The 57,671-nt window shown below is 65.9% G+C and carries 46 protein-coding genes (2 of these 46 only partly in view); 22 read left to right on the forward strand and 24 right to left on the reverse strand.

Going from position 1 to position 57,671, the window contains the following annotated elements; all coding sequences use genetic code 11:
• The 3 genes in view from mreD to mreB are tightly spaced (at most 31 nt apart) and all read right to left on the reverse strand, a layout consistent with a single transcriptional unit that may run on beyond the window.
• A protein-coding gene (gene mreD, locus M6E97_RS29485) for a rod shape-determining protein MreD (protein WP_003094389.1) crosses the window boundary here: on the reverse strand, positions 1-213 show its 5' end (the start). The gene continues 282 nt to the left of window position 1, outside the view; only the first 213 of its 495 coding nucleotides appear in the window; the start codon lies at positions 211-213; its stop codon lies off the left edge, out of view.
• The gene (gene mreC, locus M6E97_RS29490; RefSeq protein ID WP_071534437.1) at positions 213-1,253 is read right to left on the reverse strand and encodes a rod shape-determining protein MreC; all 1,041 of its coding nucleotides are present in this window, start codon (positions 1,251-1,253) and stop codon (positions 213-215) included. Before mreC ends, mreD begins: the two co-directional genes overlap by 1 nt.
• 31 nt (positions 1,254-1,284) lie before the next feature.
• Entirely contained in the window at positions 1,285-2,322 is a 1,038-nt protein-coding gene (gene mreB, locus M6E97_RS29495; protein ID WP_003094393.1) for a rod shape-determining protein MreB, read from the reverse strand.
• Between the two features lie 239 nt (positions 2,323-2,561).
• Here mreB and gatC point away from each other — a divergent pair, with 239 nt between their 5' ends.
• The 5 genes from gatC to M6E97_RS29520 all read left to right on the forward strand — a co-directional run bounded on the left by gatC (position 2,562) and on the right by M6E97_RS29520 (position 6,726).
• On the forward strand, positions 2,562-2,852 hold the full coding sequence (gene gatC / locus M6E97_RS29500; protein ID WP_003106543.1) for an Asp-tRNA(Asn)/Glu-tRNA(Gln) amidotransferase subunit GatC: 291 nt from the start codon (positions 2,562-2,564) through the stop codon (positions 2,850-2,852).
• Positions 2,853-2,864: 12 nt separating this feature from the next.
• Positions 2,865-4,319: an Asp-tRNA(Asn)/Glu-tRNA(Gln) amidotransferase subunit GatA gene (gatA, locus tag M6E97_RS29505; RefSeq protein ID WP_003094399.1), complete on the forward strand. Its 1,455-nt coding sequence runs from the start codon at positions 2,865-2,867 to the stop codon at positions 4,317-4,319.
• A gap of 91 nt (positions 4,320-4,410) precedes the next feature.
• Positions 4,411-5,871, forward strand: a complete 1,461-nt coding sequence (gatB, locus tag M6E97_RS29510; RefSeq protein WP_255254649.1) for an Asp-tRNA(Asn)/Glu-tRNA(Gln) amidotransferase subunit GatB — start codon at positions 4,411-4,413, stop codon at positions 5,869-5,871.
• Positions 5,872-5,930: 59 nt separating this feature from the next.
• On the forward strand, positions 5,931-6,308 hold the full coding sequence (locus M6E97_RS29515; RefSeq protein ID WP_003094403.1) for a septal ring lytic transglycosylase RlpA family protein: 378 nt from the start codon (positions 5,931-5,933) through the stop codon (positions 6,306-6,308).
• A gap of 31 nt (positions 6,309-6,339) precedes the next feature.
• Positions 6,340-6,726, forward strand: coding sequence for a carboxymuconolactone decarboxylase family protein (locus M6E97_RS29520; protein WP_174217690.1), 387 nt, complete (start codon positions 6,340-6,342; stop codon positions 6,724-6,726).
• Between the two features lie 114 nt (positions 6,727-6,840).
• Here the strand turns inward: M6E97_RS29520 and M6E97_RS29525 are convergent, their stop codons facing one another.
• From M6E97_RS29525 to M6E97_RS29560, 8 genes are all read right to left on the reverse strand, one after another.
• A complete protein-coding gene (locus M6E97_RS29525; RefSeq protein ID WP_023096992.1) occupies positions 6,841-7,632 on the reverse strand; it encodes a YfaP family protein in 792 nt (263 codons plus the stop codon).
• Between the two features lie 4 nt (positions 7,633-7,636).
• The gene (locus M6E97_RS29530; RefSeq protein ID WP_079381495.1) at positions 7,637-9,286 is read right to left on the reverse strand and encodes a YfaQ family protein; all 1,650 of its coding nucleotides are present in this window, start codon (positions 9,284-9,286) and stop codon (positions 7,637-7,639) included.
• Positions 9,283-13,833: an alpha-2-macroglobulin MagD gene (gene magD, locus M6E97_RS29535; protein ID WP_023980544.1), complete on the reverse strand. Its 4,551-nt coding sequence runs from the start codon at positions 13,831-13,833 to the stop codon at positions 9,283-9,285. The genes M6E97_RS29530 and magD overlap by 4 nt, the downstream gene beginning before the upstream one ends.
• Positions 13,834-13,859: 26 nt before the next feature.
• A complete protein-coding gene (locus M6E97_RS29540) occupies positions 13,860-14,498 on the reverse strand; it encodes a DUF1175 domain-containing protein (protein ID WP_003141328.1) in 639 nt (212 codons plus the stop codon).
• Entirely contained in the window at positions 14,495-16,264 is a 1,770-nt protein-coding gene (locus M6E97_RS29545) for a DUF2138 domain-containing protein (protein ID WP_033938751.1), read from the reverse strand. The genes M6E97_RS29540 and M6E97_RS29545 overlap by 4 nt, the downstream gene beginning before the upstream one ends.
• Before the next feature lie 38 nt (positions 16,265-16,302).
• Complete coding sequence (locus M6E97_RS29550; RefSeq protein WP_003094417.1) at positions 16,303-17,112, reverse strand: YfaP family protein; 810 nt, start codon at positions 17,110-17,112, stop codon at positions 16,303-16,305.
• A gap of 162 nt (positions 17,113-17,274) precedes the next feature.
• Positions 17,275-17,835 carry a response regulator transcription factor gene (locus tag M6E97_RS29555; protein ID WP_003094419.1) on the reverse strand — a complete coding sequence of 187 codons (561 nt, stop codon included), beginning with the start codon at positions 17,833-17,835 and terminating at the stop codon, positions 17,275-17,277.
• 25 nt (positions 17,836-17,860) lie between these two features.
• On the reverse strand, positions 17,861-19,129 hold the full coding sequence (locus M6E97_RS29560; protein ID WP_003094421.1) for an ATP-binding protein: 1,269 nt from the start codon (positions 19,127-19,129) through the stop codon (positions 17,861-17,863).
• A 276-nt stretch (positions 19,130-19,405) separates the two neighbouring features.
• On the opposite strand from M6E97_RS29560, the gene M6E97_RS29565 reads away from it, so the two are divergent.
• The 3 genes from M6E97_RS29565 to M6E97_RS29575 all read left to right on the forward strand — a co-directional run bounded on the left by M6E97_RS29565 (position 19,406) and on the right by M6E97_RS29575 (position 23,674).
• Positions 19,406-20,116 carry an SIMPL domain-containing protein gene (locus tag M6E97_RS29565; protein WP_003094423.1) on the forward strand — a complete coding sequence of 237 codons (711 nt, stop codon included), beginning with the start codon at positions 19,406-19,408 and terminating at the stop codon, positions 20,114-20,116.
• Positions 20,117-20,368: 252 nt separating this feature from the next.
• A complete protein-coding gene (locus M6E97_RS29570) occupies positions 20,369-21,982 on the forward strand; it encodes an ABC transporter substrate-binding protein (RefSeq protein WP_009315914.1) in 1,614 nt (537 codons plus the stop codon).
• A gap of 93 nt (positions 21,983-22,075) precedes the next feature.
• On the forward strand, positions 22,076-23,674 hold the full coding sequence (locus M6E97_RS29575; protein WP_033938753.1) for an ABC transporter substrate-binding protein: 1,599 nt from the start codon (positions 22,076-22,078) through the stop codon (positions 23,672-23,674).
• A 67-nt stretch (positions 23,675-23,741) separates the two neighbouring features.
• Here M6E97_RS29575 and mdpA read toward each other — a convergent pair whose 3' ends face one another.
• A complete protein-coding gene (gene mdpA / locus M6E97_RS29580; RefSeq protein WP_003094429.1) occupies positions 23,742-24,959 on the reverse strand; it encodes a metallopeptidase MdpA in 1,218 nt (405 codons plus the stop codon).
• 168 nt (positions 24,960-25,127) lie between these two features.
• Between mdpA and psdR the strand changes: the two genes are divergently transcribed.
• The 8 genes from psdR to M6E97_RS29620 all read left to right on the forward strand — a co-directional run bounded on the left by psdR (position 25,128) and on the right by M6E97_RS29620 (position 34,881).
• Positions 25,128-25,691, forward strand: coding sequence for a transcriptional regulator PsdR (gene psdR, locus M6E97_RS29585; protein WP_003094433.1), 564 nt, complete (start codon positions 25,128-25,130; stop codon positions 25,689-25,691).
• Between the two features lie 265 nt (positions 25,692-25,956).
• Positions 25,957-27,558 carry an ABC transporter substrate-binding protein gene (locus tag M6E97_RS29590; RefSeq protein ID WP_033938755.1) on the forward strand — a complete coding sequence of 534 codons (1,602 nt, stop codon included), beginning with the start codon at positions 25,957-25,959 and terminating at the stop codon, positions 27,556-27,558.
• A 224-nt stretch (positions 27,559-27,782) separates the two neighbouring features.
• The gene (locus M6E97_RS29595; RefSeq protein WP_079385779.1) at positions 27,783-29,237 is read left to right on the forward strand and encodes an OprD family outer membrane porin; all 1,455 of its coding nucleotides are present in this window, start codon (positions 27,783-27,785) and stop codon (positions 29,235-29,237) included.
• Between the two features lie 49 nt (positions 29,238-29,286).
• On the forward strand, positions 29,287-30,882 hold the full coding sequence (locus M6E97_RS29600; RefSeq protein ID WP_019486063.1) for an ABC transporter substrate-binding protein: 1,596 nt from the start codon (positions 29,287-29,289) through the stop codon (positions 30,880-30,882).
• A gap of 67 nt (positions 30,883-30,949) precedes the next feature.
• Positions 30,950-31,960: an ABC transporter permease subunit gene (locus M6E97_RS29605; RefSeq protein ID WP_003105448.1), complete on the forward strand. Its 1,011-nt coding sequence runs from the start codon at positions 30,950-30,952 to the stop codon at positions 31,958-31,960.
• Positions 31,961-31,971: 11 nt separating this feature from the next.
• Positions 31,972-32,883 (forward strand): ABC transporter permease subunit, encoded by a 912-nt coding sequence (locus tag M6E97_RS29610; protein WP_003105451.1) that lies wholly within the window; start codon positions 31,972-31,974, stop codon positions 32,881-32,883.
• 52 nt (positions 32,884-32,935) lie between these two features.
• Positions 32,936-33,910: an ABC transporter ATP-binding protein gene (locus M6E97_RS29615; RefSeq protein ID WP_003094451.1), complete on the forward strand. Its 975-nt coding sequence runs from the start codon at positions 32,936-32,938 to the stop codon at positions 33,908-33,910.
• Positions 33,910-34,881: a peptide ABC transporter ATP-binding protein gene (locus M6E97_RS29620; protein WP_003110330.1), complete on the forward strand. Its 972-nt coding sequence runs from the start codon at positions 33,910-33,912 to the stop codon at positions 34,879-34,881. Before M6E97_RS29615 ends, M6E97_RS29620 begins: the two co-directional genes overlap by 1 nt.
• A gap of 32 nt (positions 34,882-34,913) precedes the next feature.
• On the opposite strand, the gene M6E97_RS29625 is transcribed toward M6E97_RS29620, so the two are convergent.
• The gene (locus M6E97_RS29625) at positions 34,914-35,546 is read right to left on the reverse strand and encodes a LysE family translocator (protein ID WP_023101562.1); all 633 of its coding nucleotides are present in this window, start codon (positions 35,544-35,546) and stop codon (positions 34,914-34,916) included.
• A 141-nt stretch (positions 35,547-35,687) separates the two neighbouring features.
• Here M6E97_RS29625 and M6E97_RS29630 point away from each other — a divergent pair, with 141 nt between their 5' ends.
• Positions 35,688-36,161, forward strand: a complete 474-nt coding sequence (locus tag M6E97_RS29630) for an Lrp/AsnC family transcriptional regulator (protein ID WP_003094456.1) — start codon at positions 35,688-35,690, stop codon at positions 36,159-36,161.
• 4 nt (positions 36,162-36,165) lie between these two features.
• Here M6E97_RS29630 and M6E97_RS29635 read toward each other — a convergent pair whose 3' ends face one another.
• From M6E97_RS29635 to M6E97_RS29645, 3 genes are read right to left on the reverse strand one after another with little or no spacing between them, the layout of a single operon-like run.
• Positions 36,166-37,095 carry a biotin-dependent carboxyltransferase family protein gene (locus M6E97_RS29635; RefSeq protein WP_033938758.1) on the reverse strand — a complete coding sequence of 310 codons (930 nt, stop codon included), beginning with the start codon at positions 37,093-37,095 and terminating at the stop codon, positions 36,166-36,168.
• A complete protein-coding gene (gene pxpB, locus M6E97_RS29640) occupies positions 37,092-37,769 on the reverse strand; it encodes a 5-oxoprolinase subunit PxpB (protein ID WP_033938759.1) in 678 nt (225 codons plus the stop codon). Before pxpB ends, M6E97_RS29635 begins: the two co-directional genes overlap by 4 nt.
• On the reverse strand, positions 37,766-38,521 hold the full coding sequence (locus tag M6E97_RS29645) for a 5-oxoprolinase subunit PxpA (protein WP_034005151.1): 756 nt from the start codon (positions 38,519-38,521) through the stop codon (positions 37,766-37,768). The genes pxpB and M6E97_RS29645 overlap by 4 nt, the downstream gene beginning before the upstream one ends.
• A 129-nt stretch (positions 38,522-38,650) precedes the next feature.
• Here M6E97_RS29645 and lpxO point away from each other — a divergent pair, with 129 nt between their 5' ends.
• Positions 38,651-39,550, forward strand: coding sequence for a lipid A hydroxylase LpxO (gene lpxO / locus M6E97_RS29650; protein ID WP_003134871.1), 900 nt, complete (start codon positions 38,651-38,653; stop codon positions 39,548-39,550).
• 522 nt (positions 39,551-40,072) lie between these two features.
• Here the strand turns inward: lpxO and M6E97_RS29655 are convergent.
• Both M6E97_RS29655 and piuD read right to left on the reverse strand, forming a co-directional pair.
• Positions 40,073-42,625: a PepSY domain-containing protein gene (locus M6E97_RS29655; RefSeq protein ID WP_033984886.1), complete on the reverse strand. Its 2,553-nt coding sequence runs from the start codon at positions 42,623-42,625 to the stop codon at positions 40,073-40,075.
• Between the two features lie 215 nt (positions 42,626-42,840).
• A complete protein-coding gene (piuD, locus tag M6E97_RS29660) occupies positions 42,841-45,141 on the reverse strand; it encodes a TonB-dependent siderophore receptor PiuD (protein ID WP_003110337.1) in 2,301 nt (766 codons plus the stop codon).
• A 217-nt stretch (positions 45,142-45,358) separates the two neighbouring features.
• On the opposite strand from piuD, the gene M6E97_RS29665 reads away from it, so the two are divergent.
• From M6E97_RS29665 to M6E97_RS29675, 3 genes are all read left to right on the forward strand, one after another.
• Positions 45,359-46,039, forward strand: a complete 681-nt coding sequence (locus tag M6E97_RS29665) for a Fe2+-dependent dioxygenase (protein ID WP_003110338.1) — start codon at positions 45,359-45,361, stop codon at positions 46,037-46,039.
• A 2-nt stretch (positions 46,040-46,041) separates the two neighbouring features.
• Positions 46,042-46,857, forward strand: coding sequence for a tetratricopeptide repeat protein (locus tag M6E97_RS29670; protein WP_034005153.1), 816 nt, complete (start codon positions 46,042-46,044; stop codon positions 46,855-46,857).
• A 122-nt stretch (positions 46,858-46,979) separates the two neighbouring features.
• Positions 46,980-48,782 carry a phosphoethanolamine transferase CptA gene (locus M6E97_RS29675; RefSeq protein WP_003134880.1) on the forward strand — a complete coding sequence of 601 codons (1,803 nt, stop codon included), beginning with the start codon at positions 46,980-46,982 and terminating at the stop codon, positions 48,780-48,782.
• 55 nt (positions 48,783-48,837) lie between these two features.
• Here the strand turns inward: M6E97_RS29675 and M6E97_RS29680 are convergent, their stop codons facing one another.
• The 6 genes from M6E97_RS29680 to M6E97_RS29705 form a co-directional block, all read right to left on the reverse strand.
• Positions 48,838-49,263, reverse strand: a complete 426-nt coding sequence (locus M6E97_RS29680; protein ID WP_033938760.1) for a VOC family protein — start codon at positions 49,261-49,263, stop codon at positions 48,838-48,840.
• Positions 49,264-49,378: 115 nt separating this feature from the next.
• A complete protein-coding gene (locus M6E97_RS29685; RefSeq protein ID WP_003094617.1) occupies positions 49,379-50,542 on the reverse strand; it encodes a type III PLP-dependent enzyme in 1,164 nt (387 codons plus the stop codon).
• Positions 50,543-50,993: 451 nt separating this feature from the next.
• The gene (locus tag M6E97_RS29690) at positions 50,994-53,015 is read right to left on the reverse strand and encodes a methyl-accepting chemotaxis protein (protein ID WP_023100226.1); all 2,022 of its coding nucleotides are present in this window, start codon (positions 53,013-53,015) and stop codon (positions 50,994-50,996) included.
• 189 nt (positions 53,016-53,204) lie between these two features.
• Positions 53,205-54,041, reverse strand: coding sequence for a regulatory signaling modulator protein AmpE (gene ampE, locus M6E97_RS29695; RefSeq protein ID WP_022579591.1), 837 nt, complete (start codon positions 54,039-54,041; stop codon positions 53,205-53,207).
• A complete protein-coding gene (ampD, locus tag M6E97_RS29700; protein ID WP_003112844.1) occupies positions 54,038-54,604 on the reverse strand; it encodes a 1,6-anhydro-N-acetylmuramyl-L-alanine amidase AmpD in 567 nt (188 codons plus the stop codon). Before ampD ends, ampE begins: the two co-directional genes overlap by 4 nt.
• A 150-nt stretch (positions 54,605-54,754) precedes the next feature.
• Positions 54,755-57,010: a DUF1631 domain-containing protein gene (locus M6E97_RS29705; RefSeq protein ID WP_033938763.1), complete on the reverse strand. Its 2,256-nt coding sequence runs from the start codon at positions 57,008-57,010 to the stop codon at positions 54,755-54,757.
• Between the two features lie 285 nt (positions 57,011-57,295).
• Here M6E97_RS29705 and nadC point away from each other — a divergent pair, with 285 nt between their 5' ends.
• Positions 57,296-57,671: the 5' end (the start) of a carboxylating nicotinate-nucleotide diphosphorylase gene (gene nadC / locus M6E97_RS29710; protein WP_023100228.1), read on the forward strand. Its footprint extends 473 nt past the window's final position; only the first 376 of its 849 coding nucleotides appear in the window; its start codon is at positions 57,296-57,298; the stop codon falls past the right edge of the window.

Raw genomic sequence — 57,671 nt, forward strand, 5'->3', positions numbered from 1 at the left:
GAGCACGTCCTGGGCCAGGCCGAGCAGCCAGGCGGTGACCATCCCGACGCGCTCGGGCAGCAGCAACACCCAGTAGGTCAGCAGCATCGCCAGCCACAGCGGGCGGCCGATCTCGGTGAAGGTAGGCATCGGCGCTACGGCCAGCACCAGCCCGACCAGCAGGCTCAGCCAGATCACCCAGACATTGTTCGAACCTTGAGTCGCGCGAGCCATCAGCGGCGTCCCCCGTTCGCCGCCGGAGCGGCAGGCTGCGTGGGGGCTGGCGCGGGCGCGGCGGCGGGCTGCTGCGCAGCGCCCTGGGCTGCCGGGGTGGCCGGCGACGGCGCGGCGGCCGGTTGCGCGGCAGACTGGGGCGCCTGGGCGCCGGCGGCGGCTTTCTTGTCCGCCTCTTCCTGGGCCTCGGCGGCGTCGTTAGCGCGCTGTTCCGGGGTGCGGCTGTCGCTGAACACCAGCAGCACGTAGCGGCTACGGTTCATCTTCGCGGTCGGCACCGCGCGCACCACGGCGAACGGCTGGCCGGAATCGTGGATCACTTCCTTGACCGTGGCCACCGGATAGCCGGCGGGGAAGCGTTGCCCCAGGCCGGAGCTGACCAGTAGGTCGCCTTCCTTGATGTCGGCGGTGTCGGCGACGTAGCGCAATTCCAGGCGCTCGGGATTGCCGGTGCCGACGGCGATGGCGCGCAGGCCGTTGCGATTGACCTGCACCGGGATACTGTGGGTGGTGTCGGTGAGCAGCAGGACTCGCGCGGTATAGGGCATCACCTCGACCACCTGGCCCATCAGGCCGCTGGCATCGAGCACCGGCTGGCCGACGAAGACGCCGTCGTTCTCGCCCTTGTCGATCATGATGCGTTGGGTGAAGGGGTTCGGATCGACGCCGATCAGCTCGCTGACCAGTACCTTGTCGTCGACCAGCGCGGCGGAATTGAGCAGCTCGCGCAGGCGCACGTTCTGCTCGGTGAGCGCGGCGAGTTTCTGCACCCGGCGCTGCATCAGCAGGGACTCGGCCTTGAGGCGTTCGTTCTCGGCGATCAGCTCGCTACGGCTGCTGAACTGGTCGCGCACGCCTTCCCAGGCGCGCACCGGCATTTCCGCCAGGCCGTAGAAAGGCGTGAGCACCATCCCCAGCTTGCTGCGGACGGGCTCCAGATAGTCGAACCGGGCGTCCACCACCATCAGGCTGACCGACAGCACGGCCAGCACCAACAGGCGAACGCCCAGCGACGGGCCTTTGGAGAATAGCGGTTTGATGATCCGCTCCTAGGCGACGATGCTCGCCACCTTACTCGGTGGAGAGCAGGTCCATGGAGTGGCGGTCCATCATCTCCAGCGCACGGCCACCGCCGCGAGCCACGCAGGTCAGCGGCTCCTCGGCGACGATCACCGGCAGGCCGGTTTCCTGTGCCAGCAGCTTGTCCAGGTCGCGCAGCAGCGCGCCACCGCCAGTCAGCACCAGGCCGCGCTCGGCGATATCCGAGGCCAGCTCCGGCGGCGATTGCTCGAGGGCGCTCTTGACCGCCTGGACGATGGTCGCCAGGGACTCCTGCAGGGCCTCGAGGACCTCGTTGGAGTTCAGGGTGAAGCTGCGCGGTACGCCTTCGGCCAGGTTACGGCCGCGGACGTCGACTTCGCGAACGTCGCCGCCCGGGAAGGCGGTGCCGATCTCCTGCTTGATGCGCTCGGCGGTGGATTCGCCGATCAGGCTGCCGTAGTTGCGGCGCACGTAGGTGACGATGGCTTCGTCGAAGCGGTCGCCGCCGACGCGGACGGATTCGGCGTAGACCACGCCGTTGAGGGAAATCAGGGCGATCTCGGTAGTGCCGCCGCCGATGTCTACGACCATCGAGCCGCGGGCCTCCTCGACCGGCAGGCCGGCGCCGATGGCGGCAGCCATCGGCTCTTCGATCAGGAACACCTCGCGGGCGCCGGCGCCCAGGGCGGATTCGCGGATGGCCCGGCGCTCAACCTGGGTGGACTTGCACGGTACGCAGATCAGCACGCGCGGGCTGGGCTGCAGGAAGCTGTTCTCGTGAACCTTGTTGATGAAGTACTGCAGCATCTTCTCGCAGACGCTGAAATCCGCGATCACGCCGTCTTTCATCGGACGGATGGCGGCGATGTTGCCCGGGGTACGGCCGAGCATGCGCTTGGCCTCGGTGCCCACGGCGACGACGCTCTTCTGGCTGCCATGGCTGCGAATGGCGACCACGGACGGTTCGTTCAGGACGATGCCGCGCTCGCGCACATAAATAAGGGTATTGGCAGTACCCAGGTCGATCGACAGATCGCTGGAAAACATGCCACGCAATTTTTTGAACATGGGAAAGAAACCCTAGGCGAAGCGTGGGTGAAAAATACGCGGGTAAAAAAGTGCGGCAAACTCTAACAACGACGGGGATTTTGGGCAAGGCGGGCAATATGCTAAATTGCAGGCTTTTCCCGGCCCCACAAGGCCCGTCCAGGCGGAATTAGACCGCCGACCGCGGCATCCGTTCCCTGCCTTATATAACGCATGGCGCCCCGCCGCCCTTCCAAGGCCGCTTTTGCTGGAGACTCCCGATGGCGCTTGAACGCTCCGACGTGGAAAAAATCGCCCATCTCGCCCGCCTGGGCCTGAGCGAGGCCGATCTTCCGCGCACCACCGAGACCCTGAACAACATCCTCGGCCTGATCGACCAGATGCAGGCGGTCGACACCAGCGGCGTCGAACCGCTTGCCCACCCGCTGGAAGCCACCCAGCGCCTGCGTCCGGACGCGGTCACCGAGACCGATCACCGCGACGCCTACCAGACCATCGCCCCCGCCGTGGAAGAAGGTCTGTACCTGGTTCCGAAAGTCATCGAGTCATAAGGACGCGGACACATGCTGCATCAATTGACCCTCGCCGAGATCGCCCGCGCCCTCGCCGACAAGCAATTTTCCGCCGAAGAGCTGACCCGCACCCTGCTCGGTCGCATCCGGCAGCTGGATCCCCAGCTCAACAGCTTCATCAGCATCACCGACGACCTGGCCATCGCCCAGGCCAAGGCAGCCGACGAACGGCGCGCCAACGGCGAGAACGGCGCCCTGCTCGGCGCGCCGATCGCCCACAAGGACCTGTTCTGCACCCAGGGCGTACGCACCAGCTGCGGTTCGAAGATGCTCGACAACTTCGTCTCGCCCTACGACGCCACCGTGGTCGAGAAGCTCGCCGCCGCCGGCGCCGTTACCCTCGGCAAGCTGAACATGGACGAATTCGCCATGGGCTCGTCGAACCAGTCCAGCCACTACGGCGCGGTGAACAACCCCTGGAGCCTCGACCGTGTGCCTGGCGGCTCCTCCGGCGGCTCCGCCGCGGCAGTCGCCGCGCGCCTGCTGCCGGCCGCCACCGGCACCGATACCGGCGGCTCGATCCGCCAGCCGGCGGCGCTGACCAACCTCACCGGGATCAAGCCGACCTACGGCCGGGTTTCCCGCTGGGGCATGATCGCCTACGCCTCCAGCCTCGACCAGGGCGGCCCGCTGGCGCGCACCGCCGAGGACTGCGCGCTGATGCTGGGGGTGATGGCCGGATTCGATCCGAAGGACTCGACCAGCGTCGAACAGCCGGTGGACGACTACCTGGCCGCCCTGCAGAAGCCGCTGAGCGGCCTGCGCATCGGCCTGCCGCGGGAATACTTCGGCGCCGGCCTCGACAGCCGCATCGCCGACGCGGTGCTGGCCGTGGTCGAGGAGCTGAAGACGCTCGGCGCCACGGTGAAGGACATTTCCCTGCCGAACATGCAGCACGCCATCCCGGCCTACTACGTGATCGCGCCGGCCGAGGCGTCCTCCAACCTGTCGCGCTTCGACGGCGTGCGCTATGGCTATCGTTGCGACGCCCCGCAGAACCTGGAAGACCTGTACAAGCGCTCGCGCGCGGAAGGCTTCGGCAGCGAAGTGAAGAACCGCATCATGGTCGGCACCTACGCACTGTCGGCCGGCTACTACGATGCCTATTACCTGCAGGCTCAGAAGATTCGCCGGCTGATCAAGAACGACTTCGTCAGCGCCTTTGCCGAAGTGGACGTGATCCTCGGCCCGACCACGCCGAACCCGGCCTGGAAGATCGGCGAGAAGAACGACGACCCGGTTTCCCAGTACCTGGAAGACATCTACACCATCACCGCCAACCTCGCCGGCCTGCCGGGGCTGTCCATGCCCGCCGGCTTCGTCGACGGCCTGCCGGTGGGTGTCCAGTTGCTCGCGCCCTACTTCCAGGAAGGTCGCCTGCTCAACGTCGCGCACCAGTACCAGCAGGTCAGCGACTGGCACACCCGCACCCCGGCCGGCTTCTAAGCCATGGCAACGCCACGCAGTCCCCTCCCCTCTCCCGGCGCGGAGAGGGCGACCCGCAGGGTCGGCAGCGGGACTGCGCAGGCACAGAAGGATTGAGGAACACCACATGCAATGGGAAACCGTGATCGGGCTGGAAATCCACGCACAGCTCGCCACCCAATCGAAGATCTTCTCCGGCAGCTCGACCGCCTTCGGCGCCGCGCCGAATACCCAGGCCAGCCTGGTCGACCTGGCCATGCCGGGCACCCTGCCGGTGCTAAACGAGGAGGCCGTACGCATGGCCTGCCTGTTCGGCCTGGCGATCGACGCACGGATCGACCGGCAGAACGTGTTCGCCCGCAAGAACTACTTCTACCCTGACCTGCCGAAGGGCTACCAGACCAGCCAGATGGACCATCCCATCGTCGGCAAGGGCCACCTCGACATCACCCTGGAAGACGGCACCACCAAGCGCATCGGCATCACCCGCGCGCACCTGGAGGAGGACGCCGGCAAGAGCCTGCACGAAGACTTCCAGGGCATGAGCGGCATCGACCTGAACCGCGCCGGCACGCCGTTGCTGGAGATCGTTTCCGAGCCGGATATCCGCAGCGCCAAGGAAGCCGTGGCCTACGTCAAGGCGATCCACGCCCTGGTGCGCTACCTGGGCATCTGCGACGGCAACATGGCCGAGGGCTCACTGCGCTGCGACTGCAACGTCTCGGTGCGACCGAAGGGCCAGGCCGAATTCGGCACCCGCGCCGAGATCAAGAACGTCAACTCCTTCCGCTTCATCGAGAAGGCGATCAACCACGAGATCCAGCGCCAGATCGAGCTGATCGAGGACGGCGGCAAGGTGGTCCAGGAAACCCGCCTGTACGACCCGAACAAGGACGAGACCCGCTCCATGCGCGGCAAGGAAGAAGCCAACGACTACCGTTACTTCCCCTGTCCCGACCTGCTGCCGGTGGTCATCGAACTCGAGTACCTGGCGAAGCTGCGCGAGCAACTGCCGGAACTGCCGGTGCAGAAGCGCGAACGCTTCGAGAGCCAGTACGGCCTGTCCGCCTACGATGCCAGCGTGCTGTCCGCCAGCCGCGAGATGGCCGACTACTTCGAGAAGGTCCAGGGTATCTGCGGCGACGCCAAGCTGGCGGCCAACTGGGTGATGGTCGAGCTGGGCAGCCTGCTCAACAAGGACGGCCTGGAGATCGAGCAGTCTCCGGTGTCCGCCGAGCAACTGGGCGGCATGATCCTGCGCATCAAGGACAACACCATCTCCGGCAAGATCGCCAAGATGGTCTTCGAAGCCATGGCCAACGGCGAGGGTTCCGCCGACCAGATCATCGAGGCCAAAGGCCTGAAGCAGGTCACCGACAGTGGCGCCATCGAGAAGATGCTCGACGAGGTGCTGGCGGCCAACGCCGAGCAGGTCGAGCAGTACCGCGCCGCCGACGAGGCCAAGCGCGGCAAGATGTTCGGCTTCTTCGTCGGCCAGGCGATGAAGGCCTCGAAAGGCAAGGCCAACCCGCAGCAGGTGAACGAGTTGCTGAAGAAAAAGCTTGAAGCGTGAGTCAAAGCCAGACGCCGGGTTCGCCCGGCGTCTTCTTGTCCGCCAGGAGCCTGTTGTCCATGCCCAACCCATCCGCCGCCGCGCGCCTCGCCCTCGCCGTCCTGCCCCTGTTCCTCGCCGGCTGCTCCAGCCTCGCCGGCAGCGGTTCCGCGGATACCGGCGAAGCCTCCTACTATGGCAGCCGCCACGCAGGCCTGCGTACTGCCAGCGGCGAGCGCTACAACCCCAACGCAATGACCGCTGCCCACCGCACGTTGCCGTTCGGTACCCGCGTGCGGGTAACCAACCTCGACAACCGCCGCAGCGTGGTGGTGCGGATCAACGATCGCGGGCCGTTCCGCCGCGGGCGGATCATCGATGTATCGCGCAAGGCCGCCGAAGGCCTGGGTATGATCCGCAGCGGCGTGGCGCCGGTTCGGATAGAGTCGCTGGATTGAGCCACCTTCTACCCACGACAGGAACCTTCCGATGAGCGAACAAGGCAAGACCGGCCTGGAGATCCGACGTGAAGTCATGGGCGACGCCTTCGTCGAGCGCGCCATGGGCAACGCCACCGCCTTCACCCAGCCATTGCAGGACTTCGTCAACGAGCATGCCTGGGGCTCGGTCTGGGCCCACGAGGCGCTGCCGCGCAAGACCCGCAGCCTGATCACCCTGGCCGCCCTGACCGCCCTGAAATGCCCGCAGGAACTCAAGGGGCACGTGCGCGGCGCGCTGAACAACGGCTGCACGGTGGAGGAAATCCGCGAGGCACTGCTGCACTGCGCGGTCTATGCCGGGGTGCCGGCGGCGATCGATGCGTTCCGTGCGGCCCAGGAAGCGATCGATACCTGGCAGGGCGAACAGCCCGCCTGAGCCCAGGAGCCATTCGCAGCGGCATGAGCGCCGCCGCCAGGCCACGCGGTTGGTAACGCCGATGCCTGAGCGACGGCGAATAACGCCAGAGGCGTTATCCGCCAGCGCAGGCACCTACGGATAACTGAAGCGCTTAACCAGCGTCAGTTCGCCAGGCTTGCGCATCGGCACCAGGAAGGTTTCCTGTTTCTCGTTCGGCGTGCCCTCTTCGGTGACCAGGGTGATGCGCGCCGTGGTCAGGTCCTGGGCGGCCTGTTCGGCGCCATCCTCGCTGCTGCCGTAGCCACCGCCGAAGTAGTTGACGTAGACCAGGTAGGGCCCCTTCTGCGGCGTCGGCGTGGCGATGATTTCCGGGCCGTAGCCAGTGGTGACGTCGACATCCAGGGTCGCGCCGTTGGCCAGCGAACGATTGCCATACCAGACATGGTCGCCGTCCGGGGTCACCAGGTGCAGGTCGAGGTCGGTGTTGTCGCTGTCCCAGGACAGCAGCACGCGCAGCTTGGCCGGCACTTCCCCGCCGCCGCCACCGTGATAGAACTGGACCCGTCGCGACTGCCCGGCGGCGTTGCGCACCTCGACGCTGTTGCTGCCGGACGGGAAGGCGAACGGGCGGTCGAAGCTGCCATCGGCGTCCACCTTCAGTGGCATGCTCACACCGTTCACCACCAGCGTCGCCGGACGCTCCTTGGGCTGGCTCTCGATCGCGCCGCGAATGCGCGCGGTGGTCGCCTGGTCGGCGGCAACGTTGACCGAGGACGCCGGGTAGTTCACCACCTGCCGGTAATTGGCGGCGGAACCGTCGCCGGCACGCCAGCCGGAGACCGGCGTATCCAGTTTCACGGGGTTGTCCGCCCAGGCGACGAGGGGAAGGCAACTGAGCAGGGCGGCAAGGGACATTCGGTTCATGGAGTCATTCCAGTAGCAGGCGCCGGGCCAGGCTTTCGACATAGTTTTCGTCCTGGCCGCTGGGATGGGCGCGGAAGGCCAGGTGCAGGTATTCGTGGGTGAGGTCCAGGCGTTCCTGTAGGGAATACAGGCCGCGAACGAAGATGCGTTCGCGCTCGCGATCGACATAGGGCCGCCCGGAAGCCAGGCGGCACACGGAAAAACTCGGAATCTCCTCGTAGCCGGGCTCTCGGTCGAGGCGCTCGCGCCACTGCCGGCGCTGCTTGCGCAGCCAGTCTTCGGCGGCCGGCAACGGCTGGCAGGCGGCCACCGGGTTGTCCCAGCGGCTCAGGCTGCTGCGCGGGAAAGCCTGGGCGAGGATGCTGTCGTAGCCCAGTCCCTGCCCGGCTTGCTCCACCGCGTGCTTCCAGGACAGGCGCGCCGGACCAGGCTGGTCGGAGTGATAGTTGACGGTCGCCCCGGCCAGCACCAGGTCGGCGCTCCAGGCGGCGATCCGCCGCGTCGGCGCGCTGGCCGGGCGCGGCGCCACGCGCTGGCGCTGGCTGCTGTCATCGATGGCCAGGCATTCGCCGCGCGGCGCGGCGTTTTGCAATAGATAGGTGCGAATGGTCACCGCCAGCGCGCGAGCGGCTTCCTTCGGCTGCGCCGAGGCTTCGCGCTCCAGCACCCGCGCCACGTACTCTTCGCGCGAAACCCGCGCGACCAGGCGCGGCACGCCATCCACCCGTTGCAGGAAGAGGTCGCCGGCGCTGGCGATGTCCAGGCGATTGCCGTTGGCGAACAGCACTTGCTGCGGACCATGCAGCAGGCCTTCGGCGGCCGGGCGGCCGGCGGGATCACTGACCGAGCGCAGCGGATAGCGGCTGAACAGGTTCACTTCCACGCAACGGCCCGGATCGGCCGGCCACGGACTCGGCAGGAAGCGCCCGAGCACCTCGGCGTAGCGGTCCAGGATCACCTTGCTGGTTCCCGGGCCGCCGAGCCAGAGCGGCGTTCCATCGACCAGCCAGCCAGCGAAACCGCCCTGGCGCGCCTGCGGGTCATGGTCGTCGAGCCAGCTCCAGGTCTTCACCCGCAGGCGGCCGCCAAGGCTGGCCACGGCATGGCCGTCGCCGGCCTGCAACGCCACGTCGAGCAGTACCCGCCGCGCCTCGCCCTGGGCCGGCAGTTGCTGCAACTGTTCCAGAAGCTCCTTAACCGGCACCCGCGTCTGCGGTTGCAGCCGTTCCAGATCGAGCAACCAGGCCGGTGCCCGGCGCGCCTGCCAGTAGTCGCGCCAGGCCTCCGGCCGCAAGGCGAGGCGCTGCGGCTCGAAATACAGCCCGCAGGAGCGCACCAGGGCGCGGTCACGACCGATCGTCTGGCCATTCTCGCAGCAGTAGACCTCCTCGCGGCTGCGCCCCTGGCAGGCATAGGGCGACTCGGCCTGGCCGGTGTCGCTCAGCCAGGCGAAGACGAACAGTTTCCACAGGCTGCCCAGCGGAGCCTGCAAATCGGCCGGCAACGGCCGGCGCTCGAGCGCCCGCTGGCGATCCAGGCTCACCAGTTCGTAGCCCTGGGTCGTGCGCCAGGCCAGCTGGACCGGCGCCTCCGCTGCGCGAAGCAGCAACGGCACGGCGCACAGCAGGACCAGCCAGGCGCGCAACGCAATCACTCGACCTTGACCTTGGCCAGCGCCGGCTTGGCTTCCAGGGCCTGCTGTTCCGGCGCGTAGAGACGCAGGTAGCGGGCCGGTGGCAGGTTGAAGCTGCCTTTCTGGGAGAAACGCACCAGGTGACGGAAACGCTGCTCGCCACTCAGGCTGTCCACCGGCACTCCGTAGAACAGCTCGCCCGGTTCGTTGCGCGCGCGCTCCAGGGTGGTCGCCTCGTCGCCGGCCAGGCCGCTGATCTTGATGCCCCAGGTGGTGCGCTCGACATCCGCACCGGGCGGCAGCGGCAGTTCCAGCATGCCGTAGCGTAGAGCGGTGTCTTCCGGAACGGTCAGGGTCACTTCGTCGAGATACAGTTCGTCGCTGGAAAGCGGCTTGTCGCCGACCTCCTCGACCTTGAACTCGAACGCCCCCTCGCCGGGCACCAGGCGCAGCAGGCGACGGCTGATCTGCACCGGCAGTTGCCCGCTCGGCGCCTGGGCGCTGCGGTAGCTGAGCGCAACCGGCAACGGCCGGGCCGGCGCCTCGTCCAGGTCGACCCAGCTCGGAATGCCGCGGCCGCGCCATTGCCAGTAGGTTTCGCCGGTAGCACCGCGCTGCGCCTGCCAGTCCTTCGGCGGCTGCGGCAGCTTGCCCTGCGGCGCCTGGGCCAGGGCGCCCTGCAGCCAGGTCAGGGCCAGGGCGCGTTCCAGGGTCGATTGCGCCGGCGCCAGGCGTTGCAGCAGAGCGCTGGCCTGCTGGCCATCCACGGCCGAGCGAGAGGCCAGCAAGGCATCGGTGAACGGCAAGCCGGCCTCACGCAGGCGCTGCGTCGCCGTCTCGGCCTGGGCGGCCAGCGGCGCGGGCACCGCAACCCGCAGTTGCCGTGCCAGGTCCACCGCCAGCACTCGCGCCGCGGCCAGGCCGACGGCCGAGTCCGGGTCGCCCAGCACCAGGCCGTCGTCGGCCTCCAGCGGCTCCGCGCGCGCCTGCCCTTCGCCGGCGTTGGCCAGATCGTTGAGCAGGCCGCCGAGCAGGGTGTTCACCGGCAACTGCATATCGCGGGCGAAAGCCAGGATCAGCGCGCGCTGCAGCAGCGGGGTCTGCGTCGCCTGCTTGGCGTAGGGCTCGAGGATGCGCTGCCAGTGTTCGGCCGGCAGTTGGATCTCCAGTGCGCGGCTGGCGTACCAGTCGGCGTAGTAGGCGTAGGCGGTGAGGAAAGCGTCGCCATCGACGTCGCCGCCCCACCAGGCGAACCAGGCGTCCGGGCCAGCCATCTGCACCAGGCGCAGGCGACTGTTCTGCATGATCAGGCGCAGGCGGTCGCGAATCCGCGGCTCGCCGCCGGCCAGCGCCGGATAGGCGATGCTCAGCGGCAGCAGTTGGCTGGCGGTCTGCTCGACGCCGCCGTAGGGATATTCCAGCAGGTCATCGAGATTGCCCAGGTAGGCCGCGGCCGGGCCATCGGCCAGGCGCAGGCGTACGTCGCGGGCGTCCGCCGGCAGTTGCAGCGGGTTGCTCGCCGCCGCCAGGCTGAGGTTCTGCGCCTGCTCCACCTGCCAGCCGTCGGCCAGCAGGTTGAAGCGCACCGCCAGGCGGTCGCGGACCTGCCCGTCCTGGCGCAGCTCGGCGCTCCAGTCGCCATCGCTGAGCGGCTGTTGCGCCAGCGGTATGTAGTTGACTCCCTTGGCCAGCTCCAGGGGCTGGCTGCGCTGGCTGCCAGGCGGCCCGCTGAGCAGCTCGGCCTTGACCGGCTGTTCGCCCTGGTTGAAGACGAACAGGCCGAGGTCGGGCTGGTCACCCTGGCGGAAGCGGGTCGGCCCGCTCCATTTCAGGTACAGCGGCTTCTCCGAGCGAAGGAACTGCTTCTTCTGGCCGACCTGGCCGTTGTCGTCGATGGCCCGTGCGGTGATCCGCCAGCGGGTCAGCGAGTCGGGCATGCGGAAGCTGAAGCTGGCCTTGCCCTGGGCGTCGGTGACCAGCTCCGGCTGCCAGGCGGCGGTGTCGACGTCCTCGCGGCGCGGCCGCTCCAGTACCTTGACGCCGCGCTCGCTGCGGTTCGCCCGTCCGGGTGCGCTGGTGCTGCCGGGCAACGCCACGTCGTAGCTGATGAAGGCCAGGCTGGCGCTGGTGCGCACGTTGTTGCGCCGTGGATGGTAGAAGAACTGGTCGATACCGGGGGCGATCTCCGCCTGCAGGGCATAGACCATCTCATCCACCACGCTGACGGTCAGGTGACTGGAAGCCGGTTTGCCGGCGAAGCGCGTGGCCAGGGTCACGGTCACCGTCTCGCCGGGTTCGTAGCGCTCCTTGTCGGTGGCGATGTCGATCTCCACCTGGGGCATGCCGACCTTGATCCCGGCGTTCTGGAAGCTGTAGTCGCCGCCCTTGGTGTAGAGCACCGAGAAGGTCAGGTTCGGCGAGAACTCCTCGCGCACCGGGATCCGCACGCGGTACTGGGTCGGATTGAGCTTTTCCAGGCGCAGCCAGTCGGCGCCCTTGGACAGCAGGGCGGTGGCCTCGACCTTGTCGCGCTCCAGGGACAACAGTGCATCCTCCACCGGCTCGGGGAAGGTGATCAGTGCGGAGGCTTCCTCGCCGGTGCGGTACTCGGGCTTGTCGAACACCACCTCGACGGTGCCCGGCACCGACTTCACGCCCTCGCCGCTCACCGAGTGGCCGGTGGCGCCAAGGAGCTGGCCCTTGTCGTCGCGCAGCTCCACGGAATAGGTACCGGGACGCTCGAAGGCCAGCGCGAAGCGGCCGTCGGCGACCGGACCGCTGTCGGTGGCGCGGTCCTCCAGGCGGATCCACTGGTAGCTGCTCGGCTTGAGCGGGGTCGGCTGTTCGCTGGCATAGCTGAACTCGACCTTCTCGCCGGCGGCGCTGAAGCGCTGCGGCGCGCTCAGGCGGTAGCGCGCGGCACCGCGCTCGATGAGGATCTCCTTGCTGGTCTTGACCCGGTAGGCGGCGCCGTCGCTGGCGAAGATGGTCAGCATGTAGCGACTGGGTTTCTCGGCCGGCGGCAATTCGATGGCGGCGCGGCCCTTGCCGTCGGTGGTCAGTTCGGTGCTGCTCAGTTCCACCGGGAACTGGCCGAGATACTGCAGTTCGTTGTCCACCATCGACAACTGCTGGGCGCGCAGGCTCAGTTGCAGGCGCGCGTTGGCCACCGGCTTGCCGTCCGGATAGAGCAGGACGATCTCGCCCTTCACCGGCTCGGCGGTCTTGAAGTCCGGCTTGGCCAGGTCGAGGGAGACTTCGAAATGCGGCTTGATGTATTCGGCGACGCGGAAGGCGCTGCTGTAGGTCTGCCCGCGGTAGTCGAAGCGCAACTCGTAGCCGCCGGCGACGGCGTTCTCCGGCAGTTGGAAGCGGCCATTGGCGCCGCTCTTCGCGTCGAAGCGGAGGTCCAGGCTTTGCAATACCGTGCCGCTCGCGTCGATCACGCTCAGGCGCACCGGCGCGCTGGCGGCGGCCTGGGATTGACGGGCGTCCTTGAACTCGCGGCCGACCATCTTCAACGAGACCCAGTCGCCCGGCCGGTACAGCGGGCGGTCGGTGAAGGCGTAGATCTTGGTGTCGTAGATCTCGCTGTCGTAATAGAAGTTCTCGGAGACGAAGACCCCACCCTCGCGGTCCTCGCCGATCACGTAGGAACGCTCCGGACTGGCGTGCTTGAGCCGCAGCAGGCCGTCGGCGTCGGTATTGCCGCTGCTCATCACGCCCAGGCCGTCGGTCCACAGCACCTTGGTGTCGGGCACCGGGGTGCCTTCGTGCTTGCGTGCGGTCCAGACCAGCAGCTCGTCGCCGGCGACCTTGCTCACCGCCACGCTGTTGGAGACGAACACCACGGTGGTGGCGCGGTACTTGCCGACCAGCGCCTCGACCAGGTAGAGGCCCGGCTTCAGCTTGCCCAGCGGGATGTAGACATTGCCCGGCACGACGTTGATGAACTCGCTGGAGGAACCGGCCAGCTTGACGTCCTGCGGCGGCTCGATGGGCTTGGCGTCCCACAACGGATAGCGGAACTGGCTGACCAGCGGTAGGCCGGGAATCGGCGCGTATTGCGGCTGCGCGTCGTAGGGCGTCGGCGCGGTCATGGCGTTGCCCATCTTCAGCTCGGGCACCGCCTCGGTGACCTGTTGCCGCGACTCGTAGGAGAAGGCGCGCTGCATCACCCGGCGCGACTTGCGATACCAGTTGTCCCAGAGATAGGCCAGGGTGTTCGACAGGCCTTCGCCCTTGAACTGTCCCTCGGCCAGGACCCGGTGCAGGTTCTTCTGCCGCTTGAGGAACTCCAGCGGCTGTTCGATCCGGTACAGGCGCACGTCGACCCCGCCATAGGGCTCCATGCGGTAGCGCCGGTAGTCGCGGCCGGGCGCTTCGAGACGGACCCGCGCTTCCTCGTCGGTGGCGAAGCTGCTGTCGGCGAGCAGGAAGAAGGATTCGCCGGCCATCGGCGTGTAGCCGCTCGGCTCCACCGTGTCTTCCGCCTGGACGGCGGCGAACGGCAGCAGGACCAGGGCGGCGACCGCCAGGCTACGGCTGAAACGGCGCAGGTTGCTCATTGCTGTGGTCTTCACTGGGACGCGATTCATTGAGAGAGGAAAGCCAGCCGATAGATGCCGATAAAGTTGGGATTGGATTCGTCGGGGATCCATCGGGTGTCCTTCCATGTCATGAGTTGTTGCAGGCTGACCGAGCGCATGCCGTTATCGGTCGGGGTGCTGCTGCCGGTGTGATAGGCGATGGAGCGGCCCATCCAGATCATCAGGTGCTGGTCGTCGCCCTGGTCGTAGAACATCAGGTCGCCGGGGCGCGCCTGGTTGAGGTCGCGGCCGACCAGCCGACTGTTGAACTGCACCAGCTTGATCGCATTCACGTAGGGCCCGACCTGGCCGCCACCCTGCTGCCAGTTCTGCGCCAGGCGCCGTTGCTCGGGACTGAGCGCCAGCTCCGGGGGCAGGTAGCGGTTGGACAGGCCGTTGGCGCGCAGCCACTTGCCATCGTGGACTTTCAGCGCCTCGTTGGCGGCGAAGCGCACCAGGCCGGCGCAGTCCTGCTGGTGCCAGCGCGGACTCGGCCCTTGGCGCAACTGTTCCTGGGCGATGCGCACGAACCAGGCGCGGAATACCTGCGATTGCTGCGGGTCGAGCGCTACCGGGGGCTCGCCGCGGGCAACGCCGCTGGCCAGCAGGAGCAGCGCCAGGCCGAAGGCAGTCAGGCGTCTCACAGCGACCGCCATTCCAGCGGCAGCCATTGCCACGGTGCGTTGGCCTGGCTTCCGGCAGGCAGGCCAAGGGCGTAGCTGCCCTTGCCGGCGAGGGTTTTCAGGCGCGGCATCAGGTAGGTGTCGGCGGCATTGCGGAATACCGGCTCCATGTCCTGCGGCAGGCTGTCGAGGGTTTCCCGTTGCAGCAGTTCGGAGAGCGGCTGCGGCGCCAGGTAGGCCGGTACCAGCGCATCCTTCGGCAACACCTCGGCGAGCGGCGGATAGCGCTTGTCGAGGGTGTCCAGGGCCTTGCCGAGCAACTGGTCGTCGAGGGAGAACAGCAGGGTCTGGCCATGGCGCGCCATGCCGATGCGGAAGAACGCGCGGCCGCTGATGCTCTCCGGGTTGTCCGCCTGGCTGGCCGGATAGGCGCCGAAGTTCGAGCTGACCTGGCGGGTCCAGCGGCGGGTCTGGCCATCCATCCGGTCTTCCACCGGGAAGCTGCCACCCTCGACCTTGGCTTCCTTCGCGCCGATCACACGGCCGAACAGCTTGCCCAGCTCGTCGTCGAGTTCGGCACTGGCCGGCGCGCTCAACTGGCCCACCAGCAGCGGCGAATGCAGCCGCGAACTGGCGTACCAGCAGAGACCGGCAGCGCCGCTGAGATGCTCGGAGAAGGCCTGGGCCATCTTCTGCTCGGCCCCCAGACGCTCCAGCATCACCCCGTACAGGCCAGGGGTGACCGGCAGCGCCACGCAGGCGCTGGCGCCCATCGGCATGGCCTGCCAGACCGGGGCGAAGTCCAGCGGCGGCTGGCGTTCCACCTCGTTCAGCGCCAGGTAGCTGCTCCAGCCCTGCTCGCCCTTCTCGAAGCGCACCCCGGCGAAGCTCGGGATGAAGCGCTGGTAGCCCATGGCCAGGACGCTGGCATTGAGGGTGATGCGCTGGCGCAGCTCGCCGCGGCCCGGCAGGCCGAAGCGCTCGGGGAACAGTTCGTCGCCGTCGAGCAGTGCCTCCAGGTCTTCGCTGGCCGGAGCGTTCAGCGGGCTGTCGTCGCTTTCGCCACCATCGTCGAAGAGCATCCGTGGGTTCGACAGCAACAACAGCCGGTCGCCCTTGGACAGGAACAGCATCGCCTTGTCGTTGCCGTAGCGCAGGCGATAGACCGAGGTTCCCGCCAGCTCGCCGACCTTGCGCAACTGCTGGTCGTCGGTGGCGATATGGGCCAGCGGCTCGAGCACTCGCGCCAGGCCGCCGCGCTTGAGCACCACCACGAAGTCGCGCAGGCGGCCGTCGGCGCCGCGCCAGAGGGCGACCTGGGCCGGTTGGTCGAGCAGTTCCTCGACCAGGCTGTCCTTCAGGGTCAGGTCGTGCTCGTAGATGATCCGCCGCAACGTACCGGTCAGGCCAAGGCGGTCGCCATTGTTCTCGTAATAGAAAACGAAGTCCTCGGTCAGGGTATCGCGCAGCAACGGCACCTCGAGGATTTCCTTCGGCAGGCGGCTCAGCGACACGCTCTCGATCAGCGCGTCGGGCTTGCGCAGGTCACGGTAGGCACGCGGCGCGTCGGCGTCCGCGGGTGCCTGGGCGCCGATCGGCTGGCCGAGGTCCTCTTCGGCCGGGCGCCCTCCGCCGAGCCGCTCCAGCCAGCCCATCTGCCAGGCCAGCACACCGCCGGCGGCCAGCGCGGCGACGATCCCCAGCACCGGCCACAGGGCGCTTCGGGTGCGCGCAGCGGCGGGCGCAGGGGTTCCGTTGGCAGGGCTGGGGGTGTTGTTCTCGCTCATGGTTCGCTAATCCCGTGTCATCCGTACGAGGGGATGCTTCAGTAGGTAAAGGTCTTGACCAGCACCAGGTCGCCGATAGTGCGCAGGGGCACGACAAAGGTCTCGTGCTTCTCGTCGACGCTGTTTTCGTTGAACACCAGGTTGACCTGCGCGGTGATCACGTCCTGTACGTTGCTGCCGGCCTGGAAGTTGTAGCCCTGGTTGTTGAGGTTGCCCCAGTAGTTCACGTAGATCAGGTAGGTGCCGTGCAGCGGCGCGCCCATGGTGAACATCTCCGGGCCGGGCCCGTCGACGCCGTCCGGATCGAGGCCGCCGCTGTTGCTCAGGCGCGGATGCGCCCAGTAGGCGTGCTGGCCATCGGGGGTGACGATATGCAGGTCAAGCTCGGCCTTCGGATCGTCCCAACCCAGCACCACGCGCACGCGCGGCGGCAGTTGGGAGCGATTGGCCTCGTAGAACTGTACGCGCTTGAGGATCTTGCCGTCGGCGCTGCCGACCTGGACGCCGTTGGAGCCGTGGCCGAACGCATAGGGGCGGACGAAGCGCCCGGCGCCGTCGGTATAGAGAGGGAGAGGATTGCCGTTGACCACCAGGCGCTGGGCGCGCTCGGTGCCGACCAGTTCGCGCAGGTGTCCTTCGATCAGGCTGCGGCCGCGCTGGCCGCCGCGATCGATGGGCGGAGTCGGATAGGCGACACGCGGGGCATCGGGCTGTTCGAGCAGGCCGGAATAGCGCCAGCCTGCCGTCGGACCATCCAGGTCCACCGAAGGCTCGGCTAGTGCAGGCAGCCCGAAGGCCAGTCCGAACAGCACCGACAGGCAGCCGGCACTCGAACCGAAGATACGCATGATCAATCCCTGGTCGTGCGATTCATGAAAGCTGCATCTTAACGATTGCGCTGTCCGCTGGATATCCCCGGCGACCGGCGGAATCTGCGAAATCCACCGCGATTCGACGGAAAACGGAAAGCACAGGGGGCGCCATGCGGCGCCCCCGTTGTCATTTACGCTTCAGCGCCGTACCGGCCGCTTCTGCAGCTTGCGCTGCAAGGTCCGTCGATGCATGCCCAGGGCACGGGCGGTGGCGGAGATGTTGCCCTCGTGCTCGGCGAGCACGCGCTGGATGTGCTCCCATTGCAGGCGATCCACCGACATCGGGTTTTCCGGCACCAGGGTGTCCAGGTCGGCGTGCTCGGAGAGCAGCGCGGCCAGCACGTCATCGGCATCCGCCGGCTTGCACAGGTAGTTGCAGGCGCCGCGCTTGATCGCCTCCACCGCGGTGGCGATGCTGGAATAGCCGGTGAGGATCACCACCCGCATGTCCGCGTGCAGCTCCAGCAGCTTCGGCAGCAGCACCAGGCCGGAGTCGCCTTCCATCTTCAGGTCGAGCACGGCGTAGTCCGGCGTATCCTGCTGGGCCAGCGCCAGGCCTTCCTCGGCGGAGCCGGCGGTGCTGACCCGCAGGCCGCGACGGCTCATGGCCCGGGCCAGGACCCGGGTAAAGGTGGGATCGTCGTCCACCAGCAGGAGGTGGGGATGTTCTTCCCCTTCGAAGAGCAGCTCTTCAGACATAGGCAGGGCCTCTCAGACGGATCACTCAAGCCATTCCGTAGCTGCGCGGCAAGCGCAGTTCGGTCAGAGTGCCGCCATCTTCGTGGTTATACAACTTCACCGTTCCACCAGCGCGGGTCACGCTGGCCTGACTGAGAAACAGGCCGAGGCCGAAGCCCTTGCCCTTGGTGGTGAAGAACGGTTTGCCGATCTGTTCGGCGATCGCCAGGGGCACCCCGACGCCGTGGTCGCGGATACTCAGGCAGATACTGCTGCTGTCCCAGTCCAGGCGGATGTCGAGGTCGTCGGGACAGGCGTCCGCCGCATTGTTCAGCAGGTTCAGCAGAGCCTGGCTGAGGTCGGTCGGCGGGGTCAGGCGCGGCGCGGAGCCGAGGCCCAGGCACTGGTAGCGGTAGGAGGCCTCCGGACGCATCAGGTGCCAGCGGCGCAGCACCGATTCCAGCCATTCCGCGGCGCTTTGCTCTTCGATCGCCTGGCGACGGTCGGCCTCGGCCGCCCGTACCAGTTGCTGGAGGGTGTGCTTGCACTGCTTGACCTGTTCCTGGAGCAATGCCAGGTCTTCCTGCAGGGTCGGGTCCTGCGGGCGCTCCTGGCGCAACTCGTTGAGCAGCACGCTCATGGTCGCCAGCGGCGTACCCAGTTCGTGCGCAGCACCGGCCGCCTGGGTGGCCACCGCGAGCAACTGCTGGTCGCGCATGCTTTCCTCGCGCCGCTCGGCCTGCATGTGCGCCTGCCAGCGCAGGGCCTCGGACATCTTCACCACGAAGAAGGTGATGAAGGCCGCCGACAGGGCGAAGTTCAGCCACATGCCGAACAGGTGCAGGTTGATCAGCATCGCCTCGTGCTGAACCGCCTGCAGGTGCAGCGGGTGGTACCAGATCAGCAGCAGGGTGTAGCCGGTCAGGGCCAGGCCGGAGAGCACCATGGAGTAGATCCAGGGCAGGGTCGCAGCGGCGATGGTCAGCGGTACCAGGTAATAGGAAACGAAGGGGTTGGTCGAGCCGCCCGAGTAATACAGCAAGGTGCTGTGGATGATCAGGTCGCAGGCCAGTTGTACCGCGTACTCCTGGTCGGTCACCGGCCACGGCGCGCGCAGGCGCAGCGCGGTGAACAGAATCAGGCAGGCGGACAGGCCAAGGGTCAGGCCGAGCGCCAGCCACGGCAGCGGCAACAGGTCGGAGAGCCAGGCGAAACCCACCGAGCCGGCCTGCGCGGCCAGCACGAGAATACGGATGAGGAGCAGACGGCCAAGGTTCTGGCGACTGGCGGAGAGCAGGAAAACCGGTGCGCGCATGTTTTCTTCCGGAATAAGCGCGAGTATAGCCAAGACGCTGTCGGCAACTCTGCGGCAAAGTGACTCAGAAACCTCGCAGGTCGCCATCCTGCCCTGTTTCGCCGAGCGCTGTCAGGGCTCAGATCAGTAAATTTCACGTTTTTTCCGAAATCGCCTAACCCGTTCCGGGAAAAGCCTTCGTCTCATGGTCCAAGACTGGCGTATAGGCGTGTTTGCCGCGCCTGCCGGAACGATGCTCTACAGTGTGAATTCAGCCTTAGTACAAGGAGTTGCCCAATGTCTGCGATTTCCCGCCTGGCCGCCGCCGTCACCCTCTGCGCCGCCAGCCTCTCGGCCGTCGCCGAGGAAGCGCCGCGCTACAACCAGGTCTCGCTGCACGCCGAAGTCAGCCAGCAGGTGGCCCACGACCTGATGCAGGTCACCCTCTACAGCGAAAACCAGGGCAGCGATCCGGCCAAGCTCGCCGCCGAAACCACCAGCGTCCTCAACGCCGCCGTCGCCGACGCGCGCAAGGTCAAGGGCGTGACCATCAGCCTGGGCAGTCGCAACAGCTATCCGGTCTACGACGACAAGGGCCAGAAGATCACTGGCTGGCGCGAGCGCGCCGAGCTGCGCCTGGAAAGCTCCGACTTCGCCGCCCTCGGCCAGCTTTCCGCCGACCTGCTGGGCAAGCTGAAGATGGGCGGCATGGACTTCAGCATCGCCGATGCGACCCGCAAGAAGAACGAGGACCAATTGATGAAAGGCGCCGTGGACGCGTTCAAGGAGCGCGCCCAGTTGCTCACCGAGGCGCTCGGCGGCAAGGGCTACAAGCTGGTCAGCCTGAGCGTGAACAGCGCCGGCGCACCGCGCCCGTACCCGGTGATGCGGATGGCGGCGATGAAGGCCGACGCCAGCTTCGGTGGCGCCCAGGCGCCGGAGATCGAGGCCGGGACCAGCCAGGTCACGGTCAACGCCGACGGTGTGATCGAGGTGCAGATGCCCTGATCCGGTCGGCGCGCACCACAAGAGGCAGCCTCCGGGCTGCCTCTTGCGTTTCCACTGTCTCTCGCGCAGCAAACGCGGCCTGCGTCGCGTTTGCGCAAATTCGAAAATGCGACATTCCCTTTCAATCGGATAACAACATCTACACTGAAGCGACCTCGACGCTTGCGGCCGGCACACGCCCTGCATAGCTTCGCGCAAGACAGCTCACGAGGCTGTCCCTCGCAGACAATCAAAATAACCAGAGGTCACTCCATGCGTAGAAACGCCGTCATCCGCTCCGCGATCATGCCCTCGCTGCTCGGCGCAGCGCTGGTCGCCGCCGTTCCCCAGGCCTTCGCCAGCAACCTGATCTTCTGCTCGGAAGGCAGCCCGGCCGGCTTCGACCCCGCCCAGTACACCACCGGTACCGATTTCGACGCCGCGGCGGAAACCGTCTTCAACCGCCTGACCCAGTTCGAGCGCGGCGGCACCAAGGTCCTTCCCGGCCTTGCGGAAAGCTGGGACGTCAGCGACGACGGCAAGACCTATACCTTCCACCTGCGCAAGGGCGTGAAGTTCCACAGCACCGACTACTTCAAGCCGACCCGCGAATTCAATGCCGACGACGTGCTGTTCACCTTCGAACGCATGCTCGACAAGGATCATCCGTTCCGCAAGGCCTACCCCACCGAGTTTCCCTACTTCACCGACATGGGCCTGGACAAGAACATCGCCAGGATCGAGAAGCTCGACGAGCACACGGTGAAATTCACCCTCAACGAGGTCGACGCGGCCTTCATCCAGAACCTGGCGATGCCCTTCCCATCGATCCAGTCCGCCGAATACGCCGCGCAACTGCTCAAGCAGGGCAAGGCCAGCGACATCAACCAGAAGCCGATCGGCACCGGCCCGTTCGTATTCAGCCGCTACCAGAAGGATGCGCAGATCCGTTTCAAGGGCAACAAGGACTACTGGAAGCCGGACGAGGTGAAGGTCGACAACCTGATCTTCGCCATCAACACCGACGCCTCGGTGCGCGCGCAGAAGCTCAAGGCCGGCGAGTGCCAGATCACCCTCAACCCACGCCCCGCCGACCTCGACGCGCTGAAGAAGGACCCGAACCTGAACCTGCCGTCGCAGGCCGGCTTCAACCTCGGCTACATCGCCTACAACGTCACCCACAAGCCGTTCGACAAGCTGGAAGTACGCCAGGCGCTGGACATGGCGGTGAACAAGAAGGCCATCATCGACGCCGTCTACCAGGGCGCCGGCCAGTTGGCGAGCAACGGCATGCCGCCGACCCAGTGGTCCTACGACGAGACCATCAAGGACGCGCCCTACGATCCGGCCAAGGCCAGGGAGCTGCTGAAGAAGGCCGGGGTCGCCGAAGGCACCGAGATCACCCTGTGGGCCATGCCGGTACAACGCCCCTACAACCCCAACGCCAAGCTGATGGCGGAAATGCTGCAGAACGATTGGGCGAAGATCGGTATCAAGGCGAAGATCGTCACCTACGAATGGGGCGAATACATCAAGCGCGCCAAGGGCGGCGAGCATGACGCCATGCTGATCGGCTGGAGCGGCGACAACGGCGACCCGGACAACTGGCTCGGCACCCTCTACGGCTGCGACGCGGTGGACGGCAACAACTTCTCCAAATGGTGCGACGCCGGCTACGACAAGCTGGTCAAGGATGCCAAGCGCACCACCGACCAGGGCAAGCGCACCGAGCTGTACAAGCAGGCCCAGCACATCCTCAAGGAACAGGTGCCGATCACCCCGATCGCCCACTCCACCGTGTACCAGCCGATGCGCAAGACGGTACACGACTTCAGGATCAGCCCGTTCGGCCTGAACTCGTTCTACGAGGTCAGCGTCGGCAAGTAGCTTCGCCTGCCAGCCGCGCCGCCCCGCCACGAGCGAGGCGGCGCCTCTCCCCAGGGCGGCCGACCCGGCCGTCCCGCTCCAGAGGAGTCATCCATGCGACCACGCTCTGCCCTGCGCTACAGCCTGCTGCTACTCGCCTTCGCCGCCAGCGCCGCCATCCAGGCCCAGCCGAAGACCCTGGCGGTGTGCACCGAAGCGGCGCCGGAAGGGTTCGATCCGGCCCGCTATACCTCCGGCTACACCTTCGACGCCTCAGCCCATCCGCTGTACAACGCGCTGGCCGCGTTCGCTCCGGGCAGCGCCACGGTGATCCCGGCCCTGGCGGAAAGCTGGGACGTCTCCGCTGACGGCCTCGTCTACACCTTCCGCCTGCGCCAGGGCGTGAAATTCCACAGCACCGAGTACTTCAAGCCAAGCCGCGAATTCAACGCCGACGACGTGCTGTTCAGCTTCCAGCGCATGCTCGATCCGCAGCACCCCGCCCACGACCTTTCGCCCAGCGGCTACCCCTACGCCGACGCCATGCAACTGCGCGACATCATCGAGCGCATCGAGAAGATCGACGAGCACCAGGTGCGCTTCGTCCTCAAGCACCCGGAGGCGCCGTTCCTCGCCGACCTGGCCATGCCGTTCGGCTCGATCCTCTCCGCCGAATATGCCGGCCAACTGATCGCCAGGGGCAAGGGCGACGAACTCAACAGCAAGCCGATCGGCACCGGCCCGTTCGTCTTCACCCGCTACCGCAAGGATGCCCAGGTGCGCTACGCGGCCAACCCCGACTACTGGAAGGGCAAGCCGGCCATCGACCACCTGGTGCTGGCGATCACCCTCGATCCCAACGTGCGCGTGCAGCGCCTGCGCCGCAACGAATGCCAGATCGCCCTGACGCCCAAGCCGGAAGACGTCGCCGCGTTGCGCCAGGACCCGCAACTGACGGTGCTGGAAGAAGCGGCGATGATCACCTCACACGCCGCGATCAACACCCGGCACGAACCGTTCGACGACCCGCGCGTGCGCCGGGCGATCGCCATGGGCTTCAACAAGTCGTCCTACCTGAAGATCGTCTTCGGCGACCAGGCCCGCCCGGCCATCGGCCCCTACCCGCCGATGCTGCTCGGCTACGACGACAGCATCCGCGACTGGCCCTACGACCCCGAACGGGCCAAGGCTCTGCTGAAGGAAGCCGGCGTCGCCCCGGACACACCCCTGAACCTCTACATCAGCACCGGCAGCGGCCCCGGCGGCAACCCGGCGCGAGTGGCGCAACTGATCCAGTCCGACCTGGCCGCCATCGGCATCCGGGTGAACATCCGCCAGTTCGAGTGGGGCGAGATGGTCAAGCGCACCAAGGCCGGCGAACACGACATGATGCTCTACAGCTGGATCGGCGATAACGGCGACCCGGACAACTTCCTCACCCACAACCTCGGCTGCGCCTCGGTGGAGTCCGGGGAAAATCGCGCGCGCTGGTGCGACAAGGGCTTCGACGAAGCCATCCGCAAGGCGCGCATGAGCAACGACGAGAGCCAACGGGTAGCGTTGTACAAGGAAGCGCAGCGGATCTTCCACGAGCAGATGCCCTGGTTGCCGCTGGCGCATCCGTTGATGTTCGACGCGCAACGCAAGAACGTCAGCGGCTACCGCATGAGCCCGATGTCGGCGCGGGACTTTTCGCGGGTGAAGCTGGACTGATCGCTGCGCCGCACGCGGGAAGCCCTGGCCCTTGCCTTGCCGCGTGCGGCGTTATCGTTCGGCCGGCTCAGCCGCCGAGGCCGAAGGGATCGTCGATGGACGGGCTCGGTTGGGTGAACCAGCGCGGACCTTCCTCCGTCATGTAGAAGTGATCCTCCAGGCGAATGCCGAACTCGCCGGGCACGCAGATCATCGGTTCGTTGCTGAAGCACATGCCGACATCCAGCGGCGTGCGATCGCCACGCACCAGGTACGGGCCTTCGTGGACGTCCATGCCGATGCCATGCCCGGTGCGGTGCGGCAGGCCAGGCAGGCGGTAGTCCGGCCCCAGGCCGTTGGCCTCCAGCGAACGCCGCGCAGCGGCGTCCACCGCCTCGCAGGGCTGGCCCAGACGCGCGGCCTCGAAGGCCGCCAGTTGGGCGTCGCGCTCCATCCCCCAGAATTCGCGCTGGCGTGCGCTGGGCGTGCCGAACACATAGCTGCGGGTGATATCCGACTGGTAGCCGTGGACCTGGCAGCCGGTATCGATCAGCACCATGTCGCCATCCTTCAGCACCTGCGCATGCTTCACCCCATGCGGGAAGGCACTGGCGGCACCGAACAGGACGATGCAGAAGGTCGAACCGGGCGCGCCCACCTTGCGGTGCGCCTGGTGGATGAACTCGGCGACTTCGGTGGTGCTGATGCCTTCACGGAGAATGCTCGCCGCGGCCTTCTGCACTTCCAGGGTCATGTCCTTGGCCCGCTGCATCAGCGCCAGCTCCTCGGCCGACTTGCGCATCCGTCCCTGGTCGATCAGCGGCGCGGCGCTGACGAAGTTCCTGCCCGGCGCCAGTTGGCGCAAGCGCTCGAACATGCCGAACGGCAGGCTCGGACACAGTGCGACCGTGCTGCGCTCACCCACGCCGAGCGCCTCCAGGCGATCGAGCAGCAGGCGATAGGGATCCTGGTGTTCCTCCCAGGTGTGGATGGCGCCATCGACCACCTGGAAGTCGCGCACCGTACCTTCCTCGAAGGCCGGCGCAAGGTATTCGAGAGCGCCCTCGGCGGGCAGCAGCGCACCCACCAGGCGTTCACTGGGGTGCCATTGCACGCCGCTAAAGTAACGCAGGTTGCTGCCTGCATGCAGGTACGCCGCGGCGATGCCATGCTCGCCCATCCACGCCTGGGCCGCGGCGATTCGCGCACGGTAAGACGCCAGGCCGATCGGCTGCGCGCCGTCCATCATGTTCCGCAGACGCTCCAGCGCCTGCGCAGGGGTACTCCCGCCAACACCCACGGTCATTTGTTGTTCTCCTCGTCTGGACCGGGCTGAAATTTAAGTCGAGCTTAAATTCAGGTCAAAACAAATTTTCAGTCACACTTAAAAAATAGGGGTTCGGGTAGTTCATCTGTCAGACTTTATTGACGCCCCGCGCTGGGTATACTGCGCCTTTCAACAAGAGTCTCCCCAATGACCGTAGACCGCATCGGCGAACGCCTGCGCCGCTATCGCCGCGCCGCCAAGAAGACCCTGCACCAAGTCGCCAGCGAATCCGGTCTCACCGCGAGCTTCCTCTCCCAGGCGGAGCGCAACCTCACCGGTGTATCGATCTCTTCCCTGGCCAACATCGCCAAGTCGCTGAATATCCCGCTCAATGCCCTGTTCGACCAACCGGCACAACCCCAGCCCGACTCCCACGAAGGCGAGCGGGTACGCTACACCATCGAGGGCCAGCCGCTGGCCTACGAACGCCTGTCCAGCTCCTTCCCCGGCAACCTGATCAATGCGGTCAAGATGAACATGCCGGTGGGCTACCAGTCGGAGCTGATCTCCCATGAGGGCGCCGAGTTCTCCTACGTCCTGTCCGGGCAGATCGTCTACACCATCGAGGGGCGCCAGTACCCCCTCGGCGCCGGCGACTCGGTGCACTTCGACGCGACCAAGACCCATTGCCTGGCCAACGTCGGCAGCGATGTGGCGGAAGTCCTGACCATCACCACCATGGGCCTGTTCGACGACCATCCGACGCCCTGAGCCAGTCCGCAGTGCACCTTCCCATCCTGTCAGGCAAACGTTTTCGCAAGAGAAATGTTAGTCGTGCTTAATTTTCGTTGACCACAATTTCAGCATGACTTAATTTCGGCATCAGCGAATCGTCGACCAACAACAAACGGACGATCGCTGTCGCCGCACAGGGTCCATGGCTGTCACCCGCCATCCATGGAAAGGCGAGAGTTGCCATGGCCCATAAGGCCGATCCTCAGACGATGCCCTTAGAAAAAGAAAAAATGAGGTTTGCATGCGTAAGATCCTTCCCCTTCGGGCCTGGCTGGCAGCCGGTCTGATCCTCGGCTCCCCGTTCTCCCACGCCGCCAGCAACCTGGTGTTCTGCTCGGAGGGCAGCCCGGCCGGCTTCGATCCCGCCCAGTACACCACCGGCACCGACTACGACGCGACCTCGGTCACCCTGTTCAACCGCCTCGTCCAGTTCGAGCGCGGCGGCACCCGGGCGATCCCGGCCCTGGCGGAAAGCTGGGACATCGGCGACGACGGCAAGACCTACACCTTCCACCTGCGCAAGGGTGTGAAGTTCCACAGCACCGACTACTTCAAGCCGACCCGCGAATTCAATGCCGACGACGTGCTGTTCACCTTCGAACGCATGCTCGACAAGAATCATCCGTTCCGCAAGGCCTACCCCACCGAGTTTCCCTACTTCACCGACATGGGCCTGGACAAGAACATCGCCAGGGTCGAGAAGCTCGACGAGCACAGGGTGAAGTTCACCCTCAACGAGGTCGACGCCGCCTTCATCCAGAACCTGGCGATGGACGTCGCCTCGATCCAGTCCGCCGAGTACGCCGGGCAGTTGCTCAAGGCCGGCAAGCCACAGCAGATCAACCAGAAGCCGATCGGCACCGGGCCTTTCATCCTGAGCCGCTACCAGAAGGATGCGCAGATCCGCTTCAAGGGCAACAAGGACTACTGGAAACCCGAAGACGTGAAGATCGACAACCTGATCTTCTCGATCAACACCGACGCCGCGGTGCGCGCGCAGAAGCTCAAGGCCGGCGAGTGCCAGATCACCCTCAACCCACGCCCCGCCGATCTCAAGGCCCTGCAGGAAGCGGCGAACCTGAAGGTGCCCTCGCAGCCAGGCTTCAACCTCGGCTACATCGCCTACAACGTTACCCACAAGCCGTTCGACCAGCTCGAAGTACGCCAGGCGCTGGACATGGCGGTGAACAAGCAGGCCATCATCGACGCTGTCTACCAGGGTGCCGGGCAACTGGCGGTGAACGGCATGCCGCCGACCCAGTGGTCCTATGACGAAACCATCAAGGACGCCCCGTTCGATCCGGCCAAGGCCCGGGAGCTGCTGAGGAAGGCCGGCGTCGCCGAGGGCACCGAGATCACCCTGTGGGCGATGCCGGTGCAGCGTCCCTACAACCCCAACGCCAAGCTGATGGCGGAGATGATCCAGGCCGACTGGGCGAAGATCGGCATCAAGGCCAGGATCGTCAGCTACGAGTGGGGCGAGTACATCAAGCGCGCCCATGCCGGCGAACATGACGCCATGCTGTTCGGCTGGACCGGCGACAACGGCGATCCGGACAACTGGCTGGCGACCCTCTACGGCTGCGACTCGATCAACGGCAACAACGTATCGAAATGGTGCGACGCGGCCTACGACAAGCTGGTCAAGGCTGCCAAGCGGGTCTCCGACCAGGACAAGCGCAGCGAGCTGTACAAGCAGGCCCAACACATCCTCAAGGAGCAGGTGCCGATCACCCCGATCGCCCACTCCACCGTGTACCAGCCGATGAACAAGTCGGTGCATGACTTCAAGATCAGCCCCTTCTCGCGGAACGCCTTCTATGGCGTAACCAACCAGCCCTGATGCCGACGCCGCCCCGGTCGTGAAACGACCGGGGCGCAGAAGAACGGCACGACCCGTACTTCATTTCTTTGCTTTTCCTGCCCGTGTTCCAGAACGGCGCTGCGCGCGTTCCGCCAGGAGCGCTCGCCTCGCCGTATTCGACCGCCGCGCCCAGGCGCGGGCGAAACCGGCGCAAACCTGGTGGGTAAAACAGGTGCCATGACAACAATAAAGGGAGCAATCAGGTGATGAGATACCAACGAGTGACCGGCGCGACGCTGGGACTGGCCTTGATGGCATCGGCCGCGCCAGGCTGGGCGGCGGACGAGCAGGAAACCCCGCCGACCCCGGACAATCCCAGCTACGCCGCCCAGGTGCAGAGCATCCCCAGCGTGGAGAAACCGATCAAGGGCCAGGCCGGCGCCAGCGGACTGTTCGAGGGGCAGAGCCTGACCCTGACCACCCGCAACTTCTACTCGCGGGAAAACATGAAGGACAGCTTCACCTTCCGCATTCCCAAGGCCGGCGGCGGCTCCCAGCGCATCCACCAGCGCAACGCCTGGGTCCAGGGCACGGTGCTCAAGTACAGCTCGGGCTACACCCAGGGCAGCATCGGCTTCGGCTTCGACGTCGCAGCCTTCAACGAGATCGCCCTGGAGCGCGGCAAGGGCCGCATCGGCGGCGGCGGCAACCGGACCCTGGCGAACAGCGATGGCGAGGCGCTCGGCGAATGGTCCAAGCTGGGCGTCGCCAATATCCGCCTGCGCGCCTCGAACACCGAGTTCAAGGCCGGTCGCTTCCTGGTCAACACTCCGGTGTTCAGCTATATCGACAACCGTGCCCTGCCCTCCAGCTTCACCGGCTTCGCTGTGACCAGCGAGGAGCTGGACAACCTCAGCCTGCAGGCCGGCAGCTTCCGCAAGGTCAGCCCGCGAACCGGTTCCGGCGACGAGGACATGACCACCGAGTACGGCACCCGCCAGGTCAAGGGCGACCGCCTGAACTACCTGGGCGGCAACTACAAGCCGCTCGACGGGCTGGAGATCTCCCTCTATGGCTCGCATTTCCAGGACGTCTGGAACCAGTACTACCTGGGCGTGACCCACGACATCGGCGACCTCGAGAACGGCATCGCCCTGCGCACCGCCTTCAACGGCTACCACACCGGCGACACCGGCGCGCGCGAGGCCGGCTACATCGACAACGACACCTGGAGCCTGGCCTTCACCCTCGGCCATCGCGCCCACGCCCTGACCCTGGCCTACCAGCAGGTCGACGGCAACGAATACTTCGACTACGTGCACGAGACCTCGGCGATCTTCCTGGCCAACTCGATGCTGGCCGACTACAACAGCCCCAACGAGAAGTCCGCGCAGATCCGCTACGAGACCGACTGGAGCTACTACGGGGTCCCCGGCCTGAGCACCGGCGTGTGGTACGTGAAGGGCTGGGACATCGACGGCACCCACTACGACGGCGATCGCAACGGTGCCTACGGCAACTACGCCGAGGTGCGCGCCCAGGACGGCGAGAAGCACCACGAGCTGGGCCTGATGGCGGCCTACAAGGTGCAGAACGGGCCGATCAAGGACAGCACCTTCAAGCTCACCTACATGATGCACAAGGCCAGCCAGAACCAGGTCGACGGCAGCGTCAACGAACTGCGCCTGGTCAGCACCTTCCCCTTCAACCTGCTGTAAACCTGCGACAACCGGCGGCCCCGGCGACGGGGCCCACGAGGAGGACCCCATGCTCCATCCGTTGCTCCGACACCTGCCCCTGGCCCTGGCGCTATGCGCCGCCGGCGCGGCCGAGGCGAAGAACCTGGTGGTCTGCACCGAGGCCAGCCCGGAAGGCTTCGACATCGTCCAGTACACCGGCGCGGTGACCGCCGACGCCTCCGCGGAAACCGTGTTCAACCGCCTGCTCGCCTTCCGCCCCGGCACCACCGAGGTGATCCCGGGGCTGGCCGAGCGCTGGGACGTCAGCGCCGACGGACTGAGCTATACCTTCCACCTGCGCCCCGGCGTGAAATTCCATACCACCGACTACTTCAAGCCGACCCGGAGCCTGAATGCCGATGATGTGCTGTGGACCGTCCAGCGCGCCCTCGATCCGAAGCATCCCTGGCATGCCTCGGCGCTGCGCGGCTACGCCTACTTCGACGCGATGGGCATGGGCGAGCTGATCAAGTCGGTGGAAAAGGTCGACGAGCTCACCGTGCGCTTCGTCCTCAACCGTCCCGAAGCGCCGTTCCTGCGCGATATGGCGATGCCCTTCGCGTCCATCTATTCCGCCGAGTACGGCGACCAGTTGCTCGCCGCCGGCAAGCTGGGCCAGCTGAACAACCAGCCGATCGGCACCGGGCCGTTCGTCTTCAAGCGCTACGCCAAGGACGCCCAGGTCCGCTACACGGCGAACCCGGACTACTACGCCGGCAAGCCGCCGATCGACAACCTGGTGTTCGCCATTACCCTCGATCCCAACGTGCGCATGCAGAAGGTCCGTGCCGGCGAGTGCCAGGTCTCGCTGTACCCGAAACCGGAGGACGTGCCGCGCCTGAAGCAGGACCCGAACCTGGCGGTGGACGAGATCGATGCCCTGCTGACCACCTACATTGCCATCAACACCCAGCACAAGCCGCTCGACGACCCGCGCGTGCGCCAGGCGATCAACCTCGCTCTGGACAAGAAGGCCATGCTCGACGCGGTGTTCGGCCCCGGCGCGGCCAGTCCGGCGGTCGGTCCCTATCCCCCGACCCTGCTCGGCTACAACCATTCGATCCAGGACTGGCCGCACGATCCCGAACGCGCCAGGGCGCTGCTCAAGGAAGCCGGTGCGGAAAATCTCAGGATCACCCTGTTCATTCGCAACGGCACCTCGCCTACCATCCCCAACCCCGCCCTGGCGGCACAGATGCTGCAAGCAGACCTGGCCAAGGCCGGCATCCAACTGACCATCCGTTCCCTGGAATGGGGCGAGCTGCTCAAGCGTTCGAAGGCCGGCGAGCACGACCTGTCGCTGCTTGGCTGGGCCGGCGACAACGGCGACCCGGACAACTTCCTCAGCCCGAACCTGAGCTGCGCCGCCGCCGAGTCGGGTGAAAACCAGGCGCGCTGGTGCGACAAGGACTTCGAGGCGCTGATGCGCAAGGCCCGCGAGGTGAGCGATCCGGCCGAGCGGGCGAAACTGTACGAGCAGGCCCAGGTGGTATTCCACGAACAGGCCCCATGGATACCGCTGGCCTACCCGAAGCTGTTCAACGTCCGGCGGAACACGGTGCAGGGCTACGTGATCAATCCGTTGAGCAACAACAACTTCGCCACCACCTCGGTGAAGCCCTAGAAGAACAAGGACCACAGCCCTGCCGCCAGCGGGGCGCACGGTCCGCGATGAGGAGTTACCCGCCAACATGCTTAGTTTCATTGCACGACGATTGGGGTTGCTGATCCCCACCTTCTTCGGCGTGACGCTGCTCACCTTCGCGCTGATCCGCCTGATTCCCGGCGACCCGGTGGAAGTGATGATGGGCGAACGTCGCGTCGATCCGCAGATGCATGCCGAGGCCCTGCACCGCCTGGGCCTGGACAAGCCCTTGTACCAGCAGTACCTGGACTACGTGGGCAACCTGGCACAGGGCAATCTCGGCGAGTCGCTGACCACCCGCGAAGGCGTCTGGCACGAATTCCTCACCCTGTTCCCGGCGACCCTGGAACTGTCCCTGGCCGCCATGCTCTTCGCCGGTACCTTCGGCCTGCTGGCCGGGGTGATCGCCGCCCTGAAACGCGGTTCGCTGTTCGACCACGGGGTGATGACGGTGTCCCTCGCCGGCTATTCGATGCCGATCTTCTGGTGGGGCCTGATCCTGATCATGCTGTTCTCCGTGTCGCTGGGCTGGACGCCGGTGTCCGGCCGTCTCGACCTGCTCTACGACATCGAGCCGAAGACCGGCTTCATGCTGATCGACACCCTGCTTTCCGACGAACAGGGCTCGTTCCTCGATGCCGTGCGCCACCTGATCCTGCCGGCCATCGTGCTGGGCACCATCCCGCTGGCGGTGATCGCCCGCATGACCCGCTCGGCGATGCTCGAGGTGCTGCGCGAAGACTATGTGCGCACCGCCCGCGCCAAGGGCCTGTCGCCGGCCCGGGTGGTCTTCGTGCACGCCCTGCGCAACGCGCTGATTCCGGTGCTGACGGTATTCGGCCTGCAGGTCGGCACGCTGCTCGCCGGCGCGGTGCTGACCGAAACCATCTTCTCCTGGCCGGGCATCGGCAAGTGGCTGATCGACGCCATCAGCCGTCGCGACTACCCGGTGGTGCAGAACGGCATCCTGCTGGTCGCCACCCTGGTCATCCTGGTCAATTTCGTCGTGGACATCCTCTACGGCCTGGCCAACCCGCGCATTCGCCACCAACGCTGAGGAGCCAGCCGATGAACGCCATGCACAACGCTCCCGCCAGCGACCCGAGCCTGGTCTACCCGTCCCCGCTGAAGGAATTCTGGCAGGCCTTCGCGCACAACAAGGGCGCCCTCGGCGGCCTGCTGTTCATGCTGCTGATCGTGTTCTGCGCGCTGTTCGCCCCCTGGGTCGCCCCCTACGATCCGAGCGAGCAGTTCCGCGACTTCCTGCTGACCCCGCCATCCTGGCTGGAAGGCGGCCAGGCGCGCTTCCTGCTCGGCACCGACGAGCTGGGCCGCGACCTGCTCTCGCGGCTGATCCACGGCGCCCGCCTGTCGCTGCTGATCGGCCTGTCCTCGGTGGTGATCTCGCTGATCCCCGGCATCCTCCTCGGCCTGCTCGCCGGCTTCTCGCCGAACCGTGCCGGGCCGCTGATCATGCGCCTGATGGACATCATGCTGGCGCTGCCGTCGCTGCTGCTGGCGGTGGCCATCGTGGCGATCCTCGGCCCGGGCCTGATCAACACCGTGATCGCTATCGCCATCGTCTCGCTGCCGGCCTACGTACGCCTGACCCGCGCCGCGGTGATGACCGAGCTAAACCGCGACTACGTCACCGCCTCGCGCCTGGCCGGCGCCGGCACCCTGCGACTGATGTTCGTCTGCGTGCTGCCGAACTGCATGGCGCCGCTGATCGTCCAGGCCACCCTGAGCTTCTCTTCGGCGATCCTCGACGCCGCCGCCCTCGGCTTCCTCGGCCTCGGCGTGCAACCGCCGACCCCCGAGTGGGGCACCATGCTCGCCTCCGCCCGCGACTACATCGAGCGCGCCTGGTGGGTGGTCAGCCTGCCCGGCCTGACCATCTTGCTCAGCGTACTGGCGATCAACCTGATGGGCGACGGCCTGCGCGACGCCCTCGATCCGAAACTGAAGAACGCGGCATGAGGAGCACAACCATGAACAGCGCATCCGTATCCGCGCCACAGGAGACCGCCGCATGAGCCTCCTCGATATCAAGAACCTCAGCGTGCGCTTCGGCGACACCACCGCCGTGCCCGTGGTCGACGGCCTCGACCTGAGCGTCGACAAGGGCGAGGTGCTGGCCATCGTCGGCGAGTCCGGCTCCGGCAAGTCGGTGACCATGATGGCCCTGATGGGCCTGATCGACGCCCCCGGCTGGGTGTCCGCCGATCACCTGCGCTTCGACGGCCACGACATGCTCACCCTCAAGGGCCGCCAGCGCCGGCGCATCGTCGGCAAGGACATGGCGATGGTCTTCCAGGACCCGATGACCGCCCTCAACCCCAGCTACACCGTCGGCTACCAGATCGAGGAAGTCCTCCGCCTGCATCTCGGCCTGCGCGGCAAGGCCCTGCGCCAGCGCGCCCTGGAACTGCTCGAACGGGTCGAGATCCCGGCCGCCGCCAGCCGTCTCGACGCCTACCCGCACCAGCTCTCCGGCGGCATGAGCCAGCGCGTGGCGATCGCCATGGCCATCGCTGCCGAGCCCAAGCTGCTGATCGCCGACGAGCCGACCACCGCCCTCGACGTGACCATCCAGGCGCAGATCATGGAGCTGCTGCTGAACCTGCAGCGCGACCAGGACATGGCGCTGATCCTGATCACCCACGATCTCGCCGTGGTCGCCGAGACCGCCCAGCGCGTCTGCGTGATGTACGCCGGCGAAGCGGTGGAGATCGGCGGCGTGCCGGCGCTGTTCGACCGCCCGACCCATCCCTACACCGAGGCGCTGATCAAGGCGATCCCCGAGCACTGTGCCGGCGAAGCCCGCCTGGCCACCCTGCCCGGCATCGTTCCGGGGCGCTACGACCGCCCGCGCGGTTGCCTGCTGTCGCCACGCTGTCCCTATGCCCAGGAGCATTGCCGCCAGGAGCGGCCGGCCCTGGAAGCGCACGAGCGCGGCGCGGTGCGCTGCTTCTATCCGTTGAACCTGCTGAACGAGGTGGCCTGATGGAAACCGTTCTGACCGCCCGTGATCTGACCCGTCACTACGAAGTCTCCCGCGGCCTGTTCAAGGGCCATGCCCAGGTGCGCGCGCTGAACGGCGTATCGTTCGAACTGGAAGCCGGCAAGACCCTCGCCGTGGTCGGCGAGTCCGGCTGCGGCAAGTCGACCCTGGCGCGCGCCCTGACCCTGATCGAGGAACCCACCTCCGGCTCGCTGAAAATCGCCGGGCAGGAGGTCAAGGGCGCCAGCAAGGACCAGCGCCGGCAGTTGCGCCGCGACGTGCAGATGGTCTTCCAGAACCCCTACGCCTCGCTCAATCCGCGACAGAAGATCGGCGACCAGTTGGCCGAGCCGCTGCTGATCAACACCGCGCTCTCGCGCGAGGAACGCCGCGAAAAGGTCCAGCAGATGATGCGCCAGGTCGGCCTGCGGCCGGAGCACTACCAGCGCTACCCGCACATGTTCTCCGGCGGCCAGCGCCAGCGCATCGCCCTGGCCCGGGCGATGATGCTGCAACCCAAGGTGCTGGTGGCGGACGAGCCGACCTCGGCCCTCGACGTGTCGATCCAGGCCCAGGTACTGAACCTGTTCATGGACCTGCAGCAGCAGTTCCGCACCGCCTACGTGTTCATCTCGCACAACCTGGCGGTGGTCCGCCACGTCGCCGACGACGTCCTGGTGATGTACCTCGGCCGACCGGCGGAGATGGGGCCGGCGGACAAGCTCTACGAGAACCCGCTGCATCCCTACACCCGCGCGCTGCTCTCGGCGACCCCGGCGATCCACCCGGACCCGACGAAGCCGAAGATCCGCATCCAGGGCGAACTGCCGAACCCGCTGCACCCGCCGGAGGGTTGCGCCTTCCACAAGCGCTGCCCCTACGCCACCGAGCGCTGCCGCAGCGAGGTGCCCGAGCTGCGCCTGCTCGACCAGCGCCAGGTGGCCTGCCACCACGCCGAGCAATTCCTCGGCTGAGCGCCACGGGGCGCTCGCCGCCCCGCAGCCCTTCAGAGCTGGCGCAGCAGCGCCAGCCTTACCCCGAACCCTATCAACAACCCACCGAAGCCCCACTGCTGCAGGCGCTGTGCCCGCGGCCGGGACGCCAGCCAGCGGCCCAGGCGGCCACCGACCAGGGCGTAGGCGCAGTCGAAGGCCAGGCCAACCAGAACCAGGACCGCACCGAGCGCGGCGAACTGGACGGCCAGCGAACCGGCCCCGGGGCTGACGAACTGCGGCAGCAGCACCGAACAGAACAGCAGGGCCTTGGGGTTCAGCAGGTTGGTCAGGAGTCCGCGCAGCAAGGCCCGGCGGTCGGCGTGAGGGACCACCGGCGCGGAGCCCGCGTCACTGGTCGGCAAGGCCAGTCCGCCACCGCGCAGCATCTGCAGGCCAAGCCAGGCGAGGTAGGCGGCGCCGAGCAAGCGCACCAGGTCGAAGGTCCAGGGAGCGGTACGGAACAGCAGCGCCAGTCCAGTCGCGGCCATCAGCACATGGCAGGCCCGAGCCAGCGCAAGGCCGAGGGCGGTGACCAGCGCCGCGCGACGGCCCTGGCGGGCGCCGGTCTGGAACAGCAGGAGCATGTCCGGTCCGGGCACCAGGTAAACCACCGCCAGGGCAATCAGGAAAGCGCTCGTGTCCATCGTATCGGCTCCAGGAAGGTGACCCGGATAACGATTCTATGCCCGCAAGGCAGGGCAGGTGCTTGCGTTTTCCACCAGCCTATCCATTCTATTTGGCAGTAAATTCTACTCTCTGGAGACTATCCATCCGGATATGCCAAGATGAAACTCGACGCCTATGACCACCGCATCCTCGCCGCCCTCCAGCGCGACGGCCGCCTGAGCAACGTCCAACTGGCCGAGGAGATCGGCCTCTCCCCGTCCCCCTGCCTGCGCCGCGTGCGCCTGCTGGAAGAGGCCGGGGTGATTCGCGGCTACCAGGCCAGCATCGACCGCGACGAGGTCGGCCTCGGCCTCACGGTGTTCGTCGGGATCAAGGTGGAACGCCACCGCCAGGAGCAGGCCGAGGCCTTCCACCGTGCGGTGGTCGACCTCCCGGAGGTGATCTCGGTGCACCTCGTCTCCGGCGAGTCGGACTTCCTCCTGCAAGTGGTGGTCCCCGACCTGCGCGCCTACGAACGCCTGCTCAGCGAAACCCTGCTGCGCCTGCCCGGGGTCAGCGACATTCGCAGCAACTTTGCGATCAAGACGGTCAAGGCGCCCTCGCCGCTGCCGCTCGGCCACCTGGCCGGCTGAGCGCTCAGCCGCGGAAGAAGCGGTAGAAGCGCAGCAGATCGGCCTGCTGCGTCGCCAGGTCGCTCTCGACGAAGGTTACCTCGCTATGCGCGGGGCTTTGCGCCAGGCGCGAGAGGTCCAGTGGATGGACGAAGCCCAGCAGCGGATAGCCGCCCATGCTCTGGCGGTCGGCCATCAGCACGATGGGTTGGCCATCGGGCGGAACCTGGATAGCGCCCTCCACCACGCCCTGCGACCAGGCGCGCGGCGCCCCGCGCAGCGGCTCGCCGGCCAGGCGGACGCCCATGCGATCGGACCGCGGGCTGATTCGCCAGGCGCTGGCGAAGAAGGCTTGCCGGCTGGCTGCGTCGAAGGCCGCCGCATCGCCGCCGAGCAGCACGCGCAAGGGCCGCTGCTGCCGGTAGTCCGGCTGGAAACGCCAGGGCACGCTGGCATCCCACGGACACGCCGCTCCCGCTTCGGCACACGGCAGGCAATCGCCCTCCGCCAGGATCCGGCCATCGCCCTGTAAACCGCCGAGCCCGTCGCGAACCTGGCAGGCGACGCTGCCCAGTACCGGCCTTGCCCGGAAACCGCCGGCGCAGGCCAGGTAGGCACGCTGCCCGGCCTCGGCGAAGCCCAGTTCGATGCGTTGCCCGCGGCGGACCCGGAAGCGACTCCAGGGCAGGCATTCGCGACCGTCCACCGTCAGCGCCAGGCGCGCTCCGGTCAGCGCCAGCCAGGTCGCCTCCACCCTGCACTCCAGCGCCAAGCCGCCGAAAGCGATTTCCAGCAATGGCGTCCCCCAGGGATTACCGAGCAGACGATTGGCCCAGGCTGCCGCCTGGCGGTCCAGAGGGCCGCCCGCGGATACGCCGAGGTGCTGCCAACCGCGCCGGCCGTCGTCCTGCAGCAGGCTCTGCGGACCCGCCTTGACGACCCACAAACCATTCATTCGCGCCCGCCCAGGTCGAGGAAGTCCTCGCGCCCGATGGCGACGAAGCGCACCCGGTCGCCCAGCGCCAGTGGGCACGGAGGAGTGGCGGCCGGATCGAACGGACGCCACGGACTGCGTCCCAGCAGGTGCCAGCCGCCGGGCGAGGCCTGCGGATAGATCGCCGTCTGCGCCTCGGCAATGGCCAGGCTGCCGGCCGGTACACACGCCCGCGGGGTGGCCCGCCGCGGCAGGACCAGGCGCGGATCGAGGCCGCCGAGGTAGGCGAATCCCGGAGCGAAACCGATCGCGCCGACCCGGTATTCGGCCGCGCTGTGCAGTTCGATCACTCCTTCGCCAGTCAATCCGCAGGCAACCGCTACCGTCGCGAGGTCCTCGCCGGCGTACCAGACGGGAATCTCGTGCAGGCGCCCGGCATCCTCGGCGGGGCGCCAGGCGTGCCACTCCGCCAGCAGCGGACCCAGGCGTTCTTCCAGTACCTGCGGGGCGATGCGGTAGGGGTCGTAATGCAGCATCAGGGTGGTCCAGCCCGGCACCAGATCCCTGACGCCTTCGCCGAGCCCCTCGCGCAGACGTCTGGCCAGCTCGGCCAGGCGCACAGACAGGTCCACTTCGGGCTCTTCGGCGAGCGTCAGCAGCAGGGCTTCGGCACCAGCGGGTTCGATGCGGATCACAGGCTGTCCAGGGCCGCGCGCAGGCGCCGGAGGACCGCCAGCGACTCCGGGTTGTCGCCATGCACGCAAAGACTGTCGGCGGTCAGGCGCAGCGGGTTGCCGTCGTAGTCGGGGAAGGCTTCGCCGCGGGCGATGGCCAGGGCCTGTTCGATGATCCGCTGCGGATCGTGATGCACCGCGCCGCCAAGCCGCCGCGGCGCCAGCCGGCCGTCCGGCAGGTAGGCGCGATCGGCGAAGGCCTCGAACAGCAGCGGCACGTCGGCCTCGTCGGCCAGTTCCAGCTCGCGGCCGTTGTCGGCCAGGGCCAGCACCATCAGCGGCAGGCCCTTGCGATAGGCGGCGCAGGCGTCGAGCACGGCGCGCAGCAGCTCATCGTCGCCGACCAGGTCGTTGTACAGCGCGCCATGCGGCTTGACATAGGCCACCTGGGCACCGAGGGAACGGCAGAAAGCGTCCAGCGCACCGATCTGGTACAGCACCATGGCATGCACCTCTTCGGCAGAGCAGGCCAGCGAGCGCCGGCCGAAGCCGCTCAGGTCGGGATAGGCCGGGTGCGCGCCGATGCTCACGCCATGGCGTACCGCCAGCTCCACCGCGCGCCGCATGGTGAGCGGGTCGCCAGCGTGGAAGCCGCAAGCCAGGTTGGCCTGGTCAACCAGCGGCATGCTGTGGACATCGTCGCCCATGCGCCAGGCGCCAAAGGTTTCGCCCATGTCGCAGTTGAGCAGGATACGCCGGCCGGTGTCGTTCATTGTGCGCTCCTTTCGAGGCCAGGATTACGGAAAAATGAGCGCAGTGCTGGCGAATTAGCGTCAGGTAGCATACTCAGGCACTGAGAACAGGAGTAAATTCTCCTCTTTTGCACCGACGACCTTGCATTCATGAAAGTTCTCATCCTGGCGGCCTATGCGCTGAGCATCCTCTATGTCCATTTTCGCGGCCGGGTACGCCACAAGCTGTCGCGCCAATTGAGCGACCACTCCAGCTTCCTCGCTCCGATCAACTGCCTGATGTACCTGTTCTCGAAGGTACCGAACCGCCCCTACCTGGCACCGCAGACCTTCCCCGAACTGCAGGTTCTGGTCGACAACTGGCAAGCCATCCGCAGCGAGGCGCTGCACCTGCACGGCGCCGGCAACATCAAGCGTTCCGAACAGTACGACGATATCGGTTTCAACTCGTTCTTCAAGAGCGGCTGGAAGCGCTTCTACCTGAAATGGTACGACGAGGCCCATCCCTCCGCCGGACAACTCTGCCCGCAGACCACCGCCCTGTTGCGGCAGATTCCCTCGGTCAAGGCGGCGATGTTCGCCGAACTGCCGCCGGGCTCGAAGCTGGTGCGACACCGCGATCCCTACGCCGGCTCGCTGCGCTTCCACCTGGGACTGTTCACCCCCAACGATCCGGCCTGCTTCATCGAGGTGGACGGCGAGCGCTACCACTGGCGCGACGGCGAGGCGGTGGTGTTCGATGAAACCTTCATCCACTACGCGGAAAACGCCACCGAACACAACCGCATCATTCTCTTCTGCGACATCGAGCGGCCGCTGACCCAGGGCTGGGCCACCGCCTTCAACCGCTGGTTCAGCCGCAACGTGATGGCTGCCGCGGCCGCCCCGAACAACGCAGGCGACCGGACCGGCGGACTCAATCGGATCTTCGACAGCCTCTACAAGATCCGCCTGCAGGGCAAACGTTTGAAGAAGCGCAACCGCAAGCTCTACTACCTGCAGAAATGGGGCTTCTTCGCCCTGGTACTGGCTTTCATCCTGTGGATCTGAGGCCCGGCGACGCAAGGCCCCGCTAGCTCCGTGGGGCGCATGACGCCAACGGCGTCATCCGCCGATACCTCGCCGAAATGGCGGATAGCCGCTCTGCGGCTATCCGCCCTACGCCACGGACAGCGCGAAGTCCGATAGCTCCGTAGGGCGCATGACGCCAACGGCGTCATCCGCCGATATCTCGCCGAAATGGCGGATAACCGCTCTGCGGTTGTTCGACGTACGCCACGGACAGCGCGAAGTCCGATAGCTCCGTAGGGCGCATGACGCCAACGGCGTCATCCGCCGATACCTCGCCGAAATGGCGGATAACCGCTCTGCGGTTATTCGCCCTACGCCACGGACAGCGCGAAGTCCCGATAGCTCCGTAGGGCGCATGACGCCAACGGCGTCATCCGCCGATATCTCGCCGAAATGGCGGATAACCGCTCTGCGGTTATTCGCCCTACACCCCGCAAAGCCCGGCAGTCCCAGCAGTTGGCAACGAAAAGGCTCCCTTGGGAGCCTTTTTCATTCATCCGTTCAGTACACGTCGCGTCGGTAACGTCCTTCGTCGGCCAGGCGTTGCAAGGCCTCCTCACCGAGCACTTCGCGCAGCACCCGGTCGACACCGCCGGCCATGCCCTGCAGGCTGCCGCAGACGTACAAGGCCGCGCCCTCGTCGATCCAGCGCCGCAGTTCATCCGCCGCTTCATGCAGGCGGTCCTGGACATAGATCTTCTCCGCCTGGTCGCGGGAGAAGGCCAGGTCCAGGCGTTGCAGCTCGCCCCTGGCCAGGGCTTGCTCCAGCTCCGCACGACAGTAGTAGTCGTGGGCGAAATTGCGTTCGCCGAACAGCAGCCAGTTGCGCTTGCGCCCGGCGGCAATGCTGGCGCGCAACAGGCTGCGCAGGCCGGCGAGCCCGGTACCGTTGCCGATGAGAATCAGCGGCACGTCATCCTCCGGCAGGTGGAAACCCGCGTTGCGGCGCAGGCGCAGGGTCAGCGCGGCGCCGAGCGGCAGGTACTCGGTGAGCCAGCCGGAGCAGATGCCCAGGCTGCCGTCGGCATGCTGCTCCTGGCGTACGATCAGTTGCAGGTCGCCATCGCTCTGCAGCGACGCGATGGAGTACTGGCGCACGGAAAGCGGAATCAGCGCATCCAGCAGCGCCTGCGGGTGCAAGCCGACCAGGTGTTCGAAAGAATCCGGCAGCAGGCGCCCGGCCAGGGCCTGCTCCAGGCTCTGCTCGACGCCCTCGACCGCCACCCGCACCTGGCCGTCCAGGTGATGCCGCTGCAGCCATTCGCGGATGCGCGCGGGCGCCTGGTGCGGAACGATCTCCAGCAGATCGCCGGCGCGCCATTGGATGGCGCTGTCGGTCGGCGCACGCAGGTCCAGCAGCCAGGTCGACTCGCCCTGGCTGCCAGGGTTCAGGCACTCCCGCCGCGCCAGCGACCAGACCTCGAAGGCCGGCGCTTCCCAGGCCGCCGGGGCGGCACCGCCGGTCACCTCGGCCAGGCTTTCCTGCCATTGGCGCAGTGCCGCGGCGTCGCCATCATCGACCTCCACCGGGGCGAACAGGCTCCGCGCGCCCTGCCCCTGCAACCAGCCCTGCATGCGCCGGGCAAAGCCGCAGAACTGCTCGTACTGGCGATCTCCCAAGGCCAGCAGGGCGTAGCTCAGGCCATCGAGGCTGGCGGCATGGCCAAGCACCTTGCGTTCGAAGCCGCGGGCGCAGTCCGGCGCCTCACCGTCGCCGAAGGTGCTGACCACGAACAGCGCCTTGCGCGCCTCGGCGAGTTGCCCGGCATCCAGGCGCGCCAGCGATTCGACCCGCACCGGCAACCCGGCCGCCTGCAACTGGCCGGCGCTCTGCCAGGCCAGTTGCTCGGCAAAACCGCTCTGGCTGGCGTAGCCGATCAGCCAGGGCTCGCCGCTGGCGCCGGCGCTGCCGCCCAGGTCGGCGCGGCTCGCCCGTACCGCGCGTTTCTTGCGCCGGCGGTCGAGGTAGAGCAGCCAGCCGGTGATGAAGAACAGCGGCATCGCCAGGCTGGCGAGCATCATCAGGATGCGTCCGGCCATGCCGAAATAGCTGCCTACGTGCAATGCATAGACGCTGGCCAGCAACTGGCTGCCGAAAGAACGGTCGCTATAGCGCTGGTCGCTTTTCACCTGGCCGTTGGCCGGGTCCAGGGTCAGGGTGTTGAAGGCACGCTCGTGCGGCGCGTCGGTCAGGCGATAGAACACTGTCGCCGGCTGGCCGCCCGCCGGCGGCAGGCGCAGGTTGTAGGCCTGCAAGCGGTCGCCGCCGGCCTGGCGGATGCTGTTCCATACCGCCGCGTAGTCGACCACCAGCGGAGCCGCATCGGCCGGGCGCTCGCCACGTCCGCCCGGCTTGCCGCGCTGCGCCTGCTGGCCGGCGGGCGCGTCATCGAGCAGTTTGAACAGGCCGTTGCGGTACCACTCGTAGGACCAGTACAGGCCGGTCAGCGCAGCCAGCAGGTAGAGCGCCAGGCACCAGGTGCCGGCCACGGCATGCAGGTCCCAGTTGAAACTGCGCCCCTTGCGCGACCAGTCGAGGGTCAGCCAGGCGCGCCAGTCGAAAACCTTGCGCGGCCAGCGCAGGTAGAGACCGGACAGGCAGAAGAAGATCAGGATCAGGGTGCAGGCGGCGGTGACCTGCTTGCCGTACTCGCCCATGGCGAGGAAACGGTGCAGTTGCATCATCAGGTTGAAGAAACCCTCCCCGCGCGGCTCGCCGACGAAAGCCCCGGTGTAGGGATCGATCCAGCGCGACTCGCCGCGGCGCTGTCCCGGCGGCGGGGTGTAGAAGATCCGCCCAGCCTTGTCGCTGTCCATCTCGACCCAGACGAAGGCCACTTTCCGCCCCGGCTCGGCGCCTTCGATACGGCGCACCAGTTCGTCCAGCGGCAGCACGCCCGCGGGGCGCTTCTGCACCACCAGCACGTCAGGGTTGAGCGCGCGCATCAGTTCGTCCTGGAACGACAGGGTCGCTCCGGTGACGCCCATCAGCGCCAGCACCAGGCCGGCGCTGATGCCGAAGAACCAATGCAACTGGAACCAGACTTTCTTCACAGGATCACCTTCACGGCCGCCGCGCGGCAACAACGGGACTACGCCGACGCCAAGCGCCGGCCAGACGACACGAGGACGTCGGCGGGCAATTCTATTTGATAATCAGTTGCGATAAAGCCGAATTAACGTTCTTTACGCTCTATTTACCCACCTGGATGCGGGAAAGCCCCATCCCGCAGGGGGAATGGGGCTTTCGTGGGGAGCGAGAGCGGCTGTCAGAAGTGGAAGTTGGTGCTGAACAGTATCGTCCTTCCTGCGGCCTGGGACGCATAGTGCGCCGCATAGGCTTTGTCGAAGTACTTCTTGTCGAACACATTCTGCACGTTCAACTGGAAATCGACGTTCTTGCTCAGTTGGTAGCTAGCCATTGCGTCATAGCGCCAGTAATCGGGGACATAGACGGTATTGCCAACGTCGCCATAGACCTTGTCGACATAGAAAGCCCCGCCGCCGATGGTGGTCTTCGGGAAGATGTCATAGGTGGTCCAGAGACTGAAGCTGTTCTTCGGCGTATTTGGCATCTCGTTGCCGTTGTTGGAAGCCGCCGATGCGTTCACATTGCCGTTACGCCCAGCCTTACCGGCATCGACCAACTCGCTGTCCAAGTAGCTGTAGCCCGCGAACACCTTCCACTTCTCGGTCAGCTTGCCGCTGGCGCTCAATTCCACGCCGTCGACGCGGGATTGTCCGGCGTTATCGTAGGTCTGGTTGGCGACCAGGATGCGGGTATTGTCCTTGTCGGTGCGGAAGATCGCGGCACTCAGCTCCAGCCGCTCGTTGAAGAAAGCCCACTTGGTACCAAGCTCGTAGTTCGTGGTTTCTTCCGGTTCAAGGTTGTTGCTGATGGCGAACCCGTCGACAGCATTCGAGGTATCCCCATTATCGAGCATGCTACCCGGCGGCGTAGCCGAAGTGGCGTAGGACGCATAGATGCTGCCGTTGGGTACAGGTTTCCACACCAAGCCTGCCTGCCAGTTCCAGAAGCTCGACTTGTCGCTGAGTTTGGTAGCGGGTCTTACACCGTGGTTCTTCGCCGTAGTTTCGAAACTATCGAAGCGCGCGCCAATATTGACCTGCCACTGCTCGTTCAGGTCGATGGTGTCGAACGCATATATTGCCTTGGTGGTGCCGACCGTATTCAGCGGCGCATATTTCCGGGTAATACTGCCATTCCATGGATCGTGCGGATTGGGATTTTCCAGACTAGTGCAGTTATAGCCGCTAGGCGCCCCGATCAGCGATGGATTGCACTTGTTGCTGCCCAGGCCGGTATTGGTATCGACGGTATACCCATCGCGCTTGCTGTCTTCTCGGCTGAACTCCAGGCCGGTGCTGAAGCTGTTCTTGAAGCCACCCAGGTAGAACTCTCCAAACAGGTCAGTTTGGTTGACTGCTGTGGTGGTGGTACTTACCCGATTGTTCTGGCGGCGCCAGACCGAGCCGTTGTTTATGTTGCCCTGGCTGTCATCCGGTTGTGTCCACAGATAGTCCTGATGACTGTTGCCGTAACGCGAGGTATTGCGAATAGTGAGGCTGTCAGTCAGATCATGCTCAACGGTGATGGTACTGGTATCGATGCGGCTCTTCTGGAAATCGCGCCCCGTCAGCCCATAGAAATTGCCTCGATCCACATTCACCGGTTTGTCCGGATTGTGCTTGCTGCGATCGCTACTCTTGGCATAGGGAATGCCCGAATCCGGGGTATCGTCACTTTCCAGGTGATAATGGCTGACGGTCACTCGGGTCGGCGAGCCAAGACCGAAGGTGAGCGACGGCGCTACGCCCCAGCGACTGACATCGACCTCATCGCGGCCCGCGACATTGGCATCGTGCTTGAGAAGATTCAGCCGGAATGCCGCATTGCCATCGAGGAATTCCTGGTTGAGGTCCAGGGTGTAGCGGCGAGTCTGGTCAGAACCATAGGTGAAGCCGCCATCGATGAAGTTCCCAGCCTTGGCCTGCTTGCTGACGAGATTGAGGCTGCCGCCGGCCGAGCCCCGTCCTCCGAATGCCGAGTTAGGGCCCTTGCTGACCTCGATCTGCTCAAGGTTGAAGATCTCGCGGGTCTGTGCACCAGTATCGCGTACACCATCGACGTAAGTATCGCTTTGCGCATCGAAGCCGCGAATGAATGGCCGGTCACCGGTGGGATTGCCGCCCTCGCCCGCGCCAAAGGTAATGCCTGGAACGGTACGCAGTGCATCCTGGAGAGACACGGCGGCGGTATCCTTGATCACCTGCTTTGGTACTACCGTGACGGAGCGCGGCGTATCCAAGAGCGGCGCGGTGTACTTCTTCGACGCCGAGCGGTCGACGTTGTAGGTGGTTTCGTCCTGCTGCTCGCCGACGATGGTGGCCGCATCCAGCGACAGTACGCGGTCCTTGTCGGTCTTTTTCTGCCCGGCCTCGTCGGCGTGGGCTGCCTGCGGTGCGGCGATGGCGGTGATGGCGACACCGATGGCAGAAGCCAGCAGACGTTGCGAAGAAACGGCGGTATCCGTGGACTGACGCGACATTCGAAACCCCTCCCCGGGAGCTGTGAAGGTCGCGGAATTTATTGCAGATCAGAATTGTTATCAATTATTACGGATTCGCATTCGACAGGAATTTACATTCTTTACAATTTTCTCATTACATTTTTTCCCATCTCGCTCGTCTACAACCTCTGGCGGTTTTACACGCCCAATGCAAATCAATATCATTGGCAATCATTTCGCCTTCATGGACAGCGCCATGTTGCTGCATATTCCCGCCATCTTCACCGCCGAGGAAGTCTCCCGGATCCGCGCAGCCCTGGAGCAGGCGGAATGGGCCGACGGCAAGGCGACCGCCGGCTACCAATCGGCCAAGGCCAAGCACAACCTGCAACTGCCGCAGGACCACCCGCTGGCCCGGGAGATCGGCGAAGCCATGCTGCAGCGCCTGTGGAACCATCCCCTGTTCATGTCCGCCGCCCTGCCGCTCAAGGTCTTCCCGCCGCTGTTCAACTGCTATACCGGCGGGGGCTCGTTCGACTTCCACATCGACAACGCCGTGCGCGACGTCCATGGCGGCCGCGAGCGGGTCCGTACCGACCTGTCCTCGACCCTCTTCTTCAGCGACCCGGAGGACTATGACGGCGGCGAACTGGTGATCCAGGACACCTACGGCCTGCAACAGGTGAAGCTGCCCGCCGGCGATCTGGTGCTCTACCCCGGCACCAGCCTGCACAAGGTCAATCCGGTCACCCGCGGCGCGCGCTACGCCTCGTTCTTCTGGACCCAGAGCCTGGTCCGCGAAGACAGCCAGCGCACCCTGCTATTCGAAATGGACCAGTCGATCCAGCGACTCACCCACGACGTGCCCGACCATCCCTCGCTGATCCGCCTAACCGGCACCTACCACAATCTCCTGCGGCGCTGGTCGGAACTCTGAACATGCGCCACCTGCTGCTCCGTCACGACGCACTGGACGCCGAAGGTTTCGCCGCACAACTGGCCGGTACCCCGGGCGAGGTTGCCCAGGCCATCCTCGGCGCTGCGCGCGAGGGCCTGACGGAAGCCCAGGCCCTGCTCGGACAGATCCTTCTGGACGGCCAAGGCATCCAGCGCGACCCGCCCCTGGCGCGGACCTGGTTCGCGATCGCCGCCGGGCACGGCCACGCAATGGCGCGCAATATGCTCGCTCGCTGCCTGGAACATGGCTGGGGCGGCCCGGCGGATCCAGCCGCGGCAGCGGTCCACTATCGGATCGCCGCCCAGGCCGGCCTCGACTGGGCCCGCTACAACCTGGCCAATCTTCACGCTACCGGCCGCGGGGTGCCCCAGGACCAGCCGCGCGCCTATGCGCTGTATCGGCAAGCGGCCGAGCAGGGCCACGCGAAATCGATGAACCTGGTGGGGCGCTACCACGAAGAAGGCCTGGTGGTCGCTCGCGACCTGGCGCAAGCTGCGCACTGGTATCGACGCTCCGCCGAGGGTGGCGATTTTCGCGGCCAGTTCAGCCACGCCGCGATGCTCAGCGCCTCGGGCCGCCATGCCGAAGCCGAAACCTGGCTCCGGCGTGCCCTCGAAGGCGGCAACCTGAACTTCCTGCGCAGCGCCCGCCATGGCCTGGAGCAGTCGGCCCACCCACCGTTCCGCAGCCTGGCGCTGGCCTACTACCGACGCGCGGCGCAGTTGGGCGACGACACCGATCGAGAGGCCCTGGAACAGGCGCTCGAACGTCACGGGCACGCACGACTGCCCGCCTGACGAACAACGCACGACCCTTTGTTCACGCCCACATAACACTTTTTTGACAAGCCTTTCCCTACCCTCGCCGTTTCATCGAGGCGAACGACGATCGCGCCTCCGGTCCATCGTACGAGGCTATCGTGTCCCCCACTCCACCAAGCGTTACGCGCAATCGCATCGACTGGGCCGGCCTGGGCTGGCTGTTCCTGTTCTTCTGGTTCTTCTCCGGTATCACCCAACTGCTCCTGCTGACCTCCGGCAACAGCGGTTTCTCCGGTTTCCGCAACGCCATGGTGCTGAGCACCATCTGGCTTGCGCCGGTGTTGCTGTTCCCGCGCTGGACCAAGCCGCTGGCCGCCGTCATCGGGCTGGTGCTGTGGGCCGCCTCGCTGGTCGGCCTGAGCTATTTCGGCATCTATCACCAGGAATTCTCGCAAAGCGTGATCTTCGTGATGTTCGAGTCGAACACCGCCGAGGCCAGCGAATATTTCAGCCAGTACTTCAACCCCTGGATGACCCTCGGCCTGGTGCTCTACAGCCTGGTCGCCATCCTCCTCTGGCGCCGCCTGCGCCCGGTCTACCTGCCGCGCTTCAGCGCCCTGCCGGTGGCGGTGCTGCTGATCGTCGCGACCATCGGTTATCCGTTCTACAAGCAACTGGTCAGCCAGGGCCGGCCCTTCGACGAAGCCCTGGACAAGGTCCAGGCGCGCATGGAACCGGCGGTGCCCTGGCAATTGCTGATCGGCTACCAGCAATACCGCCAGCAACTGGGCAGCATGCAGGCGCTGTTGCAAAAGAACGCGGCCCTACCGCCGCTGAAGAACCTCGTCGATGCCAATGGCGATACGCCGCGCACGCTGGTCCTGGTGATCGGCGAATCCACGTCGCGCAAGCACATGAGCCTCTACGGCTATCCACGCGAAACGACCCCGCAGCTGGACGCACTGAAGGCCGCGAACCGGAACCTCACGGTATTCAACAACGTGGTGGCGTCGCGGCCATACACCATCGAGGTGCTGCAGCAGGTGCTAACGTTCGCTGACCAGGAGCATCCCGACCGCTTCCTCACCGATCCGTCGCTGATGAACCTGATGAAGCAGGCCGGCTACAAAACCTTCTGGATCACCAACCAGCAGACCATGACCAAGCGCAACACCATGCTGACGACCTTCGCCCAGCAGACCGATGCGCAGTTCTACCTGAACAACCAGCGCAGCCAGAACGCCAGCCAGCTGGACGGCGCGGTGCTGGCGCCCTTCGCCAAGGTGCTGGACGACCCGGCGCCGAAGAAGTTCATCGTGGTCCATCTGCTCGGCACCCACATGAACTACAAGTACCGCTATCCCGCCGACTACGCTCGCTTCGTCGACCGCCAGGGCGCCCCGGCGGCTCTCAGCGATGACCAGGTGGAGGTCTACAACAGCTACGACAACGCCGTGCTGTACAACGACTACGTGGTCTCCAGCCTGATCAAGGGCTTCGCCAACAGCGATCCGAACGGCTTCCTGGTCTACCTCTCGGATCATGGCGAGGAAGTCTTCGACGAAGCCCCGCACGACCGTCTCGGCCGCAACGAAGGCGACCCGACCCGCGGCATGTACACCGTGCCCTTCCTGGTCTGGACTTCGCCCAGCTGGCAGCAGACCCATCCGCGCGACCTACAGGCCCTGGTCGACCGACGCTACAGCAGCGAAGACCTGATCCATACCTGGTCCGACCTCGCCGGCCTCAACTATGACCTCTTCGATCCGACCAAGAGCCTGGTGAGCAACGACTTCGAGCATGAAGTCCGCTGGATCGGCAACCCCTATGCCCACAATGGCTTGCGCGACTTCGACAAGCTGCCGCTGGACAAGGCCGACGCCGGGCAGCAGGTAGCCCAGGCCGGACGACCCGCGCCAACGACGCCGCGCGCACCGTCCCGTCAGCCGGACGAAGGCTGACCGCCGCCAAGGAATGCGCCCCGCCGAGCGGGGCGTTTTTCCATCCGTAGCGCCCTCAGGGCAAGACCAGGTTGCCCTGCTCGTCGAACGGCCAGAACGGGTTGTAGGAAATTTCCCAAAGGTGTCCATCCGGGTCGGCGACATATCCGGAGTAGCCCCCCCAGAACACTTCCTGCGGCATCTTGGTCGCCTGCCCGCCGGCCGCCATAGCTGCGGAGAACAGACGGTCCACCTCGTCCCGCGAGGCGCAGTTGCAGGCCAGGGTGATAGCCGCGAAGCCGGTCGGACGATCTTCCACCTGCGCATCCTCGGCGAGGGCGCTGCGTCCGTAGAGGCCGAGGACCAGGTTGCGGCCCTTGAGAAATACCACCTGCTCGTTGCCGTCCGAAGAGGGCTGCCAGCCCAGCGCCTGGTAGTAGAGAGAGGAGCGGGTCAGATCGGCGACCCCGAGGGTCACCAGGGAAACACCATTGCCTGTCATGTCGGCGTCCTTGTCATGGGTTGTCGAACAAGGCTGACACGAGCGCCGCGAGGCTTCCAGAGCGACATGAAAAAGCCCCGCCGAGGCGGGGCTCTTCGTAACAAAGGCGACTGCGCTAGAGGTAGAACGCCTTCAGCGGCGGGAAGCCGTTGAACTCCACCGCACTGTAGCTGGTGGTGTAGGCGCCGGTAGACAGCCAGTAAAGGCGGTCGCCGCTCGCCAGGTTCAGCGGCAGGCCATACTTGTAGTGCTCGTACATGATGTCGGCGCTGTCGCAGGTCGGGCCGGCGATCACCACCTCTTCCATCTCGCCCTGCTTCTCGGTCCAGATCGGGAACTTGATCGACTCGTCCATGGTTTCGATCAGTCCGGAGAACTTGCCGACGTCGGCATAGACCCAGCGCTCCACGGCGGTCCGCGACTTGCGGGCGACCAGCACCACTTCGCTGACCAGGATGCCGGCATTGGCGATCAGCGAACGGCCCGGCTCGAGGATGATTTCCGGCAGGTCGTCGCCGAAGTCCTCCTTGAGGAAGCGGATGATCTCCTCCGCATAGGTTTCCAGGTCGTTGGTCTTGGTGATGTAGTTGGCCGGGAAGCCGCCGCCCATGTTGATCATCTTCAGGACGATGCCGTCTTCTTCCTTCAGGCGCTCGAAGATCACCTTGACCTTGGCGATCGCCGCGTCCCACACCGAGATGTCGCGCTGCTGCGAACCGACGTGGAAGGAAATGCCGTAGGGCTCCAGGCCCAGCTGGCGGGCCAGGATCAGCAGGTCCATGGCCATGTCGGTCTGGCAGCCGAACTTGCGCGACAACGGCCAGTCTGCGGTAGTCGAGCCCTCGGTGAGGATACGCACGTAGACCTTGGCGCCGGGAGCGGCCTTGGCGATGTTGCGCAGGTCGGCTTCGGAGTCGGTGGCGAACAGGCGCACGCCCTTCTCGTAGAAGTAGCGGATGTCCTTGGATTTCTTGATGGTGTTGCCGTAGCTGATGCGCTCCGGACCGACGCCGGTCTTCATCACCTTGTCCAGTTCGTAGATCGAGGCGATATCGAAGTTCGAACCCTTGTCGCGCAGCAGCTCGGTGATTTCGGTAGCGGGATTGGCCTTCACCGCGTAGTAGATCCTGGCGAAGGGGAAGCAGTCGGTCAGTTGGTCGTAGGCATCGGCGATGGTTTGCTTGTCGATGACCACGAAGGGGGTTTCCTGCTTGTCGGCGAAGGCCTTCATGCGCTGGAAGGTTTCAGGGGCGAAATAATCCTCGACCTTGATGGACATGGTTGGGACTCCCAATGGCAAAACACATGGATTCGTAGGGGTGAAGCTGAACGTCTAATCCGTTTCCCCACTTTGGTTCGCCTACTTCCCAAGGCATGTCGCCGAGTATCACCTGCCTGCCGGCAGCCACCGCCTGTTCATCCTGGTAGGTCGCGCGCGTGTCCCGCGCGACAACCTGGCCGCTTGAGCAGCGGACGTCGCCTTGCCACAAGGCGATCTCTCGTCGTCAGTACTTGAGCCGGATGGATCGTTTCCAGCATGGACGTTCGGGCGCGAACTTTAGGACCAAGGGGACGCGAGATCAATAAAAAAATGCCGCGATTTCGCCTCCGCCTGTCGCACCGCCGGATTGACCTGCTCAGCCTTTACCCCATGTGCATGACAGTGGGATGTCCCCGTCCGCCCAGCGTTCAATCGGATGGACGAAAAACGTCCCGCGCAGGCCTTGCGCCTACACCCGGAACGCACCGATCAGGCGTTTCAGCTGGGTCACCTGGGCGCCCAGTTCGCGGCTGGCCCGTTCGGTCTGGCTGGCGCCTTCCGCGGTGCGCTCGCCGGCCTGGTTGATCTCGACGATGTTCTGGTCGATATCGTGGGCCACGGCGGTCTGTTGCTCGGCGGCGGCGGCGATCTGCTGGTTCTGGTCGACGATCATGCCCACCGCGCCGAGGATATTCTCCAGTGCCTGCTGCACCTGCGCCGACTCGTTGACCGTGCCATCGGCGGTATGGTGGCTGCTGCCCATCGCCTTCACCGCCGCATCGACGCCGCCCTGCAGGCGCAGGATCATCTGTTCGATCTCGGCGGTGGATTGCTGGGTGCGCTTGGCCAGCGTGCGCACCTCGTCGGCCACCACCGCGAAACCGCGCCCCTGCTCCCCGGCACGAGCGGCCTCGATCGCCGCATTGAGCGCCAGCAGGTTGGTCTGTTCGGCGATGCCCTTGATCACATCCAGCACCTGGCTGATCGAGGCGCTGTCACTGGCCAGGCGATTGATCGCCGCCACCGACTGGTCGATCTCGCCGGCCAGGCGCTGGATGCTACCCACCTGCGACTCGACCAGGCTGCGCCCGCTGAGGGTTTCCTGGTTCACGCTGTTCGCGCTGCTCACCGCCATCGCCGCGCTGCGTGCCACTTCCTGGGCGGTAGCGGCCATCTGGTTCATCGCCGTGGCCACCTGCTCGATCTGGCTGCGTTGCCCGGCTACCGCCTGGTTGCTTTCGGCCGACACCGACTCGACGCGCAGGGTCTGCCGCTCGACCTCGCCGACGGTCTGGCTGACCCGCTCGATCAGGTCGTGGATCTTCGCCACCGATTCGTTGAACGATTGTCCCAGCTCGCCCAGTTCGTCACGGCTGCGGGCCTGGAAGCTGACCGTCATGTCGCCGCCGGCGACGCGCTCCATCATTCGCCCGAGATCCTTCAGGGTGGCGCGGGTGGAAACGTAGAAACCGCCGTAGAGGTATAGGATCGCGGCGAAAACCACGGCCAGCGCGGCGACTAGCAACAGCATCTGCGTGCGCACCTGTTGCAGGCGCTTTTGCAACTGGGTATCGAGATAGCCGAGAACGGCGTCGTCGAGCTGGTAGGTCTTGTCCATCGCCGCGCTGACCTGATCGTAGAACTGCGTCCACGGGGTATCCAGCGTCTCGGCCACGATCACCCGGTCCTCGAACAACTGCCCCAGGCTCTTCAGGGTCTCGCGACTGGCCTGGGCGGCCTCCTCGAGCGCCGGTGGGCTGCCGGCCAGGGACTCCTGCAGCTTCAGGCCGTACTCGCCATGCAGTTTCTCGAACTCCAGCAGCAGTTCGTCGAGCCGCGCGCTGGAGGACGAATTGAGGAAACCCTGGCCCAGGGAGTAGGCGCCGATGGCGCGCCCCTTGCTGATGGCCGCCGTCACCTCCGGCGTTATCGAGCCGACCAGCTCGCTGAGCTGGCGCACCTGGCGCTGGCTGTCCTGGCTGAGCCCGGCCTGGGCGATGAGCAACTTGATGAATACCTGTGCGCTACCGAGCAGCTTCTCCGCCCGTGCGCCCTTGCCCTGCAAGGACCCTTCGGCCTCCACGGCCTGCAAGCCGTTGAGCAACCGGTCGCGCTGGGCCTCGAATTCGGCTACCGCCGCACCATCCTCGCTGAGCGGCGCCAGCGCCTCGAGCCGCCCGCGCAGCCCCTTCTGGACGTCCGCGATGCGCGCTTCCAGATCGCCGGCCTTGCCGGACTGGCCGATGACCGCATTGACCTGCAACAGATCGTTGAGGGACTCCAGGCCACGCCGGATCTGAAGTCCGCTACCCAGCAGCGTCAAGCTCTGCAGTTCGATCCGGGTGTCGCTGAACTGGCGATAGGCATCGCGCACCAGATAGAAGCTGGTGATCAGCAGCGGCAGGAAGAACAGCACGCTGATCAGGCCGAACTTCATGCCGAAGCTGAGCCGGTTCATCAGCGCGATAGCGGGATAGAGTACGGTCTTCACCCAGACGTCTCCTGATTGTTCTTATCGTTCTGAGAGATGCCGCCGCGTGGCGACATTGACGCACGGAGTCCGCTCGGTAATGGCCTTTCGAAATCATGCGGACACGTTCACCTGTGTACCCGATATCGGCCTGGTGTTCTGTAACTTAAGGTTAACGGGGAATCGCAGGCGGATTCCCCGTCGCTACGCTCAGAGGAACAGCGCGCAGAAGGCGAACACGGCATACCAGAGCACGGCCGCGCGCACCAGCAATTGCCAGAGCGCATCCAGGCTGGCGACGCCGGCGGCACCCAGTTCGACCGCTTCGACATCGCTGGCGACCCGTCCGGCCTTGCCCAGCAGCGCGGCCGCCGAGATGTCCCAGGCCAGCAGCCAGTGCAGCAGCACGCGGATAACCGCGAGGAAGTTGCCGACCAGGGCGAAGCTCAGCACCAGCGCACGCACCGGCAACCAGTCGAGGATATGCCGGACGCGCGCCGCCTGTTCGCGCAACGCCGGCTGGCGGGCGTGCTCCAGCACCAGTGCCAGCAGGCGATAGGCCAGGGCCGCCACCGGGCCGAGCAAGGCATACCAGAAGATCACCGCGAAGAAGCTCTGGTAGCCCTGCCAGAGCAAATGGCTGTGCACCCGGCCGATCAGTTCGCTCTCGCTGCCGCCCAGGATCCCCAGATCGCGTTCGGCGACATGGAAGGCAGCCTGGGCCTCCTCGCGCCGCCAGGCGTCGCGGAACGGCCCGAGGTCGGCCATGACGTCGCCGCGGCCGAGACTGTAGACCACCACCAGAAGATGCAGCGGAAGGCTCAACCAGCCATAGGCCAGCGGCTGCAGCAATGTCAGCAGCAGGGCCAGCGGCAGCAACGGCAGGACCACCGCGAGCAGCAGCCCCAGCCAGGAGCGGCGGGACACCGAGGGCAGGTCCTCGACCAGGCCCAGCCAGGCGAGCCAGGCGCCATCGCGCTGGATACGCCGGCGCCAGCCGGAGAACTTCTCCAGCGCAAGGGCCAGCAGCAACACCAGGAACGTCATGTTTCCTCCTTGGAATCGGTCAATCCGGCGCGGTAGCGCGACCAGTCGAAAGCCTCGCCGGGATCGGTCTTGCGCTCCGGGGCGATATCGCAGTGGCCCTGGATGCGTTCCGGGGTGATCCCCGGGAAGGCCGCGCGCAACAGCCGCGTCAGCCCGGCCAGGGCAGTGTACTGCGCGTCCGTGTACGGTTCCGTGTCGGTCCCCTCCAGTTCGATGCCAAGGGAGAAGTCGTTGCACGCCTCGCGACCGTCGAAGCAGGAAACCCCGGCATGCCAGGCGCGGTCGTGACAGGAGACGAACTGGGTGATGGCGCCGTCGCGTTCGATGAGGAAATGCGCGGAAACCGTCAGGTGGCGGATCTCCTCGAAATAGGGATGTTCGTTCGGGTCCAGGCGATTCTGGAAGAACGCCTGGACCTTACCGGTGCCGAACTGTCCCGGCGGCAGGCTGATATTGTGGATGACCAGCAGCGACACCGCGTCCCCTTGCGGACGCAGGTTGAAATTCGGTGAAGGGCAGTGGCGGACGCCACGGACCCAGCCGGTAACGGAATCGAAATGCATACGGGCTCCTGAACGAGCCCCCACTCTAATCCAGCGGCGCCGGAATGACGATCAGGCGGGCTCTGGATCGGCCGCTTCGACATGCTTCGAGGAAAGGTATTACCCGCAAGAACGAAAAGACCCGGCATCCGCCGGGTCCTCGAGAAGCGGCTAGGCGCCCTTGAGGCGCCGCAGGTTGCCGATCACCGACTCCAGGGCCCGGTCGAACAGCAAGGCATCGTCCAGCAGGCGTACCGCCTGCCGGCGAAACTCCACCGCCAGGCCCATGCGGGTCTTTTCCAGGACCTTCATCCCGGTGCGATTGACGAAGATGTAGCGACCGGTGGGCCGGATCACTGCCGCCAGCTTGCAGCGCAGCTTGTGCTCGGCGTCCTCCTGGATCTCCACCCAACTGCCGACACGCAGCGCATCGACCCGCAGCAGTGCCTCGTCGTTGTCCGGCAGGCGTACTTCGCTCTCGACAGGCGCCGGGGCGGCGTCCGGCGAGGTCAGGACGATTTCCTCGACCACCCGCAGCATGACCGGCGCTCGGGGCTTTTCCGCGGCCGTGCCCGGGGTCGCTTCGTCGAGCAGGGGGCTGTCCGCGACCGCCGCCTCGCCGCGCTTGTCGCGCTGCAGGCCCTGGACATGCAGGGTTTCCAGCTGGCTGAAGAATTCTCCGGTGGAAAACGGATCGAAGGCTGCGCTGGCCAATCCCTCGCGCAGCGCCTTGAGCAGGCCTGGCACGCGCTCCAGCAACTGTTGGCGGGACAGCGGATCATCATGCGGGCCGACGCTCCAGATCAGCTCGTCCATGGTATCCAGGGCCTCCCGCCACTCGGCCGAAGCCTTGCCATGCTTGAGGCAGATCAGCAGCATCACCTTGCTCCAGGCATCCCGCAGCAGACGCACCACCACCTCCGGCAGGACCTTGCCGAGCAGTCGCTGGTTCAGCACCTGCTCCACGTCCTGACGAGCCAGTTCGGCCTTGGCGCGGCCTTCCTCGGCGTCGCGGGTGCGCTGCTCGAGGAGCTCGCTGCGGCGGCGCTCGTCGCCGGTGAAGGCAATGAAGTCCTCCAGCAACTCGGCAAAGATCGCCGGGTCGTCGACGAAGTCGTTCAACAGCCGCATCACGACCTGTTCGATCTTCTGGTACAGGCTGTCGCGCCGGGCATCATTGTGTTCGGCCCAGCCCAGCGACGCGGATGCGATCTCGTTGAGCAGGCGACGTGCCGGATGGCTACCGCGGCTGAAGAAGGTCTTGTCGAGCAGGGCCACCTTGAGCATCGGGATCTGCATCCGACCGATCAGGGCCTTCAGCGAATCAGGCAGGGTGCGGTCGTCGAGAATGAACTCGAACAGCATCGACACCAGGTTGATGACGTCATCGTCCACCTGGCCGACCACCCGAGAACGGCCGCTCTTGTGGCTGACCCGCTGGAGCAGTTGGTCGACCCCGTCGCGGACGTCGAACTCCGCGGCGCCAGGGCCCGGCAAGTGCTGTTGCAGGTGAGAAAGCAGGCGCATCAGGTCGTTGCTGGAAATCGGCGCGGCATTCTCAGGCGTTTCGCGACGGTAGAAGGAAGGATTGTCGCGGACCTGCGCCAGCAGTTCCTGCAGCGCGCCGAAGACTTCCTGCTGGCCGCCGTCGAGTAGCGCAGCCTGTGCCTGCTGGGTCCCGGCATCGCGTACCGCTTCGGGACGGACAGCGGGCTGACGCCACGGCAGTGCGGATTTGAGTTCCGGCAGCACGCCCGCAGCGACCAGGATCTGGTTGGCCTCGGCGTACAACTGGTCGCAATGGGCCAGGACGTACTTCTCGAACAGCTTGAGAATGATCAGCTTGACCTTGATCTCGACGCCGAGCCCCTGGCAGGCATCGAGGAAAGCCGCGGTCAGCGGACGCGGAGCAAGGGGATTGTTCTTCTCGTCGACCTTCCGGCCGACCAGGGTGTTCAGGCGGGTGCTCAGGTGGGCCAGCGCGGAGGCATCGCGGCTCATCACCCGCGCCACCATCGCGTCCACCGCGACGGACTCCTCCAGTTCCTCGTTCTGTACCAGGCTGAGGCTATCGAAGGACACGGTATCCAGGGTCGGCACGGATTTGCCGGACTGTACCTGGTTGAGCGCCGAGAACTCCTCGAAGACCTTCTGCAGGTAGACCCGCTCGATACTCTTGCGCTTGAGGCGCAGGTCGCGCATGGCTTCGAAGAAAGCGTTCTGTTCGAGGTTGCTGGTGGCTCGGTCGGCCATTTCGAAGAGGGTGTCGTCGGCGTTGTCGAACAACGCCTGCAACGCCTGTTTCAGCTGCAGCGCCGCCTTGTCGCGCACCTGCACGAGGATGACCGGCAGGCGCCCCGCTCCGGCGTTCGGCGACGGCTCGGAAGCGACCCTGGTCAGGTGCACCACATTGGCATCGTTCTGCATCGGGACTCTCCTGCCACCCTCGCGGCCGCGTATGGAATGGCAAAAATCGGGCACAGAGGATCGATTGGCGTCGTCCGTAACGTCAATTTCCAGGCGTCAAAAACAAGTATCTACATTCATTATAGAGATACTTTCAAATCTAGATAGAGGGTTTTCCTATAGACATGACTCTCTTCACACAAGCGAAGGCCGATGAATGGCGGCCGTCCCGACCGGCGCCCAGGCAGGCACAGACGCCGTCCGCCGCGCTCCGTATAATCGCCCGATCTCGTACAGGAGCCCGCCATGCCTAACCTCACCCTTGCCGACCTCCAAGGCGAAATCCAGGCCAACGTCCGTACCGCCCTGGCGGAAGACGTCGGCGGCGGCGACCTTACCGCTCAGTTGATCGATCCACAGCGCGAGGCCGAGGCCCGGGTGATTACCCGCGAGCACGCGACGATCGCGGGCCGCGCCTGGGTCGACGAGGTCTTCCGCCAGGTCGATCCGCGAGTGCTGGTGACCTGGCAGGTGGAGGACGGCCAGCGAGTCGAGCCGAACCAGATGCTGTTCCAGCTAAAAGGTCCGGCCCGCGCGCTGCTCACCGGCGAGCGCAGCGCGCTGAACTTCCTCCAGCTGCTTTCCGGTACCGCCACCCGCAGCCAGCACTACGCCGACCTGG

It is taken from the genome of Pseudomonas sp. B111 (assembly GCF_026428275.1).
Lineage (GTDB): Bacteria > Pseudomonadota > Gammaproteobacteria > Pseudomonadales > Pseudomonadaceae > Pseudomonas > Pseudomonas aeruginosa.

Excerpts from the sequence above, each read along its gene's own strand:
- M6E97_RS29570 (WP_009315914.1), top strand. The coding sequence starts at position 20,369 with ATGCGTAGAAACGCCGTCATCCGCTCCGCGATCATGCCCTCGCTGCTC.
- M6E97_RS29575 (WP_033938753.1), top strand. The coding sequence starts at position 22,076 with ATGCGACCACGCTCTGCCCTGCGCTACAGCCTGCTGCTACTCGCCTTC.
- lpxO (WP_003134871.1), top strand. The coding sequence starts at position 38,651 with ATGAAAGTTCTCATCCTGGCGGCCTATGCGCTGAGCATCCTCTATGTC.
- M6E97_RS29620 (WP_003110330.1), top strand. The coding sequence starts at position 33,910 with ATGGAAACCGTTCTGACCGCCCGTGATCTGACCCGTCACTACGAAGTC.
- M6E97_RS29605 (WP_003105448.1), top strand. The coding sequence starts at position 30,950 with ATGCTTAGTTTCATTGCACGACGATTGGGGTTGCTGATCCCCACCTTC.
- ampE (WP_022579591.1), bottom strand. The coding sequence starts at position 54,041 with ATGACGTTCCTGGTGTTGCTGCTGGCCCTTGCGCTGGAGAAGTTCTCC.
- gatC (WP_003106543.1), top strand. The coding sequence starts at position 2,562 with ATGGCGCTTGAACGCTCCGACGTGGAAAAAATCGCCCATCTCGCCCGC.
- M6E97_RS29615 (WP_003094451.1), top strand. The coding sequence starts at position 32,936 with ATGAGCCTCCTCGATATCAAGAACCTCAGCGTGCGCTTCGGCGACACC.
- magD (WP_023980544.1), bottom strand. The coding sequence starts at position 13,833 with ATGAGCAACCTGCGCCGTTTCAGCCGTAGCCTGGCGGTCGCCGCCCTG.
- M6E97_RS29545 (WP_033938751.1), bottom strand. The coding sequence starts at position 16,264 with ATGAGCGAGAACAACACCCCCAGCCCTGCCAACGGAACCCCTGCGCCC.
- M6E97_RS29555 (WP_003094419.1), bottom strand. The coding sequence starts at position 17,835 with ATGTCTGAAGAGCTGCTCTTCGAAGGGGAAGAACATCCCCACCTCCTG.
- piuD (WP_003110337.1), bottom strand. The coding sequence starts at position 45,141 with ATGTCGCGTCAGTCCACGGATACCGCCGTTTCTTCGCAACGTCTGCTG.
- M6E97_RS29550 (WP_003094417.1), bottom strand. The coding sequence starts at position 17,112 with ATGCGTATCTTCGGTTCGAGTGCCGGCTGCCTGTCGGTGCTGTTCGGA.
- M6E97_RS29635 (WP_033938758.1), bottom strand. The coding sequence starts at position 37,095 with ATGAATGGTTTGTGGGTCGTCAAGGCGGGTCCGCAGAGCCTGCTGCAG.
- M6E97_RS29665 (WP_003110338.1), top strand. The coding sequence starts at position 45,359 with ATGTTGCTGCATATTCCCGCCATCTTCACCGCCGAGGAAGTCTCCCGG.
- M6E97_RS29625 (WP_023101562.1), bottom strand. The coding sequence starts at position 35,546 with ATGGACACGAGCGCTTTCCTGATTGCCCTGGCGGTGGTTTACCTGGTG.
- mdpA (WP_003094429.1), bottom strand. The coding sequence starts at position 24,959 with ATGACCGTGGGTGTTGGCGGGAGTACCCCTGCGCAGGCGCTGGAGCGT.
- M6E97_RS29670 (WP_034005153.1), top strand. The coding sequence starts at position 46,042 with ATGCGCCACCTGCTGCTCCGTCACGACGCACTGGACGCCGAAGGTTTC.
- M6E97_RS29610 (WP_003105451.1), top strand. The coding sequence starts at position 31,972 with ATGAACGCCATGCACAACGCTCCCGCCAGCGACCCGAGCCTGGTCTAC.
- M6E97_RS29645 (WP_034005151.1), bottom strand. The coding sequence starts at position 38,521 with ATGAACGACACCGGCCGGCGTATCCTGCTCAACTGCGACATGGGCGAA.
- mreB (WP_003094393.1), bottom strand. The coding sequence starts at position 2,322 with ATGTTCAAAAAATTGCGTGGCATGTTTTCCAGCGATCTGTCGATCGAC.
- M6E97_RS29685 (WP_003094617.1), bottom strand. The coding sequence starts at position 50,542 with ATGTCCATCAAGGTCGAGGATTATTTCGCCCCTGAAACCTTCCAGCGC.
- M6E97_RS29705 (WP_033938763.1), bottom strand. The coding sequence starts at position 57,010 with ATGCAGAACGATGCCAATGTGGTGCACCTGACCAGGGTCGCTTCCGAG.
- M6E97_RS29565 (WP_003094423.1), top strand. The coding sequence starts at position 19,406 with ATGTCTGCGATTTCCCGCCTGGCCGCCGCCGTCACCCTCTGCGCCGCC.
- M6E97_RS29680 (WP_033938760.1), bottom strand. The coding sequence starts at position 49,263 with ATGACAGGCAATGGTGTTTCCCTGGTGACCCTCGGGGTCGCCGATCTG.
- psdR (WP_003094433.1), top strand. The coding sequence starts at position 25,128 with ATGACCGTAGACCGCATCGGCGAACGCCTGCGCCGCTATCGCCGCGCC.
- M6E97_RS29515 (WP_003094403.1), top strand. The coding sequence starts at position 5,931 with ATGCCCAACCCATCCGCCGCCGCGCGCCTCGCCCTCGCCGTCCTGCCC.
- ampD (WP_003112844.1), bottom strand. The coding sequence starts at position 54,604 with ATGCATTTCGATTCCGTTACCGGCTGGGTCCGTGGCGTCCGCCACTGC.
- M6E97_RS29600 (WP_019486063.1), top strand. The coding sequence starts at position 29,287 with ATGCTCCATCCGTTGCTCCGACACCTGCCCCTGGCCCTGGCGCTATGC.
- M6E97_RS29525 (WP_023096992.1), bottom strand. The coding sequence starts at position 7,632 with ATGAACCGAATGTCCCTTGCCGCCCTGCTCAGTTGCCTTCCCCTCGTC.
- M6E97_RS29630 (WP_003094456.1), top strand. The coding sequence starts at position 35,688 with ATGAAACTCGACGCCTATGACCACCGCATCCTCGCCGCCCTCCAGCGC.
- M6E97_RS29590 (WP_033938755.1), top strand. The coding sequence starts at position 25,957 with ATGCGTAAGATCCTTCCCCTTCGGGCCTGGCTGGCAGCCGGTCTGATC.
- M6E97_RS29560 (WP_003094421.1), bottom strand. The coding sequence starts at position 19,129 with ATGCGCGCACCGGTTTTCCTGCTCTCCGCCAGTCGCCAGAACCTTGGC.
- gatA (WP_003094399.1), top strand. The coding sequence starts at position 2,865 with ATGCTGCATCAATTGACCCTCGCCGAGATCGCCCGCGCCCTCGCCGAC.
- M6E97_RS29520 (WP_174217690.1), top strand. The coding sequence starts at position 6,340 with ATGAGCGAACAAGGCAAGACCGGCCTGGAGATCCGACGTGAAGTCATG.